The 57,671-nt window shown below is 46.6% G+C and carries 50 protein-coding genes (1 of these 50 only partly in view); 25 read left to right on the plus strand and 25 right to left on the minus strand.

All coding sequences use genetic code 11. The features are described 5' to 3' along the window. Nucleotides 1–489: the 5' portion of a WYL domain-containing protein gene (locus EC604_RS05060; RefSeq protein ID WP_240036664.1), read on the minus strand. 336 nt of this gene lie to the left of the window's left edge; 489 of the gene's 825 nt are visible here — the first part of the coding sequence; its start codon is at nucleotides 487–489; its stop codon lies off the left edge, out of view. Continuing rightward, entirely contained in the window at nucleotides 455–1,810 is a 1,356-nt protein-coding gene (locus EC604_RS05065; protein ID WP_123063099.1) for a helix-turn-helix transcriptional regulator, read from the minus strand. The genes EC604_RS05060 and EC604_RS05065 overlap by 35 nt, the downstream gene beginning before the upstream one ends. A 492-nt stretch (nucleotides 1,811–2,302) precedes the next feature. Between EC604_RS05065 and EC604_RS05070 the strand changes: the two genes are divergently transcribed. The 8 genes from EC604_RS05070 to EC604_RS05100 all read left to right on the plus strand — a co-directional run bounded on the left by EC604_RS05070 (nucleotide 2,303) and on the right by EC604_RS05100 (nucleotide 11,035). Beyond that, nucleotides 2,303–3,796 carry a TROVE domain-containing protein gene (locus tag EC604_RS05070; protein ID WP_123063100.1) on the plus strand — a complete coding sequence of 498 codons (1,494 nt, stop codon included), beginning with the start codon at nucleotides 2,303–2,305 and terminating at the stop codon, nucleotides 3,794–3,796. A gap of 27 nt (nucleotides 3,797–3,823) precedes the next feature. Continuing rightward, a complete protein-coding gene (locus EC604_RS05075) occupies nucleotides 3,824–4,618 on the plus strand; it encodes a nucleotidyltransferase domain-containing protein (RefSeq protein WP_123063101.1) in 795 nt (264 codons plus the stop codon). Nucleotides 4,619–4,678: 60 nt separating this feature from the next. After that, complete coding sequence (locus tag EC604_RS05080; protein ID WP_123063102.1) at nucleotides 4,679–6,133, plus strand: 3' terminal RNA ribose 2'-O-methyltransferase Hen1; 1,455 nt, start codon at nucleotides 4,679–4,681, stop codon at nucleotides 6,131–6,133. 83 nt (nucleotides 6,134–6,216) lie between these two features. Further along, entirely contained in the window at nucleotides 6,217–8,826 is a 2,610-nt protein-coding gene (locus EC604_RS05085) for a polynucleotide kinase-phosphatase (protein ID WP_123063406.1), read from the plus strand. Between the two features lie 231 nt (nucleotides 8,827–9,057). Next, nucleotides 9,058–9,612: a GNAT family N-acetyltransferase gene (locus EC604_RS05090; RefSeq protein ID WP_161556862.1), complete on the plus strand. Its 555-nt coding sequence runs from the start codon at nucleotides 9,058–9,060 to the stop codon at nucleotides 9,610–9,612. Between the two features lie 259 nt (nucleotides 9,613–9,871). Then, entirely contained in the window at nucleotides 9,872–10,282 is a 411-nt protein-coding gene (locus tag EC604_RS30910; protein WP_345789254.1) for a pentapeptide repeat-containing protein, read from the plus strand. Further along, entirely contained in the window at nucleotides 10,167–10,601 is a 435-nt protein-coding gene (locus tag EC604_RS30385) for a hypothetical protein (protein ID WP_345789255.1), read from the plus strand. The genes EC604_RS30910 and EC604_RS30385 overlap by 116 nt, the downstream gene beginning before the upstream one ends. A gap of 182 nt (nucleotides 10,602–10,783) precedes the next feature. Beyond that, nucleotides 10,784–11,035, plus strand: a complete 252-nt coding sequence (locus tag EC604_RS05100; protein WP_123063104.1) for a hypothetical protein — start codon at nucleotides 10,784–10,786, stop codon at nucleotides 11,033–11,035. 140 nt (nucleotides 11,036–11,175) lie between these two features. Here the strand turns inward: EC604_RS05100 and EC604_RS05105 are convergent, their stop codons facing one another. The 4 genes from EC604_RS05105 to EC604_RS05120 all read right to left on the minus strand — a co-directional run bounded on the left by EC604_RS05105 (nucleotide 11,176) and on the right by EC604_RS05120 (nucleotide 14,851). Next, nucleotides 11,176–12,018, minus strand: coding sequence for a hypothetical protein (locus EC604_RS05105; RefSeq protein WP_123063105.1), 843 nt, complete (start codon nucleotides 12,016–12,018; stop codon nucleotides 11,176–11,178). Between the two features lie 52 nt (nucleotides 12,019–12,070). Next, on the minus strand, nucleotides 12,071–12,547 hold the full coding sequence (locus EC604_RS05110; RefSeq protein ID WP_151458049.1) for a hypothetical protein: 477 nt from the start codon (nucleotides 12,545–12,547) through the stop codon (nucleotides 12,071–12,073). Nucleotides 12,548–12,599: 52 nt separating this feature from the next. Further along, nucleotides 12,600–13,670, minus strand: coding sequence for a WXG100 family type VII secretion target (locus EC604_RS05115; RefSeq protein WP_123063107.1), 1,071 nt, complete (start codon nucleotides 13,668–13,670; stop codon nucleotides 12,600–12,602). A gap of 260 nt (nucleotides 13,671–13,930) precedes the next feature. Then, nucleotides 13,931–14,851: an AEC family transporter gene (locus EC604_RS05120; protein ID WP_123063108.1), complete on the minus strand. Its 921-nt coding sequence runs from the start codon at nucleotides 14,849–14,851 to the stop codon at nucleotides 13,931–13,933. 120 nt (nucleotides 14,852–14,971) lie between these two features. Between EC604_RS05120 and EC604_RS05125 the strand changes: the two genes are divergently transcribed. From EC604_RS05125 to EC604_RS05135, 3 genes are all read left to right on the plus strand, one after another. After that, nucleotides 14,972–15,487 carry a mismatch-specific DNA-glycosylase gene (locus EC604_RS05125; protein ID WP_123063109.1) on the plus strand — a complete coding sequence of 172 codons (516 nt, stop codon included), beginning with the start codon at nucleotides 14,972–14,974 and terminating at the stop codon, nucleotides 15,485–15,487. Nucleotides 15,488–15,655: 168 nt separating this feature from the next. Beyond that, complete coding sequence (locus tag EC604_RS05130) at nucleotides 15,656–16,225, plus strand: RNA polymerase sigma factor (RefSeq protein ID WP_123063110.1); 570 nt, start codon at nucleotides 15,656–15,658, stop codon at nucleotides 16,223–16,225. Further along, nucleotides 16,206–17,825, plus strand: coding sequence for a hypothetical protein (locus EC604_RS05135; RefSeq protein ID WP_123063111.1), 1,620 nt, complete (start codon nucleotides 16,206–16,208; stop codon nucleotides 17,823–17,825). Before EC604_RS05130 ends, EC604_RS05135 begins: the two co-directional genes overlap by 20 nt. Before the next feature lie 168 nt (nucleotides 17,826–17,993). Here EC604_RS05135 and EC604_RS05140 read toward each other — a convergent pair whose 3' ends face one another. After that, the gene (locus EC604_RS05140) at nucleotides 17,994–19,055 is read right to left on the minus strand and encodes a LacI family DNA-binding transcriptional regulator (RefSeq protein WP_123063112.1); all 1,062 of its coding nucleotides are present in this window, start codon (nucleotides 19,053–19,055) and stop codon (nucleotides 17,994–17,996) included. 239 nt (nucleotides 19,056–19,294) lie between these two features. Between EC604_RS05140 and EC604_RS05145 the strand changes: the two genes are divergently transcribed. After that, nucleotides 19,295–20,614, plus strand: coding sequence for a glycoside hydrolase family 125 protein (locus EC604_RS05145; RefSeq protein ID WP_123063113.1), 1,320 nt, complete (start codon nucleotides 19,295–19,297; stop codon nucleotides 20,612–20,614). A gap of 60 nt (nucleotides 20,615–20,674) precedes the next feature. On the opposite strand, the gene EC604_RS05150 is transcribed toward EC604_RS05145, so the two are convergent. From EC604_RS05150 to EC604_RS05160, 3 genes are all read right to left on the minus strand, one after another. Further along, on the minus strand, nucleotides 20,675–21,220 hold the full coding sequence (locus tag EC604_RS05150; RefSeq protein ID WP_123063114.1) for a GNAT family N-acetyltransferase: 546 nt from the start codon (nucleotides 21,218–21,220) through the stop codon (nucleotides 20,675–20,677). A 65-nt stretch (nucleotides 21,221–21,285) separates the two neighbouring features. Next, entirely contained in the window at nucleotides 21,286–22,353 is a 1,068-nt protein-coding gene (locus EC604_RS05155; protein WP_123063115.1) for a Gfo/Idh/MocA family protein, read from the minus strand. Nucleotides 22,354–22,497: 144 nt separating this feature from the next. Beyond that, complete coding sequence (locus tag EC604_RS05160; RefSeq protein ID WP_123063116.1) at nucleotides 22,498–23,385, minus strand: sugar phosphate isomerase/epimerase family protein; 888 nt, start codon at nucleotides 23,383–23,385, stop codon at nucleotides 22,498–22,500. A gap of 130 nt (nucleotides 23,386–23,515) precedes the next feature. On the opposite strand from EC604_RS05160, the gene EC604_RS05165 reads away from it, so the two are divergent. Beyond that, complete coding sequence (locus tag EC604_RS05165) at nucleotides 23,516–24,418, plus strand: helix-turn-helix transcriptional regulator (protein WP_123063117.1); 903 nt, start codon at nucleotides 23,516–23,518, stop codon at nucleotides 24,416–24,418. Between the two features lie 1,200 nt (nucleotides 24,419–25,618). Here the strand turns inward: EC604_RS05165 and EC604_RS05170 are convergent. Then, nucleotides 25,619–26,302: a serine/threonine protein kinase gene (locus tag EC604_RS05170; protein WP_123063118.1), complete on the minus strand. Its 684-nt coding sequence runs from the start codon at nucleotides 26,300–26,302 to the stop codon at nucleotides 25,619–25,621. Between the two features lie 704 nt (nucleotides 26,303–27,006). Here EC604_RS05170 and EC604_RS05175 point away from each other — a divergent pair. Next, on the plus strand, nucleotides 27,007–27,924 hold the full coding sequence (locus EC604_RS05175) for a PD-(D/E)XK nuclease family protein (RefSeq protein WP_123063119.1): 918 nt from the start codon (nucleotides 27,007–27,009) through the stop codon (nucleotides 27,922–27,924). Between the two features lie 146 nt (nucleotides 27,925–28,070). Here the strand turns inward: EC604_RS05175 and ald are convergent, their stop codons facing one another. Further along, a complete protein-coding gene (gene ald, locus EC604_RS05180) occupies nucleotides 28,071–29,204 on the minus strand; it encodes an alanine dehydrogenase (RefSeq protein ID WP_123063120.1) in 1,134 nt (377 codons plus the stop codon). Nucleotides 29,205–29,393: 189 nt separating this feature from the next. On the opposite strand from ald, the gene EC604_RS05185 reads away from it, so the two are divergent. Continuing rightward, nucleotides 29,394–31,064 (plus strand): PucR family transcriptional regulator, encoded by a 1,671-nt coding sequence (locus tag EC604_RS05185; RefSeq protein WP_123063121.1) that lies wholly within the window; start codon nucleotides 29,394–29,396, stop codon nucleotides 31,062–31,064. 55 nt (nucleotides 31,065–31,119) lie between these two features. Here the strand turns inward: EC604_RS05185 and EC604_RS29695 are convergent, their stop codons facing one another. Beyond that, on the minus strand, nucleotides 31,120–31,407 hold the full coding sequence (locus EC604_RS29695; RefSeq protein WP_151458050.1) for a hypothetical protein: 288 nt from the start codon (nucleotides 31,405–31,407) through the stop codon (nucleotides 31,120–31,122). 302 nt (nucleotides 31,408–31,709) lie between these two features. Here EC604_RS29695 and EC604_RS05190 point away from each other — a divergent pair, with 302 nt between their 5' ends. Then, on the plus strand, nucleotides 31,710–33,782 hold the full coding sequence (locus tag EC604_RS05190; RefSeq protein ID WP_123063122.1) for an AAA family ATPase: 2,073 nt from the start codon (nucleotides 31,710–31,712) through the stop codon (nucleotides 33,780–33,782). Between the two features lie 576 nt (nucleotides 33,783–34,358). Here EC604_RS05190 and EC604_RS05195 read toward each other — a convergent pair. Together EC604_RS05195 and EC604_RS05200 are read right to left on the minus strand one after the other, a co-directional pair. After that, nucleotides 34,359–36,392, minus strand: a complete 2,034-nt coding sequence (locus EC604_RS05195) for a sigma-54 interaction domain-containing protein (protein WP_240036666.1) — start codon at nucleotides 36,390–36,392, stop codon at nucleotides 34,359–34,361. 414 nt (nucleotides 36,393–36,806) lie between these two features. Further along, entirely contained in the window at nucleotides 36,807–37,730 is a 924-nt protein-coding gene (locus EC604_RS05200; protein WP_123063123.1) for a proline dehydrogenase family protein, read from the minus strand. Between the two features lie 486 nt (nucleotides 37,731–38,216). On the opposite strand from EC604_RS05200, the gene pruA reads away from it, so the two are divergent. Both pruA and rpoN read left to right on the plus strand, forming a co-directional pair. Then, on the plus strand, nucleotides 38,217–39,764 hold the full coding sequence (pruA, locus tag EC604_RS05205; protein ID WP_123063124.1) for an L-glutamate gamma-semialdehyde dehydrogenase: 1,548 nt from the start codon (nucleotides 38,217–38,219) through the stop codon (nucleotides 39,762–39,764). 219 nt (nucleotides 39,765–39,983) lie between these two features. Beyond that, the gene (gene rpoN / locus EC604_RS05210; RefSeq protein WP_123063125.1) at nucleotides 39,984–41,288 is read left to right on the plus strand and encodes an RNA polymerase factor sigma-54; all 1,305 of its coding nucleotides are present in this window, start codon (nucleotides 39,984–39,986) and stop codon (nucleotides 41,286–41,288) included. 156 nt (nucleotides 41,289–41,444) lie between these two features. On the opposite strand, the gene EC604_RS05215 is transcribed toward rpoN, so the two are convergent. Continuing rightward, nucleotides 41,445–42,878 carry an aspartate ammonia-lyase gene (locus tag EC604_RS05215; protein WP_123063126.1) on the minus strand — a complete coding sequence of 478 codons (1,434 nt, stop codon included), beginning with the start codon at nucleotides 42,876–42,878 and terminating at the stop codon, nucleotides 41,445–41,447. A 333-nt stretch (nucleotides 42,879–43,211) separates the two neighbouring features. Between EC604_RS05215 and EC604_RS05220 the strand changes: the two genes are divergently transcribed. The 3 genes from EC604_RS05220 (at nucleotide 43,212) to EC604_RS05230 (ending at nucleotide 46,630) form a co-directional block, all read left to right on the plus strand. Further along, on the plus strand, nucleotides 43,212–44,489 hold the full coding sequence (locus EC604_RS05220; protein ID WP_123063127.1) for a methyl-accepting chemotaxis protein: 1,278 nt from the start codon (nucleotides 43,212–43,214) through the stop codon (nucleotides 44,487–44,489). 344 nt (nucleotides 44,490–44,833) lie between these two features. Further along, a complete protein-coding gene (locus EC604_RS05225) occupies nucleotides 44,834–45,679 on the plus strand; it encodes a hypothetical protein (RefSeq protein WP_123063128.1) in 846 nt (281 codons plus the stop codon). Nucleotides 45,680–45,922: 243 nt separating this feature from the next. Then, on the plus strand, nucleotides 45,923–46,630 hold the full coding sequence (locus EC604_RS05230) for a stalk domain-containing protein (protein WP_123063129.1): 708 nt from the start codon (nucleotides 45,923–45,925) through the stop codon (nucleotides 46,628–46,630). A 147-nt stretch (nucleotides 46,631–46,777) separates the two neighbouring features. Here the strand turns inward: EC604_RS05230 and EC604_RS05235 are convergent, their stop codons facing one another. Next, the gene (locus EC604_RS05235; RefSeq protein ID WP_123063130.1) at nucleotides 46,778–47,752 is read right to left on the minus strand and encodes a ring-cleaving dioxygenase; all 975 of its coding nucleotides are present in this window, start codon (nucleotides 47,750–47,752) and stop codon (nucleotides 46,778–46,780) included. Between the two features lie 303 nt (nucleotides 47,753–48,055). Between EC604_RS05235 and EC604_RS05240 the strand changes: the two genes are divergently transcribed. Continuing rightward, nucleotides 48,056–48,832: a TIGR02206 family membrane protein gene (locus EC604_RS05240; RefSeq protein WP_123063131.1), complete on the plus strand. Its 777-nt coding sequence runs from the start codon at nucleotides 48,056–48,058 to the stop codon at nucleotides 48,830–48,832. A gap of 110 nt (nucleotides 48,833–48,942) precedes the next feature. On the opposite strand, the gene EC604_RS05245 is transcribed toward EC604_RS05240, so the two are convergent. The 3 genes from EC604_RS05245 to EC604_RS05255 all read right to left on the minus strand — a co-directional run bounded on the left by EC604_RS05245 (nucleotide 48,943) and on the right by EC604_RS05255 (nucleotide 51,248). Next, complete coding sequence (locus EC604_RS05245; RefSeq protein ID WP_123063132.1) at nucleotides 48,943–49,737, minus strand: SDR family oxidoreductase; 795 nt, start codon at nucleotides 49,735–49,737, stop codon at nucleotides 48,943–48,945. A gap of 154 nt (nucleotides 49,738–49,891) precedes the next feature. Then, nucleotides 49,892–50,152 carry a YqkE family protein gene (locus EC604_RS05250; RefSeq protein WP_123063133.1) on the minus strand — a complete coding sequence of 87 codons (261 nt, stop codon included), beginning with the start codon at nucleotides 50,150–50,152 and terminating at the stop codon, nucleotides 49,892–49,894. A gap of 433 nt (nucleotides 50,153–50,585) precedes the next feature. Beyond that, on the minus strand, nucleotides 50,586–51,248 hold the full coding sequence (locus tag EC604_RS05255; RefSeq protein ID WP_123063134.1) for a peptidylprolyl isomerase: 663 nt from the start codon (nucleotides 51,246–51,248) through the stop codon (nucleotides 50,586–50,588). A gap of 258 nt (nucleotides 51,249–51,506) precedes the next feature. Between EC604_RS05255 and EC604_RS05260 the strand changes: the two genes are divergently transcribed. After that, complete coding sequence (locus EC604_RS05260) at nucleotides 51,507–52,718, plus strand: MFS transporter (protein ID WP_123063135.1); 1,212 nt, start codon at nucleotides 51,507–51,509, stop codon at nucleotides 52,716–52,718. 203 nt (nucleotides 52,719–52,921) lie between these two features. Here the strand turns inward: EC604_RS05260 and EC604_RS05265 are convergent, their stop codons facing one another. The 3 genes from EC604_RS05265 to EC604_RS30110 form a co-directional block, all read right to left on the minus strand. After that, a complete protein-coding gene (locus EC604_RS05265) occupies nucleotides 52,922–53,119 on the minus strand; it encodes a hypothetical protein (protein ID WP_123063136.1) in 198 nt (65 codons plus the stop codon). A gap of 40 nt (nucleotides 53,120–53,159) precedes the next feature. Then, nucleotides 53,160–53,537 (minus strand): hypothetical protein, encoded by a 378-nt coding sequence (locus EC604_RS05270; RefSeq protein WP_240036667.1) that lies wholly within the window; start codon nucleotides 53,535–53,537, stop codon nucleotides 53,160–53,162. Between the two features lie 132 nt (nucleotides 53,538–53,669). Next, nucleotides 53,670–53,831, minus strand: coding sequence for a hypothetical protein (locus EC604_RS30110; RefSeq protein WP_192895060.1), 162 nt, complete (start codon nucleotides 53,829–53,831; stop codon nucleotides 53,670–53,672). Nucleotides 53,832–53,976: 145 nt separating this feature from the next. On the opposite strand from EC604_RS30110, the gene EC604_RS05275 reads away from it, so the two are divergent. Together EC604_RS05275 and EC604_RS05280 are read left to right on the plus strand one after the other, a co-directional pair. Beyond that, on the plus strand, nucleotides 53,977–54,258 hold the full coding sequence (locus tag EC604_RS05275; RefSeq protein WP_090917871.1) for a hypothetical protein: 282 nt from the start codon (nucleotides 53,977–53,979) through the stop codon (nucleotides 54,256–54,258). Nucleotides 54,259–54,411: 153 nt separating this feature from the next. Further along, nucleotides 54,412–56,313 carry a sensor histidine kinase gene (locus EC604_RS05280; protein WP_123063137.1) on the plus strand — a complete coding sequence of 634 codons (1,902 nt, stop codon included), beginning with the start codon at nucleotides 54,412–54,414 and terminating at the stop codon, nucleotides 56,311–56,313. Between the two features lie 60 nt (nucleotides 56,314–56,373). Here EC604_RS05280 and EC604_RS05285 read toward each other — a convergent pair whose 3' ends face one another. Both EC604_RS05285 and EC604_RS05290 read right to left on the minus strand, forming a co-directional pair. Then, complete coding sequence (locus tag EC604_RS05285; RefSeq protein ID WP_123063138.1) at nucleotides 56,374–56,619, minus strand: NHLP leader peptide family RiPP precursor; 246 nt, start codon at nucleotides 56,617–56,619, stop codon at nucleotides 56,374–56,376. A 25-nt stretch (nucleotides 56,620–56,644) separates the two neighbouring features. Beyond that, a complete protein-coding gene (locus tag EC604_RS05290; protein ID WP_123063139.1) occupies nucleotides 56,645–57,622 on the minus strand; it encodes a hypothetical protein in 978 nt (325 codons plus the stop codon). Nucleotides 57,623–57,671: the final 49 nt, after the last annotated feature.

The following is a 57,671-nucleotide window of genomic DNA, read 5'->3' on the forward strand; positions in this document are numbered from 1 at the left end:
AATGCTTGCCTTGTATCGCGATGCGGCCTCCGGTTTAATGGATCTGCTCTCCAGCTTGGTGATGCTATGCAGCTTGGTGGACATTAATCTGGCAAAGTGCGGGGCATACCAGAGCACATACCATTCCTTTTTGACCATGGAATATTCCAGCTTATACGGGAACCCGAACTTCTCCTGGCTTGTGCGTCCGCTACGGATACGACCTGTCATGTGAAACCCCTCACCGTTCAGGATCATCTGCCGTAACGGCCTCAGCAGGGGATGAGAGACACTACTCTCTTCACTTTTTGCTTTTTCCGTGAGGTAATCTTGCAGATTCAAGTGCTTTTCCCCGTCCAGCATATGGTTTAATTTGGTCAACGTTGCCGGGTTTAGCGCTTCTTGCGCAGCCGGATGTTCCATCATCATACGGAGCCAAGCCCGTTCCTGTGAAGTCCAGGTGAACAGTCCGGTTTCATTCAGTCTCGTCATGATCTGGTAGTTGAACATCTTCTCGAACAGGTTCATAATACGCCGCAATCTCCTTCCATTCTTCGATCATTTCCTCACGCAGCTTACTTGGAGCCAGAATCTCACAGCTTGAGCCAAAACTGCGCAGCCAAGGTTTGATCTCTGTTGTACCGTTGACCTGAATTTCATACAAAAAGCTATGATCCGTTTCGGGTGTAATGGTTCCCCACTGTCCTTGCAGCCGGACGCGATCCAGAATAAAGTTGCGCTGACCATCTCCCGGGTGGAAAAAGCGTGCTTGCACCGTTACGGTGCGGCCTGTATCGACAAGCCAGCTGTACCGGCTGATGTCAGCCCATTCTTTTTTCAATGAAAGCATATGCTCTTCTTCAATAGGCTGAAGCTCCTCCAGCTGGGTGATGCCCTCCATCCGAAACTTCACGAATCTCCGCCTACTCTGATAACCGATGACATACCAGCGCCCATACTGGTGATCATAAACGACTTCAATCGGGATGATCCGATTGGAGCTTCCGCCAGCTTCGCGTTCGAATTTTGGGTTCGTATTTTGCGAGCTATAGCTGGATGGTTTCTTCGGTGAAAAATACTGAAATTGCACACGTCTTCGCTGACGAATCGCACCAAGCAGGGTGTACAGATGGGCTTCGTCCAGAATGCGTGAATAATAATGATACTTATAAATATATGGCTCCGTCGCTTCTTCTTGCGGATAACTTGCTTTAATTACTTTTTTCATACTATCCCGCAATAGATATCCTTGCACCGATGGAACCTGTGTGTTCGCCATCATATCAACGAAGTCGTATAACTCCAGTTGTTCTTCCGGGGTGAGCTGTGTCAGCACGTCCTGCTGTAACGAATAACGATAAGGACGTCCGCCCGGCTCTTTGCGAATGACACCGACTTCCTCCAAATACTTCAGATCCGAACGGATCGTTTTCTCATCCGGCAGGGCCAGTTCTTCCGGCAAATCGGCACAGCAGGCATCCAGTAATTCCATCGCGGTCAGCGCGGAGTCTTGAAGGGTATGTAAAATGACGGACAAGCGCTCCACTTCGGTTTCTTTCATGGATTTGGCGCGAAAAAGAAATAGCAGCAACGGCTCGGCAGACTCGCCGTATTGAAAACGAACAAGTTCGTTGATCTCCGAGCCCATCTCACTGTCTGTGTGCTGGTCGCTCAAGCTCTGACGAATATCTCGCAGCTTGCGCTGTGTTTTATCAAAGGTATGTACAGAAATGCCAAGCCGTTTGGCATACTGCTGACGGTTATATGCGCCACTGGTTAGTGACAGCATCCGCAGAAACTGAATCTCTTTATCGAAGCTTTCTTTAGCCATAGGTCTCACTCCTGATTGGACTGTGATCTTTGTATTGTACCAAGATAAACGTCTGCTTTCATTGCAAAGTTGCTAGACCTCGCTCAAATCCATGTCATTTCAATTCAATTTACTGCAACTCACTCTAATTCACGCCAAGTCGCCATACTTTCACCATGTTCGTAGTTGAAGGTTTCCATGCATAATAAGGATGTGAAGCGGGGCGTTGAAGAAGCCCGGCTGATCTGATTTCCGAGGCGCCTGGGAGGGTTACTTCGACTGTTAATCGACCAGGTCGTTGGTTCGAATCCAATCGCCGCCGGTTATGGCGGTGTAGCTCAGCGGTAGAGCAGGTAAAACCTTCCCCCTTTTTCCTCGGAAACCTTCTATAGAAACGAAGAAAAATTGACCAACAACGTTAGATTCAGAGCTATTACCCAAAGCGTTTATGAAGATAAACTAATGTTCCACATAGATGAAGCACAGCATTTTACTCGTAGGGAGGTTTGTGCGATGAGTAGAGCCAAATCATTATTTAATACACCTCAATCTGTAGTACATAATCATGATGGATATGCAGCTTATGAGCGATTGGTCGAGGAACAATATATACAGATGTTGACGACGAATACGCTGAACAATACGTTTTATGCGGATGAACAACAGCTGCTGCAAGAAGCGGGGAGCAGCCATCAGGAGATGGCGAAACTGGATGCAAACTTCATGGCGAAGGCTTTGGTATATGCTCGGAATGAAGGCTTCATGCGGCTACAGCCTTTGTATGGGCTCGCCGTTTTGTCCAAGATTAATCCGGAACAGTTCGCACAGGTTTTCTCTCATGTGGTGAAGACGCCAGCTGATCTGGCCGATTTTCTGACGATCCTCAGAGGAAGCGGGCGGGGAGAGGGAGGGCGTGCAGTGAAGCGTCAAGTCAATCAGTTCCTGAACGAAATCAGCGAATACTGGGCGATCAAATACAATGGACGTGGGCGTGGGTACAGTCTGGGGGATATGATCGTCACCGCACATCCCAAGCCGAAGGATGGGAAGCAACAAGCTTTATTCCGTTATTTGCGGGGGCATGAGACCAGTCTTGCGGAGCTTCCTCAACTACAGGCACTGGAGAAACTGAAAACGACACGTAACCCTGCCAGTCAGCTTCATCAGATTGAAAAAGGTAAACTGCCTTATTCGGTCGTGACCTCGATCCTTCAACCAACGCGTCAGATTTGGGAAGCTTTGATGCTCCAGATGCCGATGTTTGCGCTCCTGCGTCATTTAAATACGATGGATCGTGCCGGGGTTTTTACCAAAAAGAAAAATATTGCTTACGTCACACGTCGTCTGACGGATGCCGAGGCACTGCGTCAATCGCGGATATTGCCTTTTCGCTTCGTCAAAGCATATGAGATGGTTGAGCAGCCAGAACTCCGGGAAGCGCTGCAGCAGGCGATAGAGCTGTCCGTGCACAATTTGCCACCGCTACCAGGGAGAACAGCTATTTTTCTCGATCGCTCAGGTTCTATGCAGGGAGACTACTTACGTATCGGTTCCGTCCTCGCACTGGCGCTATTCAAACAAACTCAGGGCAACGCCTTATTCTGGTTGTTCGATCAACAAGTCGAAGATGCCCGCCCGAAGCTGGATGAGGGTATTCTGGCGCAGGCATATCGAATTCGTGCACAAGGCGGAACCGATACGGGAAGGCCTGTACGAGAGCTGCAAGAATCTAAAGAGATGGTGGATCGCATCATTATGATTACGGATGAGCAGCAGAATGAAGGAAGTCCATTTTATGCCGAGTTAGAACGGTATCGACGCGCCATGAATCCGGGGCTGCAGGCATTCATTGTAGATATTACCCCTTACCGGCAGGCAATGGTTCCGCCGCGGGATGGCCAGACCTTTTACATCTATGGCTGGAGTGAGGCGGTATTGACATATATTGCAGAGACCGTAACAGGGTACGAGACGATTGCCGAGCGTGTACGAACGATTCAACTTTAATCGAAGCAGAGAAGGAGGAGTAAAGGGATGACCAATGTAGATCAGACGATGAGAGACATCATCGCGAGGCAACTCGCGCAGATCGAGCAGGAGGAGCAAGTTCGCATTATCTATGCCTGTGAGTCAGGCAGCCGGGCGTGGGGATTTCCTTCGCAAGACAGTGACTACGATGTGCGGTTTATTTATGTCAGACCTTTGGAGTGGTATCTGTCGATTGAAGATCAACGTGATGTGATCGAACGTCCGATCAGCGACCAGTTGGATATTAACGGATGGGATATACGCAAAGCATTGAAGCTGTTTCGCAAGTCCAACCCGCCGCTGCTGGAGTGGTTACAGTCCCCGATTCAATATGATGAGCAGTATAGCGTCGCCGAGCGGATTCGGAGTCTGTCACCGCTGACGTTTTCAGCGAAATCATGTATGTACCATTACCTGAACATGGCTAAGGGAAACTTCCGTGATTACTTGCAAGGCGAGCAGGTGAAGATCAAAAAATACTTTTATGTGCTGCGCCCGCTGCTGGCTTGTAGCTGGATTGAACGTTATGAAACCATGCCGCCGATGGCTTTTGACAAACTCGTTGAAACCTTGGTTCGAGAGGACAAATCTCTGTATACTGAAATTCATGATCTGCTGCGCCGGAAAAAGGCAGGAGACGAACTGGACATGGAGCCGCAGCTTCCGGCCATACAAGCATATATTACGGCTCAAATTGCACATGTAGAGCAACTGGCTGCCGAAATTCAAGGACAAGCGACTGTGGAGGTTGAGGTCTTAAACCGGATATTTCAATCAGCTGTACAAGAAGTTTGGCAATAAATGAATGGATGGGATTAAAGTTCACAAATGGGTTGAAGATCAACGAGAGGCGGAGAAGATATGCATCTGATTCTAAAAGCAAGTGGAGTGAATGCGGGGGTTGTATCCCATCTGCTCGCCAAAAATCCGAATAATGTGTATGACCGGACAGATAAGGGTGTACGTGTACGGATGGTATACACCAAGGCGAGTGAGCAGGAGACGGAGGTGCTGATTCATGCCGAGCCTGATCCGGTCGATCTGGTTAGAGGCACACCGGATGGATATGATATCACACAATACATCAATGACCGGGAGTTTGTGACCAGCAGTTTATTCTGCTCTTACATACGGAGTGCGCTGGGCACAGCTCTGAATGGCAAGCCGAAGGAAGACTATGTGCAGTGGGTGGATCATGCCTTTGAACTGGAGCTGAAGTTTGGCCCGGTGGCCTCTGATCTGCCTGACCGTGTGGTGGAGGAACTGTTCTCCTGTATGGGATATGACATTACTGTGGAACGGGGAGAGTCGGCGTATTCGTTTGACCTGAAAAATAGAAGCACAGTTCGTCACATCACCCTGCGTGGTGAGCAAACGATACAACAGGCCTTGCGTCAGCTATTTCTGCTGATTCCCGTGCTGGATAACTATAAGCATTATTTCATCAGTGAGGATGAGATTGATAAAATCAACCGATATGGCGAGGGTTGGTTAGATACCCATCCGCATAAGGGGCTTATCGTTAGGCGAACGCTTCATTTTGCCGAACTGATTCGGACATATGAACGTCAGCATGGAGCGTTGGATGATCGGCCACCACGGGTAGAACAGCAAGCTGAGGAAGCAGATAGTGATCCGAATGAAAACATAGGTCAGGCCACAAGTGCAGAAAGAGCTGACGACTCATCCGAAACACCTGTACGATTAAATGATTTACGTTACCGAGCGATCACAGATATTGTGGCTTCGTTGCCTGAAAAAAGCCGTATTGTGGATATGGGTGCAGGTGAAGGCAAACTGTCTGCACGTCTCGCTTATATCTCGGGAGTGGAATCGATCCTTGCCGTTGAGCCTTCGGGGCAAGCACGTCTACGGGCGATGGAACGTTTCGCCAAAATGCAGGATCGGGCAGGGGTTCAGGCTATGCCGGAGCCGATGCTCGGTTCTCTGTTTTATTTTGACGAGCAGTTACAGCATCAGGATGTCATCATCTTGTGTGAAGTGATTGAGCATATCGAGGAATATCGTCTGAGTAGCATTATGGATACGATTCTGAAGGAGTATCGGCCACAAGTGCTGCTGGTTACTACACCGAATAAGGAATATAACGAAGTGTATGCGATGGAGCAAGAGCAGTTCCGTCACCATGATCACCGTTTTGAGTGGACACGGGAGGAGTTCATTGTCCAGTGTGCAAGCTGGGCAAAGAAAGGCAATTACGATTACGAGATCAGAGGAATTGGTGAGGACAAGGAAGGCTTTGGACAACCGACACAACTGGCGATGTTCACACGGGGAAAGGAGGAGCATGTATGAGAAAAGAAAGGCAAACAGGTGCGGGTGATCACCATCGTTCGCATCGTGGAACAGATGGTGTGCAGCGACAAGTTGAAAGTCATATGCAGGATAGACAGCGAGAGATTCAACTGCCGCATGCAGGCATCGTTGTGCTGATTGGCCCGTCGAACAGTGGAAAGAGCACACTGCTGGCAGAGCTGGTGGAAAAGGATGTCATTCGCGCTACCGAGGTAGTCTCGTCCGATCAGTTCCGCATGTTGGTCGGGGACGACGAGTATGTGGAATGGAGGCAGCGGCCTCGCAGTGAAGCGGATGTGCTGTATGCAGATTATCAGCAAGTATCTGCCAAAGCATTTGAAGCAATGGAAGCCATGCTCGCCACACGTTGTCGCCTGAACAAGCTGACCTGGGTGGATGCGACTCATCTGTATCCCGAGGATCGCGGACGGTTAATTGAGCTGGCACGCAAATCCCATGTCCCCGTTATCGCGGTAGTACTGGATGTACCGGAGCATGTATTACTTGAACGTGATGATCAGCGTAAGCATCCGCGTGGTCGTCAACGCGTAAAACAACAGGCACAGCAATTCAAGCGTACGCTGCGTGCGATCCGTGATGAAGGATTCGATGCCAGTTACGTGCTGAAGCACCCTTACCCGGTAACCTTTGTACGCACAACGAATCCGTTGATGTTAGACATGGGGACGGGGATTGATATCATTGGCGATATCCACGGTTGTTATGATGAGATGATGGAAGTCATTCAACGTCTGGGATACGTCGCTGAACAAGAAGATGGCTTGATGCGCCATCCCGAAGGGCGGAAACTCGTTTCTGTCGGAGATGTAAGCAGCCGCGGGCCGGAATCGTTAAAATGTTTGTTTTTCTGGCAGCAACACTGTGCCGCTGGTCTTGCTTATATGGTTGACAGTAACCATGGCTGGAAAATTGCACGTTATCTGGACGGCCGTGATGTCACCTTAAGTCATGGGGATGAACGGGTGGAAGCCGAATTGCTCCAGCTTGAACAGGAGCGAGGCAGTGAAGAGGCGAAAAGGGTAAGGGAGTCGTTGAAGCATTTTCTGCTGAATGCACCTGCTCATTTGGTATTTACGCGGAATGGGGTAAGACAAGTGGTGGTTGCCCATGCCGGGATACGGGATCATTTTATCGGCAAGCAGTCGAAACGCATTCAGGATTACTGTCGCTATGGAGATGTGGAAGGAACGGATGAGAAGGGCCGGCCCGTCCGTAAAGACTGGTACGTGGATCATACGTCCGGTGAATGCATTGTCTGGGGACATGATCCAAGGCCATACCCTACGATTGTGAATGATACGGTGAATATCGATCAGGGTGTTGTGTTTGGCGGTATGCTTACGGCGTGGAGAATGCCGGAACGGGAGAGCATTAGTGTACCGGCGAAGCAAGACTATGCCCAAGATCCAGACAGCCCGTTGAAACGCTGGAATCAGCAGCGGTTTGCACCGCCCAATATCCGCAAGTTCAAGGACGGTTTTACCGTTCAGACGGGTTCGCGGCTGAATGTCGCTGTGCAGGGAGAAGTGGCGCAGACGGCACTGGATACCTTTTCTCATTTTACGGTGCCACTGGAGGAAATTGTCTATATCCCGCCAACGATGAGCCCGCCGCCCGGGGAATGTTCGGTAGAAGATTTTATGGAGCATCCGAGAGATGCGTTCCGCTATTACCGTTCTCAGGGCGTGACCCGTATGGTAGCCGAGAAAAAACATATGGGTAGCCGAGCAATTCTTCTCCTGTTCCGCGACGAACAGGCAGCATCGCTGCGAGTAGGCAGACCGATGCTGGGCAGCATCGTGACCCGTACAGGTCGATCCTTTTTTGATCCCGAGACAGAACAGAAGGTACTCACCGGATTACATGCAGACTTGACCGCAAGTGGTTATTTCGAGCGGTATTCCACCGAATTTGTTTTGCTGGATGCAGAGATCGTACCTTGGAACCTGAAAGCGCGGGAGCTTATTGCATCTCAATATGCGCATGTCGCTGAGGCAGCGCTGATGGATCGCAGCGTAGTGATGGACAAAATTCGCCAGGCTATGAGCGCGGGCCGCCACGTTGCGGACTGGTTACAGGAAACAGAAGTTAAACTGGCGAATGCACAGACATTCCGGAATGTGTTCCAGTATTATTGCTGGGATGTACAGGATATTGCAGACATTCGTATTGCACCATTCCATACGCTGGCTCACAGTACGGGAACATTCTGGGAGCATACACATGAGTGGCATATGCAACAAAACCGTGAGCTGGCTCAGTTGTCGTCGCTGATAATGGAGACGGAATATCGGATCATAACGGATGAGACGGATGAGGAAGAGGTCATTCGCTGGTGGGAGGAAATGACGGCCGAGGGACATGAGGGAATCGTCATCAAACCCGAGACATTCCGTAGCTGGAATGGTAACAAAATGATGCAGCCTGCGCTCAAAGTTAGAGGACGTGCCTATTTGCATATCATCTACGGCATGGATTATTTGGCTCCCGAGCACGTGTCCCGTCTTCGCAAACGTAAAACATCCAAAAAAGAGCGACATGCGCTCCTTGAAAGTGCTTTGGGCATGGAAGGAATCGAACGTTTCGTGCGAGGAGAATCCATAGAGCGGATTCATGAATGTGTGCTCGCCACGTTATCGCTGGAATCGGAACGCGTAGATCCACGTTTATAGGGCGCGGTTCATGGACGAACTTGAAAAGGATTGTAATTGGATGATTTCCCATCCTGTTACATTCCTTTTTTTGCGTTGTTCCGTTTTAACGGTACATACCGTTTGTTCTTCGCTTTCTTTCTTTGTTTGGTGAATCCTGGTGTCGGTGTTTTTGTATAAATAGCAACTTTGCATGCACCGATAGTAATGGTGAGTTTTCCAAAAAAAGAACTCAGAAAGGAAGCGAAGACCATGTTTAAACGTGTGGAAAATGAATTGGAGTTTGCCATGTTCAATGGAATATGGACAACGGTATGGAATGAGAAAGGATTTGAGTTTGAGTTCTCAGAGGTGTTTCTAGAAAGATATGTTGTAGTTACGGAGGAAGGGCATTATGTTGGTTCGATTGAGATCAAACCTTACACGGAAGAGAGTTCCATGAACGAAATCGGCCCCTTTCAGGAGCACCCATTGATTCAGGCAGAGATGGGGCATATTGCAGAGATCGATAAACTGGCTATTTTATCCACCTTTCGTGGGCAGTATGTTACGGAATTATTGTCTGCAATTGTACATTACGCGGAAATGAATCAGATTAGTTATTATGCCATGTTACTGGAGCCGGTGCTGATGAGAGCCTTGCGCATCTCTTACCATGTGCCGATCCAGAAAGTAGGGGGAAGAGTGTTTTACAAAGGTGAGGATGTGATTCCGTCTATTGTGAATGCTCGGGAAGTATATATGAATAAGGAACGGTTTACATGGCTCGTTGATCCAAGACATAATGTGATAAAAAAACACAAATAAATTCATATAACAACATTATTTAGACATAATATTTATTGCGTTTAGTGTATGATTTCATTGAAGTCGCTATTTCAGCGACTTTTTTTCGTTCCTAGACAACAGTGCTTATCTCAATATATAAATAGCTTTATGATATAATAACGAGTTAAGAGCAGGAAAAAAAAATTGGGGTCCAAACGATGTTTTTCTTAAAGAAGTTGTCGGGTTAAACTTTGGAAGGAATGATAGGGTGATCGGGATGAGAAGACTTGAGTCTGGTATGTCAGTAGACAACGAATGTTTTTCTGATATTTTGAGGTATGAACACGAAACGATAAGCGGAGCGACGGCCATTAACTCGAATGTTGGTTCACCTATATTCTGGAACTGTAACCTGCATCATCTTGTATTTGATACCTGTGATCTTACGAATGCGAGATTTTTTGAAGGTAGCACAGTGGATCATTGTACATTTATTCGGTCCGACTTGCGCTCTGTTGGCATTGGCAAGGATGAAGCCGTGTTCACCAATTGTGAATTTACCTCCTGCGATATGAGAGGCATGACTTTGGAAAATGCTACGTTTATCGACTGCACCTTTGCTAAGTGTAGATTCAATGACCGGATTTTACAAGCTGCGAATATCGTCAATTGTTCCTTTTACCGGCAAGTTGGTGGATATTACATTTGAGGGAAATGGTAAACAGAAGCTAATCGTTAATCTAGAAAACGGCATCCTTGACGGTGTTCGTTTTGTAGGCTGTGACCTGACGCAATGTATTCCGCCAAAGTCCAAAAACCATCTGTATATGGAACAGGTATCGGCACGTGTGAAAAATGCTTTGGTGAAGATAGACAATGACCCTAATCTATCTGACGATGATCGGAAAGTGCTGGTACGCAGTCTGCGCAAGCTTGAGGATATGGAACAATATATTTTTAACACGGCACATATGAAGAAAATATATGGTGATGTTTTTGTTGAGCGATTTTTCAGTAGTCTGGAATGAAACGAGTTGCATGTTACGATGAAAATGGAGGCCTAAGGGCCTCTTTTTTTGTAGGAAAGATAGGATGATTGAATCAGTCTAATAAACCAAAGCCCTATATCTAATCTTTCTATTCTAAGTAATAATTATAAGAGAAGTTTAATAGCATTGGAATCTCACTACGTAACGAGGGGGTAACCTGTATGGCGTCATTGATTTTGCTGGTGAAACAGACGGAGGACGATGAAAAGGTTATTTATCGATTCGGACCGAATGAGCGGAAGATGGGACTCATTGAAATGAACAAAATCAAGGAAAGTGTGAAGGAACTAGAGCCTGTACAAGTGGATGGAGTCAGTCCCAGCTTTTTTTTCAATCGGGCAGCTCAATGGCTGGTACGATGTTTGTTTAGAGAAGGCGGCAACTTTCCGGACCGAACCACGGTTGAAACATAGTCTATTTTAAGCATTCTAAGAAGAATTCTGATTATACCATGGGTATACTATCAGGCAACAACTGAATAGGCACATTATAGAATAAGTCCAAGTGCAACGACTCATTGCTGCGCTTGGACTTATTTGTGTTAGATATACGTTTAATGATGAGGGACAGGGGATGCAAAGCGATCGATCCAAGTCCGCAATTGATGACGAAAGGATGGTTTGGAATGTTGAGTAATCTCGATGAGGGCATCATGTTCGCTGTTAGACTTACCATTGGCAATGCTCCAGAAGCCTTGCTCGGTATGAAGCATGAGCAGGGCTTGTTCTGGCAAAGGTAAGTCTGTTTGGTTGCTGGTATAACGAATAATACTTAGGTTATCTAGTTGCCGACGAGACTTTTCAAAGGACTCATGCCAACGTGATAGTAACTCGCGCGATTCATAGGAAAGTTCCCAATCACTCATGAAGTTTACTAATGAAGTGTATTTATCCTCGTTGGTAAGCATATTCCATTGTGCTTCGGTTACTGTAAATTGAGTAGGTTGCTCAACGAACGGCTCCTGTTGTCCGGAGTAAAAACGGAACAGCTCTTCCTCCCATTCCTTCGGTTCTGTCCAGGTAAACAGGTGCACACGTTGATCGACAGCCAAATGATATAAGTATGTATCGTTGTTACCTGTACCTTGGTGAATGGTTAGTACCTTTTCTTGCCCAAGGCTGTCGGAATAGGCACGAATCATGCTACGGCTTTGGGCAAAATGCATCAGCATCTTCAAGAACTCTGGTTCGAACTCAATCTCCGTCTCTTCCATACGTACGATGAGCCCTTTGGATAACAGACTGTGAGAAGCAGCTCTCAGAACAAGCTCCCAGCTCTCTTCAGTTAACTCACCATACATCGGTTTTAGAAGCCCGGCGGCAATGTCTTCTGCACCCAGAGTAGCAAGCGCAAACCCGAATTCCTCAATGGACAGGGTAACTAGAGGTTTAGTCATGAGTGTAATCTCCTTCTTTCGTATAGATGATTAGGTAATGGGGGCTTCATACTTATTCCACCTTACGGTGTTTATTCTGAGACCAAGCTGTGCGTAGTTTTTTTGCACCCTCTAGATATTGTTCATTCGTTAGTAGGTGATAAGTAGACATGTCGACATGGGATCGATCTAAAAGATTGAAACGGTATAGCCTCGGCACAGGTTGGCCAAAGTTATTGATGGTATCTCCAACAGCCTCAATTCGCTTGATATCAGACCAGAGAAGGGATCTACCGTTTTTAGAAGTCACGCGATATTGATCAAATGAGATAAGAGTTGTACTCGAAAAAAGATGAAAGGTCAATCTATAAAAAGCAGGGAAGAAAAACCATATTGAAGTAGCAAAAATAAAAACGTAGAAGATTGGGCTAAACCAACCAAATCGAAAGTTTTTTAAATCTAAAATCATGATACTTCCTAAAATCATTATAATTAGAGTGCCGATAGCCCTAAACAGAACGACTGAACGACTGAATTTAATCGACTCCATGAATATTCAATCAACTCACTTTCTACAGATGATGGATATCCTGTCCTTAACGTTATTTGAAACGACTGGTAAGCCAACGTATCCCTTTTTCCGCTGCACCTGCTATATGATTACCTGCCCACGCTCCTATGCTACCACCTATATAAGAACCTATAGCTGCACCAGGGGGACCGAAAAGAGCACCACCGAAGGTTCCGCCAACGATTGCTCCGGCTCCGGCAGAGACAGACTTAATCACAACATTGGATGTGGAGACGGCAAGATCTGTTTTAGTTAGAGTACCATCTTTAAATTTGGAAACCGTTTTGACACCTTCATCCCACACATTCAGCCCGACGTTAATTGGAAACAGCTTTTTGCTGATCATTTTAGGGATTTTGGAAATTTTCATCCCGTATTGGCCTTTATTTACGCCAGCGATAACATTCCGGGTCCATTGACCAAAGCTGTTGGCTTTACTGAATCCGAGCCCGATATCACCAATTTTTAATTTGCCTGCAAGTGTATCAAATCCCTTTAGCCCTTTCATAACCAAGCCAGGATTGCGGAATTGTTTGTCCAGTTTACGTGCCATGTTACTTAGGAAAGTATTTCCCTTTCCTTTTACCCACGGCGCATTATGAATCTTGGCACGGGAAGAGTTGCGAGGATCTACTTTAAAATGAACCGATTTGGAAAGTACCATAGAAGTAGCCAAAGCCGAATACATAACGGTACCAAACAGTCCCACATTACCATGAATCCCGTTAATCTTATCCCAAGACTTGCTTCCTTGGTCATAAAAATCTGATAACGTTGTTTTCACATTTTTGCCAGAGTTGGATTGACCTCCATTTGTATTAACGCCTTGTCCTTGCGACTGATCTGCTTGGGTGAAACGAGTGGCAATCGTATTCAATTCCGTGCCAATGGAAAATACCGAAGTGGAGAAGTTCGTCATTTGCCGGTGTGCCACTTGAAAGTTCTGAAAGAAACGCTCCTGCGTAATGCCAGACCATTGACTCTGTAATGAACTAATATGCCTGCTCAGATTGCTAATCATGTTTCGGCTTTGTTCCGAAGCCTGGGCAAACTGGTTGGAAATCTCCTGAAGTTTCTCAGGGGGTACAACAATTCTCGTCACAACATTCACCTCGTGGAAATGATAATGAAGATATGTAGATACGATAAATTTAATAAAACTTCCAGAATTTATTACCCAATAATTTTAAGGGTCGAAACGGGATTTCGCAACGGATAATAACCTTTTGACGCGCGAAACAGTTCTAAGGTTGGATCAGAAATGAGATTGCCTTAAGACTTTATGCCTGTAACTGGGACGAATGAAGCTAAATGAGAAAAGCCCACAATCCCTAATTAGGGATGTGAGCTTACGTTAACTATTCAAAACGTTTTGGCATACGAAATCAGTGCCGTAATCGTAATAATGTTAAGCAGGGTGGAGATCAGCACCGTCTGCGCAGCAAAATCGGGTTCGTTGTCATATTCCTCGGCAAGAATGGAAGAGTTGACCCCGGTAGGCATGCCCGATGCGATAATGAGTGCCTGAGCCGCTATGCCATCCAGTCCGAGCAGCAGCACGATGCTGATGCCGATTGCCGGACCAATCAGCAGGCGTAAAAATGTGCTAATATACACATCAAGACGATATAATCGAATCGGGTATTTCACGATTTGTGCCCCGAGTGTCAGCAGTGCAACGGCAACCATACTTTGCTGTGCATAGGTGAGTGGCATGGACAGAAATGTAGGTAAAGGCAACTTCCATGCCTGAAACAGAACGCCTAGTAACAGTGCATAAGGTACAGGCATTTTCAGAAAACCAATGATGACTGCACGGTAGTTTCCTTTGAGTTTCGCACCTTGGATGGATAGAACACCGTAGGTGAAGGTGAGCAAAGACTGCAAGGACATGACCAGTGCCTGAATGGATGAGGCAAGCGGGTCACCCCGGAATACCAGTGCGTTAATCGGCAGACCGTAGTTGCCGGCGTTATCCAGCATGATGCTATTGTTGAAGGCAGCCTTCATGCCTTTGTTCATGCGGAATGAGCGGGCGACCACAGACCCTATAATATAGAGAATGAGTACATAGATCGCGTAAAAAAGCGTAACCGTGCCAAGCAGCTCACCAGACATATTCGAGTGATACATGCTCATAAAGACGGCTGCGGGGGTAATACAATAGAAATTGATTTTGGCGAGAGTGTATAAGTCCAGCTTGAACACCTTTTGCATCCAGGACCCGACAGCAATCAGGAGAAAGACGGGCAGGACGACTTCTAACATGATGTCTGCAATCATTGGTTCAACTTCCTTTTTCATGAAAATTTCAGTTCTTTACGGAAAACACTTCGATCATTATATCATTTTATACACACCTGCAAGGAGATTTGGTCAAAAAAGTTCAGGAGGTGCTGCCCTATGATCCCGGATCATCTGGATACTGGTTTATCGATTTTGTTTATTGGCTTTAATCCCAGCATTACCTCGGGAGAGACTGGTCATCATTATGCGTACAAAGGCAATCGCTTCTGGCGTATTCTGGAGCGTTCCGGACTGACCCCGCGTTTATATGATGCAACAGAGGATGGTGAGCTATTGAAGCTGGGATATGGTTTTACCAATATCGTAGCCCGCCCAACGAAAGGCATTGAGGATATTACGAAGGAAGAGTATGCGGAAGGGCGCGAAATCTTACGCAAAAAGCTGGAGAGGTATCGACCGGATATCGCTTGTTTTGTTGGCAAAGGCGTATATACTCAGTACAGCCAACGCTCCAAAGTAGAATGGGGATTCCAGGATGACCCGGTCGTGAAAGAAATTCAGGAGTTCGTTGCGCCTTCGTCCAGTGGACTTGTACGCATGTCGATGGATGAAATTGTGGCAATCTATGCCCGGCTTGCGGATTTCGTGGCAGAGAAGAACGGTGGAGAATAGGAAAAATCGACGTAATTCCGTTATCGTTCGTAGATTTGAGTTCACCCCGTTCGGCGTTGGCCGGGGAGGTGGATTCTTTTTTTTGACAATAAAGTGAGAGATTTAGGCAACAGCTTCCGTCTATATAGTACAGAACCATGCATGGACGCTGTAGAGAAGGGGGATTACATGACACATCTGATACCAGAGGAGGAACTGATTCAGCGCATTATAGATGGGGATAAACAGCTGTTCAGCGTGCTCGTGGATCGATATAAAAATAAAGTCTACGGCATCCTGCGCGGAATGGGCGCAAGTCACCCGGATGCACAGGATCTCGCACAGGACACATTTATTCGGATCTATCGATATATGCCAACCCGGAGAGAGGGCAGCAGTTTCTCGGCTTGGGTGTATACCATTGCGGTGAACATCATGAGGGATCATATGCGGAAAAGGAAACCGATGATGACCGCCGATCAGGAGACCGAATCTGTCAGTGAAGATACACCTGAGAAACGATTGATGCACAAGGAAATGAAGCGGGAAATCCATCGTCAGCTTGAACAGCTGCCGGAAACGTACCGGCTTGTACTGCTCTTGAAATACACCAATGAGCTGACCTATGAAGAGATCGCCACGATTACAGATATGAGTGACGCACAAGTGCGTAATGCGCTTTATCGAGGGAAGAAAATGCTGAGAAGGCAGATGGAACGCAAAGGAGGTTTATCGACCTATGAAGCCCATTTCAAGTGAGCAGGAGAAGAAGCAGGATCGCAAGTGGGAGGAGGAGTTGTTTCGCCAGGGACCGGATGCAGATTTTACGTTACAAGTGATGCAGGAGCTGGATCATGTGTCTATGGAGGGCCCTCATGTGCAGGCGCCGTGGGGAACAAAGAAGTCGCATAAGAGCAAATGGATTTATCGAACGGGGATCGCCGCAGCAGCTGCGGTACTGATTGCAGGAGGGGCTTGGGCTGCTTGGGAACGGACAAAGGAAAAGCCAGTTCAGCCTCCTGTAAGCGCCGTAAATATTCCCGCTTTGCCCAATATTCCTGTCCCGGAGGTTCTGAGATATGCCAATTTGGCAGACGACTACAAACGGCTTCAACCGCTTGGGCTTGTCGTGAACCCGAACATTGATATCGATGATCAGGGGTACAAACTCAAGATTGAAGATGTGCTTGTAGACGGTTCCCAACTTATACTTATGTTACAGCAAACGGCACCTGATGGCACTGGAATGTATCTTTTGAATTCCAAAGCGGAGGATATCCACATTACAGATGAAAAGGGTAATAATGTTGCTGAGCTTGCGCGTGATACAAGGCAAGGCACTGGTTCTCTGAATAAGCTGGTGTTTCAGTTACATCGAGACATTCCTGATGAAATCACTGTTCGTGGAGAACTCGGACATTTAAATGTAGGGAATGGCTATGATGTGAATACCAAAACCTATACGGACAAAAAGGTCTCTGTAGACTGGAGCTTCCAGTTTAAACTGGATATGACCCAAGCCAAAGTGATGTCCAAAGAAACCCCGATGGATGCGTCCTATACAACACCGGAAGGGCTGGAACTGGCTATGACGCAATTGGTGCAGACGCCAAACGGAACCCGGCTTGATCTGGAAGTGAATCTGAACGACGAGCTTCGTGCGAAAGCAGGAGAAGATTGGGCAAAGGATATGGACATTTTATATCATATTGAAGTTATGGACACGGGAGAGTACCGTATTTTCAACGGGGGCAGACCCAATGCACGTCAGGCCAAATTCCGTTATCGAGATTTGAGTCAAGTGAGTGCGGGGGGGCCACTTAAGATATCGGAGACATGGGACCCGTCTTTGGTAAAACTGCATGCAGAAAATATCCGCTTTGTCCTGGACGGTTACACGATACCTGTGAAAGAAGGACAGAAGATGGAAGTTGATCTGGATAAGGCTAGTGAGGAATCTAAGTTCTATGCGTTTGCCTCATTTAAACACTTTGGGGATCAACTTGAATTGTATCGGTTTAATTATGAGCGTGGGCAGTCATCGAATGGCCAAACTGGGGGTCAAGCTTCTCTTGTTCTGGAGGGCCTTGCATTGTTCAAAAATGAGTTTTATGGTGATCAGTGGGTCGCAACAGACTCTACAGGAAAAGAGTATCCGGTTGAAGTCATGGGGATTAGAAAACCAGCCAATCTGAATGAAGAGTACGTTGTCGAAGATGTGAAGCTCATTGTTCATGGGTTCAACAAGGATACGGGTACGAAATTGACGTTAAAACGAACGGTTGTACATCGTGATTTCCGGGATGTAGACTGGAAAGTAAACCTTTCAAGTGATTCAAGTATGCCTTGGGATCAATAACGAGCACTATGCAAAGGTTGGCAAGATCGTTCTGTAACAGATCAGACGTGGAGTCATATAATCACATCGTAGTGTGAGCGCTCTGAGGAAACGTCATCGAGTATGGATTATAAAGAAAAGGGCCTTGCATCATCAAATGCGAGGCTCTTTTTTGATGTGGATAGACCATTAAGCCGAATCCCTTGGAATCAATGTAGTGGATAACATGACCGTCTCTTTCGGTGTACCTGGGCGTTCGACTCGACGCTTCAAAGCCTCGACGGCTCGTTGCCCAAGTTCCTCTTTGCACAAATGTACCGTAGTCAGCGGGGGAGATGAGGTGGCAGCGGTGTACACATTATCAATTCCGATGACCAGGCAATCCTTAGGCGCGGATAATCCCATTTGCTGAAGTTTGTGCATCCACTGTAAGGCGATATCGTCATTCGCCCCAATCCACGCGTCAGGGCGTTCTTCAGCAGGGAGTTGCTTGATTGTGGCGGCGAGTTTGTTCACCCAATCCCCGTTTTCATAGGCTACATTCCAAGCTTGAAAGCTCACTTCTTCCCTTGCCTCGGTATGAAAATGATTCAAAGCCAGCTCGATTCCAATCTTACGCTGTGCAAAACTGGCGGCACGTCCGTCATCAGTAATCAGGCCGATGCGTCTGCATTGCTTCGACATGAGATATCTGGCCGCAGTAATGCCGGCTTCCAGATTATCATGGCTGATCGTATCACAGTTCAGCAAAGGCTCCTGATGATCGACCAAAATCATGGGGCGGCCTGTCTGTACCAGCGTCTGCAACACGGTATGCGGGAAAGCGCCCATAACGATAATTCCGGCACAGCGCTTCCAGTCGAGATGAGGTGCGATCGCTTTTTCAGGTGCGATTTCTTTGCCGGGCAAGTCCAGTGAAGGTGACACAATGACGTGATGCCATCCTTGCTCGTTACAGCCAGAGATGATGCCTGACAGCACACGCTGCCAATAGTGCGGCTCACCGCGGTTAAGCTGATTCATACATATTAGGACAAATGGAGGTTCGGCTTTATGAGCCTGATTGGTACTGGCAGAATGGCCCGCCGAGCCGGGTGTACTCTGACGATACCCGAGTGCACGGGCAAGTTCCAGAACCCGTGCACGCGTAGATTCGCTGACACCGGTTTTACCGCTGAGCGCGCGGGACACGGCATATTTGGATAACCCCAGCTGGTCAGCCAGCGTCTGGATCGATACTTTTCGAGACATATGATTACTCCTTTTATGGACAGATGGATGAGTCGGTATGGACGGGGGGAAATGACTTATGTTTTATAGATGATTGATTAGGAAAACTGATTAATTGTGAATTGACGTGCTCTCATGGAACAGGTACACTTACAGAATAATAACGTTATTATAATTTATAATAACAAAAATAACAATGGTCCTATTTAAAAGTCTATATTAGTTGATTAACAGTTTACATAGAAAAGGAGAGGACTCCCATGGATCAGTTCAGATTACCTAAAATCCCGATGCCTGAGCTAGAATTACCCCAAGCCGTTCGTGAAGTTTTGGCTGAAGCAGATGAGCACTTGAAGCACAGACCGAAACTGCTGGCTCAGTTCCATAATTGTTTTCCGAACACGCTCGAAACGACCACCAAGCTGTTAGATGACGGTACCACCTTTGTGATTACGGGAGATATCCCTGCCATGTGGCTCCGGGATTCAGTGGAGCAGGTGATCCATTATGTTCCGCTGGCGAAGCATGACGCGCAGTTGCAACATATTATCGGAGGGCTGATTAAACGGCATACGTTCTATGCGGATATAGACATCTATGCGAACGCTTTTAACGAAACGGCCAATGGCTGGCACTGGGACGCGAATGATGAGACAGAGATGTCGCCTTGGGTATGGGAGCGGAAGTTTGAGCTGGATTCCCTCTGCTTCTCCATGAAGCTGGCCTATACATACTGGCGTGAGACGGAGCTTACAGACATCTTTGATGAACGTTTTAAAAAGGTCATGGAGCAGATCGTGCATCTGTGGGAAACGGAGCAGCGGCATACAGAGCAATCTCCGTATCGTTTCATGCGTCGCAACTGCCCAGCTCATGATACGTTACGCAATGAGGGAATGGGGATGCCAGTAAACTATACGGGCATGATCTGGTCAGGCTTTCGTCCAAGCGATGATGCCTGTGATTTTCACTACAACATCCCGTCCAATATGTTCGCCGCAGTGACGCTGAGCCAGATGGGGGAGATTGCAAAATGGGTGTTCCGTGACGAACAGCTAGTGAGCCGTATGGCACGGCTGGAGGAGGAAATCCGGCATGGCATTGCCCTGTATGGTACCCATCGTCATCCGGTATATGGACAGATTTACGCCTACGAAACGGACGGGTATGGCAACGTCTGTCTAATGGATGATGCGGGCACACCGGGACTCATGTCGATCCCTTATATCGGATATGTATCCGTAGATGATGTGGTGTATCAGAACACACGGCGTTTTATTTTGAGTAAAGAAAATCCGTACTATTATGAGGGCACAGCGGCCAAGGGCATCGGCAGCCCGCACACTCCTCCCGGGTACATCTGGCACATGGCGTTATCCATGCAAGGACTAACGGCGGACAATGACGCCGAGATGCTGGCCATGGTTGATGTGCTGGAGAGCACCGATGCGGGAACGGGTTATATGCACGAAGGCTTTCATGCCGATGATCCCGACACGTATACGCGTCCGTGGTTCGCCTGGTCCAACAGTTTGTTTGCGCAACTGGTGTACAAGGCGATGAAAAAGCAGATTCTGTAGATGAAAAAAACAGCCGTCCCTATGTTGGAACGGCTGTTTCCTTATTCTATAAAGCCATCGTTACGTGAATAACTTATACCAGTATAAAGTGGTATCAATATTAGGAGTACAGGACTGTTTGAGTGTGTCAGCTCCACCTAGTATGAAGCCTTGTTTCACATAAAATCGGCATGCACCCAGATTATCATCTTGTGCTTCGAGGGACATTCCGATAAGGTTTTTTTGTTTTGCCCATTCTTCTGCTTTATTTAAGAGCAGTTTTCCGACTCCACTGCCTCTATACTCTTTTTTCGTAGCAATGTTTTCAATATAACAGAGACGGTTCCAATCTTGGATGATTCTAATTTGTCCTATACATACCTGATTCATATAAGCTAAAAACAACATTTTATCTTCCTGGTTTATATATTCGATCCAATCCAGTTTGTCATCTGGAAAACGCGTTTCTTTCGGTTCATCAAAAAGGACTTCTTCATAGGTCCATTGTCCAGATTGTAAACTGGGGATGATTTTACCGAATAACGTAAAGTAATCGTTTGTCGTATGGATATCCTCTATTAAGTCCGCATTTAATGGAGAAATAATAATTTCACTTTCATTACGCAATAAGACTCACTTCCTTTGATGGCGATTGAAAATATTTATTTAAACAACATTAACCCTAATCTTGCTCAAGATGACGGCCCTGTTGTTTTCAATAAATCTGCAATCAGCACTTTCTGTCCGGTTCGTGCGCTTTCAAGAGAGGCGAGCACCATAGCCATGCTGAACTGGTTGTCACTGCAATCCGTTTCGGGCAATCGCCCTTCCTCAAGTGCAGCAAACATCTCTTCAAGACAGCCGTGGTGTCCGGTTTTGTTCATTACAGGCAGCTCGGCCTCGATTCGTTCAGCCCGCTGGAGGAAAGATGGCTTGCCATCAGCTTCCAGCTTAAGTGCGTTGACCACTTCAGCATAGATATCGTCATGACCATCCCAGATGGCGGTTCCTTTTTCACCGGTTACACGCCAGTTTGCTTCCCAGGATGTCGGCACGCCCTCGGTACACCAAGACCCCCGATAATCGAACACAGACCCGTCGGACATTTCGAAAATACATATGGCCATCGCATTGCCCTTATACCAGGAACCTGGAGGGTTGAATTCGTGACAGTACACCGACACCGGATCAGCACCAAGGATATAACGCGCCTGATCAAAGGTATGTATCGCCATATCCAGCAAAAGCGGGCTGTCCATAAGGTCGCGGAAACCACCAAAGTGCGCCCCGATAAAAAAGTCTGCCCCTGCATATCCCGGCTGTCCAATCGTTCCGCTGGAAATGAGCTGCCGATAGGCACGGATGCGAGGATCGAACCTGCGGTTCTGCATCACCGCTTGAATACGTCCTGTACTGCGGGCGGTGTGCACAATGTCCGTGCAGTCCGAGAATGATTCTGCCAGCGGTTTTTCGCCAAAGACGTGGCAACCTGCCTGTAGTGCGGTCATCGCAATATGATAATGGCTGGAAGGGATGGTCACATCAAATACGATGTTGGCATCGACTGCCTCAAGGGCATCATGAATATTAGTAAATGTTGGACAGGATAAATTGTGACGTTTGGCAAATGATGACGCAGCTTCTTCGTAGAGATCAACGAGCCCCACGATTTCTGTATCTGGTCTTTCTTTGGCATAGTCCGCCCAAGTATTTGCCATTGCCCCGCAACCTGCGATGATAACCCGATAAGGGTAGGTCATGTGCTCAACTCCCTCATATAGATGCATAGATGTTATTGATCCAAGTTATAAGTGATTGTTCCATGTTAGTAGTACATGTGCTTGTGACGTGCTTTTTGACTTTTCTGGGCACATGAGTAACCCTGTATTCATGCCGTTATTTCTTTATACAGGATTGGGCACAAAGCTGCCCCCGCGGCAATGTTTTAAATAATTCAATGCGTGGACTTGCCCGGTCATTTCAAGTTCGTCCCGGTACACCGGATCATGCCAGCCTTCAATGTCGATGGTGCCCTGGTAACCGTTCTGGCGCAAAATGGTGATGATATCTGCCCAGTTGCTGTCTCCAAAGCCAGGGGTGCGATGCCAGACAAATTCATGCGGGCCATGCACACCATGTTCTTTGACAACATCCCAGGCGATGGTTGCGTCTTTGCCATGGACATGGAACACTTTGGGGGCCCATTTGCGAAGCTGTGGAATCGGGTCTATCAAGCTGACCATCTGGTGGCATGGTTCCCATTCCAGACCGACATTTTCATCAGGAACGGCATTAAACATCATTTCCCAGGCGGTCGGGTTGTGGGCGATATTCCAGTCGCCGGTCTGCCACGTTCCACCCATATCACAATTTTCAAAAGCAATGCGTACACCCCGGTCTGCCGCCCGTCGTGCCAGTTCACCGAACACTTCCTTGAACCGTGGAATCGATTCGTCAATCGGCTGATTGGTCAGACGTCCGGTAAAGCCGGAGACGATCTCTGCTCCAAAAAGCTGCGCGTGGTCAATGACGCGCTCCCAGCTTGCCAAGGTGTCAGCGTTATCCCCTGAGCCGGTGAGCGGATTACCAAATACACTTACAGCCGATATGGTGATACCGTGTTCGTCAACGATATCGCGTACGCGTTTGGCGGTTTCTGCCAGATCAAGGCTGCCTGTGCTTTGCCAGAACGTCAGATTAAAAGATTCGAAGCCGTGTTGCATAATTTGCGGAATGACCCGAACGGCATCATGGCCGCCTACAAGGGTTCCGATACGAATGGATGGATTCATGGTTGTAATTCACTCCAATATTGGCTTATAGTACTTCGTGACACACTCATTATAGCCGTGGATCTAAGGGAAGGCTCTAAACAATTTTGTGCTTTATTAGTCGGATCTTGTGGTGAGGAGGAAGAGAGCCGTGCTAGACTTGAAAGCGCTTCATGAGGATACGCGAATTGATCATAAATCCCATCCGTTTCAATTGTTCCAAAATCGCTGTTCTGCGAAAAAAACGGAGGAATGCATTTTATATCTGCACTGGCATGAGCACTTTGAATGGATCATTATGCGTAAGGGGAGAGCGGTATTTCATATTGATAGCCGACCTTATGAAATTGAGGCGGGAGAGGTCATCATCATTCCGGGTGGTGCCCTGCATGTTGGATACGCGTTGGATGAAGGAGATGTTCATTATGACTCGGTTGTAGTTAACCGAGCCTTGTTCCAGGATTTTGCGAGCGACCCAGTGCATGAACAGTATGTTGCGCCTTATCTGGAAGGCAGTGTGCGGTTTCCAGTCAAACCGGCCGCAGAGAATGCTGCCTGTGCCGGGTATTATTCTTTATTAAATGAAGCTGTGGAAGAGATGGCGATGCAGCCTCCGGCTTACCAGCTTGTAGTGAAGTCCAAGCTGCATGCGTTGTTTACGCTGATGGCCCGGACGTTTATGCCGCATCAGTTGCGGGATCGATCGGGTGCAGTGTATTTTCCTAACCGCGAGCGGTTCAAACAGTTGATTGCACAGATTGAGGCTGATCCTCAGGAGAAATTGTCGGTAAGTGAAGCGGCAAGCCAAGTAGGACTGAATGTATATCATTTCTGCAAAATGTTCAAAAAGCTGACCGGACGTACGCTCGTAGAGTACGTAAACGGATGCAGAATGGGTGAAGCGGAGCGTTTGCTACAGAGCAGCAGTCTCACAGTCACGGAAATTGCCGCTCAGGTGGGATGCGACAATGCGAACTATTTTACAAAATTATTCAAGCAGTACAAGGGTATGACACCGTCGCAGGCACGGGGAATGAAGGAAGGGGAAAAGTGAAAGAAAGGGCTGGAGGGTGGCATTGAAGAGAAAAGTGTATCAAGTTGTTCATAGGATAGTCCCCTCCTCTAAGATGAAGTCATATATTAAAGTGGTGTACCCTACTGGATTAACAACCATAAATAAGAAAAATAGGTACTTATGTTCCTATTATATTACGAACGAGCATAAAAAAAACCTTCAATTAAACTATTTATAAATTTATTGGGTTCATATTTATAGGGATGAAGAGAAAACAATGTAGATATCACATGTACCAAGAGGTTTATCAGAAACTAAATAAACTGACATCGGGACTTAACCGGTGTCAGTTTATTTTTTCCTAATGAGCAACATAGGATAATAATATAATAAAAATCTATTTGCAATGTTCGGGATTTAAGTTACAAGTACAAATGTTTACTCCCATTTTTGTATAACATTCTTTTTCAATTTTTTGCAAATGGTGCGCATACTGCTCACAAATTTCCTGATAAAATTCCACGTCGTCATGATTGGGTAAGTTAACAAGTCTATTACTAAACTCTAATAGTTCCATTTTGAAAGTATGGGGCCTGCTTCTCCACTGAATTTTGATTCAATTTGTTTTCGAATGAGCTTAAATCTTTTCCTGTAATGAAAGTAGGTTCTGTTCTGGAGTCACACCTACTGTCCCATTCCCATCATAAGAGCTTTCAAAGCAACATCTCCTCTGCATTTATATTATTTAAAGTGGAGTATGTGTAGGGTGTAACAACCTTTGACGAAAATAAAATTATTGATGTATTGGGAAGAATCTGACGGGAATCTGTGAATCGACCTGATCGGGACATAGAAGAAGCTTGTAATGAGATGACAGTAGCGAATGAATTAGTTGTGAGTATAAAAACTACAGGGTGAACCAGCTTCTAGACACGTTTGTTATTGGCCGATCGCTCAGCAAGAAAGGATGCCCCTACGATAAAGCCGTGGCCGAAGCCATGTACAAGGATCGGTTCATAGATCATTGGGTATATAACGCCTGTTCAGTATCGCCAGGAAGCCCCTTAAAAAGTTGTCTGATTTAATGTTGACTATCCATTATTGCTAAAGGCGGGGGGTTGGGGAGGGGGAAGCCGACTTCTATGGTATTTAGCCGCCATCCCCCCTAAACCTCATCGTAAAGTCATGGACTTGTACACCTTACCCGGTACAAAGTGGCTTTCAGCGCGATCCAGCGGTTTATTTCAGAAATCTGGAGAACAGTCGATTGGCTTTCTTTGAGAGATCTTCCATTTTGAGATTAGCCTGATCGAGCTGGTTATATGCCCATTTGATCGTTTGCAGCATACGGGGGGATATAGGCGTACCTTTGATACGTGGATAGATGTTGTGGTAGGCCCATACGAGATGATCCCAGCGATGGTCGTCTCCTTCCTGAATATACTCCGATACGTCCAGTACTTTGCCGCGTCCATTCTGGAGAAGCACATTTTTGAGATGGATGTCGCGTGGATTCAGTCCAATGCGACGAACCGCTTCTCGCGCTGCGTCTACATCGAGCATGACCTGCTCGGGGACGGGGATTCCTTTTTCCAAACATTCAAGCAAAGTGTCTCCAGGTTCGTAACTGATAACAAGTATATTTCGGCCGCTGCCATAATACGTCGGGAAGTATGGCAGGCCCTGGAGCTGGGCGTAGACCTGTTTTTCGTTATTTAATTTATCTAGAGCATGATCCGAATACATTTTGAAGGCATACTGCGGCAGCTGGTCATACGTAAATACAGCCGCATCCGTACCGATTCCAATGCAGTTCACTCCTGCTGCCTCGCCGATAATGTTTACCAGCTCATTCCGATCGCTTCCGATGACTTGAATCTGTTGTAATGCTGCTTCCGCCTGGAACCAATCCGGCTGTTTCATGGGTGGCGCCTCCTTTTGGATATGCCTGTACATATTTTCCGTAGTTGATAAATAGATTGTTGCTATTAGGATGCTTCGTGTGCTCTACAAATACGTGTTACAGTCAGAAGGCAATGGTTAGCGGGCTCTATGGAAACTGTATTTACGTAATAGATTAATACCCTTCGTGCTCAAATTCAACTTTTCGGTGAATGGGTGGAGGAAGAGGTGGTGTTGAGTAAAAAGTGTGGAGAAGGCTGATGAGCGTCTTCAAGCTCAAGTTACTCTACCAACTCTTCGTATGCCCATGCCTTTCGACGCTCCCGCTAATTCTAACGATCACGAGAAAGTCAAAATGGGCAAATAAGGTCTGTGGTGATCTGTGGTGAGCGTTAGCGTCGGATGGAGAGCATCCAGACGATAAGCCGAAAAGGACTTCCCTTCATCCTGATGTAACTATATAAACGATACGTATCGTTCCTCAAACGGTTGCGCGCACAAGAAAATAACGGAAGCCGGGTTGCGGCACGACGGCCAGGGCTTTATACTGTGAGCAATAAAAGGATCTCCCAGCCGAATGTTATGCAAGGGCGGACATGTAGAGCAACGTTCGGATGTTATGTTTTACAGGGCAGTCTTACTATACTTCCCTGCAAACTCACCCTACGGTATGGGATGAAGCTTTGGCATGAGTAGATCCGGTATACAGAAAGGCAGATTATCATATGGCACAATACCCGCAGTGGTCTTATTCGCAGTCGCGGGCAAGTATGTTCGATGAGTGCCTGCGCAAATATTATTATCATTATTATGGTGCCCATAACGGATGGAAAACAGAATCGGCTGACGAGATGCAGGTTCGCTTGTACCGTCTGAAGCAGCTGAGCAATCTGTATCTGGTATTTGGGGATCTGGCACACCGAATGTGTGAGTCGGCTGTAAGGAGCAGGGAGGAAGGCAAGCCCAAGCCTCGTGAAGTTTTTTTGGAGAAAACGATACGTGATCTGCTGAACCAGGCATACAAAGAGTCGATGAATTCGGAGCAATGGCGACTTAATCCGAAAAATCATACGATGTTGTCAGAAATTTATTATGGCGATGATACACTGAACGACCGGGTCGCAACCATTAAAGAACGCGCAGGAGCCTGTGTAGGCAACTTGTATCAGACGCTGACGTGGGAAGATTTGTCCCGTGCAAGTACAACGATTCTGGAGATTGAGAAATGGGACACGATGATGCTGCATGATACGCGCGTGTATGTGAAAATGGACTTATTATATCGACGCAGCAATGGAAATATTGTCATCGTGGACTGGAAGACGGGCAAGGAGGATGATTTCTCCGATCAGTTAATTTTGTACGCTTCCTATGTAAGAGAGCATTACCGGGTTCCGCTGGAGCAGATTGAGATTCGGGTGGAGTATCTGTTGACTGGCAAACACAAAGAGTTTGTTGCAACCGAAGAGGACATTCGCAAGGTGGAAGAGAACGTAGGGCGTTACATCGAGGAGATGCGCTCCTGTGTGGCCGATGAGTATTACAACCGTCCAAAGGAGATATCCTATTTTACGCCGATGCCTTCGAACCGAGCGTGCCGGGATTGCAACTTTCGGGAGGTATGCAGTGAACGAGTGGTTTAGCGTAAGAGGGTGTGGAGATTGGAAGTAAGTCTCCTATATGTAAAAAAAAGAAGCGCAGTGTCCGGAGGAATCCTCCATGTGGCACTGCGCTTCGGTGCGTCCCACAGGCTGGACACAGTTGGTTCCAGGTGGAACGGCCAGAAGATTTATTGGACAGCGGCGGCATCCTCCAGCGCCTGTCCTGCAGGTACATAGGCGTGCCCGAGGTCGCGTGCAACCGCCTCATACGTGATATGTCCATTCAGCGCATTCACCGCGCTGCGAATGGACGAACTGCCGCGAATCGCGGTGGCTGCACCGTGGTTCGCCAGTTGCAGCGCATAAGGCATGGTGGCATTGGTCAGTGCCACCGTAGACGTGCGCGGTACGGCGCCAGGCATGTTCGCCACCGCGTAATGCACGACACCATGTTTCACATAGGTGGGTTCATCGTGGGTGGTGATATGATCAATGGTCTCGACGATCCCGCCCTGATCAATCGCCACATCTACAATGACCGACCCTGGTGCCATGGTCTTCACGACCTGCTCGCTGACAAGCGTTGGCGCTTTGGCGCCCGGAATCAGCACCGCACAGATCAGCAGGTCCGCCCCAGCGACAGCGGACGCAATATTGGAGGGGCTGGATACCAGCGTCTGGATCTGATTGCCAAAAATATCGTCCAGCTGGCGCAGCCGATTCAGATTCAGATCCAGAATCGTCACATCGGCCCCCAGGCCAAGTGCAATTTTGGCCGCGTTGGTACCTACCGTACCCCCGCCAATAATAACAACCTTGCCACGGCTTACGCCAGGTACGCCGGATAACAGAATGCCTTTGCCGCCTTCTGTTTTCTCCAGAAGCTGCGCACCGATCTGCGCAGCCATACGCCCGGCCACCTCACTCATAGGTGTGAGCAGCGGGAGAGAGCCGCCGACTTCCAACGTTTCATACGCAAGAGCGGTCACCTGCTTTTCGACCAGCGCTTTGGCGAGAGCCGGCTCTGCGGCGAGGTGCAGGTAGGTGAACAGAATCAGGCCAGGGCGAAAATAACCATATTCGCTGGCGAGAGGTTCTTTCACTTTAAGGATGAGTTCGGCATCCTGCCATACCTGGGCGGCTTCTTCAACAATTAGGGCGCCAGCTTTAACATACTCCTGATCCGTAAATCCACTGCCAAGTCCCGCACCTTGTTCGATAAAGACCTGATGCCCGGCTGTCACAAAATCAGCTGTCCCGGCAGGAGTCATCGCTACACGATTTTCATTGTTTTTGATTTCTTTGGGAATTCCGATTCTCATAGCCATGCACCTCGTCCATTTATTGGTTGTTAGCTTATACTACAAGTTTATGACTCCGTACGTCGTTTTGCACCTTACACAATGTCTATTTTTTAGATTGAAGACTCAACAATTCGTCGAAACAGACTGTTCAGGACACATGTCTTTGGATTATAATGTAAGAAAAAATAACACTAAGAGGGATCGACTTTGCGAAATGACCGTGTTTTTACTGTCAGAGATATCCTGCAACGTGCGGTATTTAGTCAAGCACGGCTTGCGGCAGGGCGAGAAGGGCTGGAGCGTCGGGTAGGCTGGGTCCATGTGCTGGAAATTACCAATGTGTCCCCTTTTGTAAGCCCGCATGATCTTATTTTATCCACGGGTCTATGGCTTCAGTCGGAAGAGGGGCGGGAAGCTTATCTGATGCAGCTGATCAACCGTGATGCGGCTGGATTATGTGTGGAGTTTGGCACCAGCATACATGCCATACCAGAGTCATTGATTGAACTGGCAAACCAGTATCAGTTTCCACTCATCGTTTTTGAACAACCCGTACGTTTTGTTGAGATTACGCAAGATATCCATTCTCTACTTATTAACCACCAACACCAGCTATTAAAGAGCCTGGAGACGTATTCCCGTGAGCTTCAGCAACGTACGCTGCAGAGTACGGATATGTCTGCGGTTCTCGACCTGTTGCATGCCTATGCGGCAAAACCTGTGGTGTACATTTCGTCGATGGAGGCCGGGAGTTTTGTGCCAGAACTCGCTCCAGACATGGAGCAGGCCATCTATAGCTGGTACAGCCAGGAAGTCGAGCAGCTCAATCTGAACGACTCGGATACGGAGCTGTGGTTTCATATGGATGAAGAGAGGGCTTTGCTCTGTTATCCGGTGGTTTGTTTTGGTCAAGTATTTTCAGCCATAGGTATGATTGTGCACCCGTCGGCGACTGTAGAATATCTTAAGCTGTTGCTTGATTACACAGCCAAAGCTGCGGCTGCGCTTACACTTCGTTCTCAATTTCTTGAAGAGAAGATGGTGCGCAACCAGAATGAATTGATTCAGGATTTGATGAATGGTCACATTCAGCAAGAGGAACAGGCGCGAACACGAATGGGGCTTCGCTTGCTAGTAAAAGGACAATACTGGTTCGCGGGAGGATTATTGGAGATTGAGCATCGCAAGAAGGGAACGGGCCGGGAACGAATGGAGGCGAATCATCAGGACATTCTCGTTTTGCTTCGCTCGCTTCTGAAGAAAAATCATCTAACCAGCCTCATCATGCTGAAAAATAATCAAATCTACCTCTGTTGTGCCAAGGAAGAAACACAAACCTCCTCTGAGCATTCACTGATCCATATCCTAGAGAGCATCACTCAGGATATGAAACGGTTTGCTCGCTCAAATCTGAAACAAGTCGAAATCCATGCGGGCTTCGGCAAACTTCGAAATCAACTAACCCGTCTAAGGGATAGCCTACAGGAATCGGTTCAGGTTATTGAAGTTGCGAGGTCTGTCAAATGGATGAAAGATGTTCACTTTTACGATCGTATGGGTATATATCAAATGTTAAAAGCGATGCCGCCTTCTTTCCTGCAATCCTTTGCGATGGATCATCTAGGTGTGCTTATAGAGCATGATCGAAGCCATCAGTTGCGATTGGTCGAAACATTGGATGCATATCTTGCGAATTTCGGGTGCAAAAGGGATGCGGCCGCCCAGCTGTTCATTCATCGGCAGACATTATATAACCGACTGGAGAAACTGGAAGAACTGCTGGGGCCGGGTTATATGCAACAGGGAAGACGAGTGTGCTTGGAGATGGCATTGTTAGCTAACGCCATGATTGAAGGCGGAGATGGACAATTGTCATGACAGTAACGTTTTTGAAATATGGGCTTTGCTCGAATAGTAGGTTTTGTTTGCTCGTCTACAGCTTGTTGATTCGTCGTATACCTCGTAAGGCACGAGACCCGCGGCGAGACCCTGTATTGGAGAAACGGCTCCGATAACGTTCGGATGCACGGGAAGAGGGAGCCTGAGATACTGAGGTAGGTGTGGCAAGGCGATATGGAAATGTCATACGCTCAGACCTTCGATCCCGGCTGTTTTGTGGATCTGCAACAGTTAAACCAGTAAGGTTTAACCATGCTTGAAGATCGTTGGAATGGATGCCAAGTTGTCCGCTCAAATGAGAAATGTCGAGATGTTTTTTCACACAAATCCGCCTTTCCTGAATTATCGGGCTGGAATAGGGTACGAAAGGAAAGCATGAAACCAAGTCGGTAAATCGTGTGTACTGGCTTGCTCTGGGTGATTGGCGGAGTGTTGCGTTTTGTGATATCCATAAACGGTATGATTCGATTGATGTAGAAGAGGCCACAGAGTTATCTTTTTCTATAAATTGGCTTTTATCAAGATTCTAACATTTCGGGAACGATTGCGCGTCTCAATATAGTCTCATTTTCATAAAAAGTAAGCTACAGTAAAAGTACCAGTTATCTAGTACGGAGGATATATATGGGGAACGGAAGTGGATCTCAAAAGCAGAAGGTTGTCAGGGACGAAAAGCGTTTCGTTGGTCGAGCCAGAGAGCTGATGATACTAGAGCAATGGTTTGAAAATGATGAAGCGCCTATGACTATATTATCAGTTACGGGTATGGGTGGTATTGGGAAATCTTCGTTACTTTCAGAAATGCTGTCCATCGCTAGAGAGCAGGGAGCAACCGCTATATGGATGGATGGACGGGCGTGTGGCACTACGCCTTCCATGTTTATGGATTATTTTAGTTCAACACTGGCACTGGAACTCGGTCTGTTGAATAGCCAAGGCGCCCATTTACTCTCGTTGTTGAAAAGTATGCCCAGAGAAAAACGGCTCGTTATTGCAGTGGATAACTACGAGGAACTTGCGCTGCTTGAGAGCTGGTTTATGGAAGTTTTTATAGCGAAACTTCATCTAAGTGGGATACTCATTATCCTTGCCTCTCGTTCAGAGCTTTCAGCAGCCTGGAGAACACATCCCCGGCTGTATCAGCATCTGGTTCAATTGCGGCTGCAACATTTTACTGCAGATGAGATTACGGAGTATATTGCAACTGCTGGTTCATTAAAGCCGAGTATGGCTGGAATTATTACGAGAATGACGGATGGACATCCGCTTGGACTTGCTCTTGCGGTGGAGGCGGCTGATCAGGAGCGTAATCTTCCTCATGCCGAGTGGGCTGAACTGTCCCATATGATCAGTGCGCGGCTGTTGCTTGAACTTAGCACGCCACGTTTGCATCCAATGGTGGAGGTGTTGACCTTGCTGGAGACAGCAAACCAGGAACTCTTGTCCACCGTGCTGAATGTACCTGTTAAACAGGAAGAATATCACATGCTGAGACGGATGTCTTTTATCCGTTCCGCACCGGACGGTCTGGCCTTACACGATATGGCCCGGGTACATTTGATGCGAGATTTTCGGCAACGCGAGCCGCATCGTATGCAGTCCATGCGGATTCGGATTGCTGAGTTGCTGAAACCACTCCATGAGCAGGCATGTGCTCTTGGGAAGCGACAAATCGCGAGAAAGATGCTGCTACTCTGTCAGGAATCTATGCTTCAGTTTCGTAAGTATGCTGATGTCTCACGCGATTCTTTGTTCTCGCCGCTTGAACCAATGAAGCAGGCTGACCTGCCCTCCCTTCACAGGTTGCTTGAACAATGGTGTGAATACAGCGTTGAGCCTTGGCAGGCCGTGAACTATGGCCCCTTTCTGGATGAACTGGCTCTTCGTTATCCTGAAGGTATCGTAATTAAGCGGGACATGAAAGGCGAAACGATTGCGATGTTTATCACTGTTCTGGTGCATCGGGAGATCAGTGATTTACTTTTAAAATATTTTCCGAATGAGATGAAAGAATGCTTTACGCCAGAGGAATTACAGAATGATCCGGATGAGAGTGATACACACTTCGCGTTGATGGCTGCGGCCAGAGATGATGTGCCTGGATATACACGTGAGGAACTTGTCGGATATATGGTATTGGATCGTTTGTCACTCCTGGGAGATGGAGCGAGAGCGATTCTTGTTGCGACCAACCCTCATCTGAAGCTGTTTCTGCGGAGTATTGGCTTTCAGATGAGGAGAACGTCCACACGTGCGTGTGATCGGTATGAAGATCACGCGGATGTGCTGGAACTCGATCTGCGTAGCGGACAATTCGGTGCATGGGTGATGTCCCTTTTGCATCCAGACCTCCCGGCTAGTGCAATACGCCCCCAAACAACGGATTCCAATAACAAGGTTTGGTCTGAGCAGGAAGTGCGTAAAATGCTCGGACACCTTCGCTCACCGGGCGAGCTGCAAAAGTACGCAGATAGAATTACAGGTGTGAGGGATGGCATTCAGTTACAATTATATATTCTGGATCTGCTGGAAGGGAGAATACATGGGGTGTCTCCTCAGGATCAGAAGCTGTTACATGCGGCTTACTGGGCCCATGCTGGCAATCCGACTGCCGCAGCGCAGGTGTGTTCGATGAGCAGGGCTACCTTTTATCGCCATATTAGAACTGCATTGATTCGTTTAGCGAGAATATTGTAACGCGTGAAGTTAATCTCAGAGAAGCAGAGCGATATAGAAGCTGATCTGATAGAACAACAAAATCAAAATCTAATAGAGCAAGCAGACCTATTGTTTCAAAAACAAACCCAAAAACAAACCCCCAGTTAAACGGCAGATATATCCGTAACTGCGGGTTTTTCTAGTCTGGTGATTCATGGGCGGCGCCCCCCACAAATTCTAACGATCAGGAGAAACCTTATTTCGCCCAGAATGGCCATATTGAAATTCTAACGATCCGTACGGAAGCTATTTTGCGTAATTCGTCCGTTTTAACTCGTTTTCAGCTAAAATCCAGCCAAAGAGCGTCACTGGAAATCGTTAGATTTTTTAAAACCTGTCTAAATGGGCGAATAAGGTCTGTGGTGATCGTTAGAGCAGCCAGAGAGCTGGATTGCTAGTTCTGCCCGAGATGCTTCGTTTTCTCTAATTGTAGCATCAAATCCTCTGCATTCATTTCGCCCGCAGCGGCAATGGGGAGGATACTCTTCTTTTTTTTCTAGCGGTGCATTAGGTTCAACTGTACAAGCAAGCGGTAATCACCGGGGGAGTTACGGGTTATAAACCAAGCCGATTCATACGGTTGTAGAGTGTAGCTCTGGAGATGCCGAGTTGTTTGGCTAATGTTCGTTTGTTGCCACCTGCAGCCTCTAAATATTGAAGCAAAAGCCGAGCCTCATACGCATCCATCTGTTGCTGATAAGAGGAACCCGAACGTTGTCCCGGGAATGTAACACTTGGGTTAACCGCCTCTCTATCAACCTTTGCAAGATGTTCAAGTCCGTGACTCTCTTGTTGAGTGTCCGTCACATTTGGATCAAGGGCTCCTTCTTTTCCGGAAGACTTGAGGTTGTCTGCTGCCTGTTCCGCCTCAGACGGCGCGTTTGATTTCGCTGATGTCAGCGAATCAGGCAAGTATTCCGGCTTGATCTCACCATCCATCGTAAGAATGGTCAGGCGTTCAATCACGTTGCGCAGTTCGCGGACATTACCCGGCCAATCGTACTCGAACAAACGTTTGAACACTTCTGGAGGAATCACTTCGATATGACGATTGTAGAGCAGCGAGAACTCTTGCAGGAAAGTCTGGGTGAGCTCATAGATATCTTCTTTGCGCAGTCGGAGCGGCGGAATAATCAGATTAATGACATTCAGGCGATAGTAGAGATCCTCCCGGAATTGATTGCGCGTAATCATAGCAGGAAGATCTTGATTGGTTGCAGCAATGATTCTGCAGTTAGCTTGTTTGGTACGGGTGCCACCAACCGGGAAATAACTTCGTTCCTGCAACACACGAAGCAACTTGACTTGCAGTTCAGAAGGCATCTCCCCAATCTCATCCAGAAAAAGAGTGCCGCCCTCCGCCAACTCGATTTTTCCCTTTTTTCCCTTAGGGTCTGCCCCAGAGAAGGCACCTTTCTCGTAGCCGAACAACTCGCTTTCAAACAATGAAGCAGGAATGGCCCCGCAGTTAATTGCGATAAAAGGAGCAGTCTCTGGTTCACGAAGATCATGGATGGCTTTTGCGAAGAGTTCCTTGCCTGTGCCACTTTCCCCCATAATGAGTACGGTAGCAGGGGTGGTGCTGATCTTGCGAATGGTCTCCAGACATTGCCGGATAATGGGACTGCTGCCTTTGATACGGGCAAAAGGATCTTTCTCGGGACGAAGCCGGGCAACCGCTTTTTCCAAATGCTGAATTTTGGAGGACATATGCAATAATTCCTGGTGCAGCCGAATTTCAGTTGTAATATCGACCTCCGCAGCGACTGCACCAACAATACGACCATCCAGCATGACAGGGCGGGCATTGATTAGAGCGAACAGATCAGATCTGGGTTGATGCTGTTTACGGTAGACCGATTCACCCGTGTATAACGTTTTGAGCGATTGAAGTCTTTCGGGTGGGAAAAAGTTGGCGGCAGGCTGACCGATGATATCGGTTTTGCGAATAGAAAATATATTCTCCGCACCGGATGTCCAGTACGCCACCTTGGCTTCTTCATCGATTAAAGATAACGCGGAGCCGGCTGTCTCAAGCGTAGTTTCCAGATAGGCTTCCATCAGACGGTAAGCTTGATGAAGTGAGTTCATGACATCAGATGCGGTGATAAAGCCGGTCCATTCGTCACGATCATTTTTGATGATGAGAACAGAGCTCTTGGCAAACAAAGGAATCACTTGCGCCAGTTCCATAGAAAGTGAGATCAAAGGGGCAGGGATAAAGGACGATGGGGTAACCGGAAAAGAATCGGGTCCTGTTGATGTCGCAGAAGATGTGGAAGCCAGGCCCTTCTCATCAAGCATGTTTGGCTGGTCCAGGAGCGGACAGTAGAGATAAGCGCTTCCTGTACCCGAACGTACAAAAACTGGCCGAGCTACGTTGATATCGGAATCCGGATACGGGCGAGAAAGGAGCTGTTCCTGAACGGTGGATTCATCGTAAATTTGCATTTCTGTTCGTGTCAGTTCTTTCAGAGTAGGTAGTAAATGTCTCATCAGGATCACCTCGATTACAACATACGGATTAAAGTGATAGGAATTAGTACTATTATATCGCTCCAGCATAGTTGTGTATATATTTTTTGACATGAATTGTTCGGGTACTTCTTTTGAGAGCGTTCACCTACTTTTTTGATTTTATGTATACGATTTCAATAAATATGAATATGAAAAAATGTTGGTTTTAGTACAAATTTTAGCTTTTTTCAGGGTTTTTATTTCATTGTTGTGTCAATTTATATAACGCTCACTTCTTGTAGAATTGTATAAATATAAGCAAAGAGTGAACGGGAAGACGGATATAGTGGCAAGATACAAGGTTGTTATTGCAGGATTTGTCTAAAATTTTTGACATTAAATTTTGTATATTCTTATTTTTTAGACATATATTCTGTTTAGAGTGAACGTTTGAGTTTGGTGGTGCCGTATCATCGGAAAAGGAAAAACCATGCACTCCAGAATGGCTGGTTTGCATGGCGTGACGGTTTATTTCTTACATCAATTCTAGCGAAACATGTTCTTTACAACCATCCAGAGATTCGCAGGTTTCTCTGCCAGACGGCGGGTATAATACGGGTACCACATCGTGCCATAGGGGACATAACAACGAATGCGATAACCTTCCTGTGCCAGACGTTCCTGCTCGCTCATGCGCAGACCGTATAACATCTGGAATTCAAAGGCCTCAGGGGAGATATCCCGATCCTTTGCGTATTGTTTCGTCCAGTTAATGATGTGATCATCATGCGAGGCCACAGCGGTATAAACGCCTTGATCCAGATGATGACGAATCATCGTTTTGAACTGGTGGATGACCTCGGACGTATTTTGATATGCGACACTTGCAGGTTCTTTGTAAGCTCCTTTGACCAAACGCAGCCTTATACCTTCCCGAATCATATCACGGGTATCCTCTTCCGTTCGATGCAGATAAGCCTGCAATACGGTACCTGAGTTATCCAGTCCTTCCGCATGAAGTCTTCGAACGATATCAAGGGTTGCTTGGGTGAACGGACTGTCCTCCATATCAATCCGTACGAACAATTCATGTTCCTTCGCTCGGGCGGCAACTGCACGAATATTCTGGTATCCTTCTTCTGGATCAAGTGCCAGCCCCATCTGGGTTGGTTTTAGTGAAACATTGGAGTCCACACCGCTATGAGCTATGCCTTCAACTAATCTCACGTATTCATCTCTGTAAAGTGCCGCCTCGCGCAGATGCGTGATTCCCTCTCCCAGATGATCCAGTGTTGCCATAATGCCTTTGCTATTTAAAACGCGAATTTCCTCCAGCGCCTCTTCCAGCGTATTGCCAGCTATAAACTTGCCAGCCAGCTTTTTACCATATTTAAGAGACAGGTTCTCTACAGCTTTATTGCCAGCTACGGTTAACAACGTTTTGCGGTATAGTTCCGTTCCGACACTCATCGTGGTTCCTCCCTAAACATTCATGATTGTGTATTTACATATCTAGCAAAAATCATGCCAAAAGCTGATGTATGCCATGGTGTATCGCTTATTTATTTTTATGAAAATTTTTATCTCCGTGAAATCAAAAAAATATTTCATTCTTAAGCGGAGTTGGCACGCTTCTTGCTTCATATATTTGAATGAGACGTAAGTGCTGCTTGAATCCATGCAGCGATCGATATAAGTTGAACAACTTTTTACACAAGTAACGGAGAGGACAGAAAAAACCTGGAAAAGCGAAGCGGTCGCCTAAAAGCTTTCTGAAAGAAAGCTGCATCGGAAGCATACGCTTATCACCGGATTTTTCCCTTTGAAGAAGGGAATCTAAAAAATCTGGGGATAACAGCGAATGGAAGGTTATTCTGTCATCGGAGTGCTCGTGTAAATTATCTTTGTGAGACTTATAAAGTGAGTAGAACCCACATCCTGAAGGAGGAATCATTGATGAATATCCCTTTTGTTAACGAACCATTTACAGCTTTTACGGCGCAGGCGAACCGGGAAGCCTTTGAGGAAGCGCTCCGTAAGGTGGAATCCGAACTGGGGCAGGAATATCCGATGATTATCGGTGGGCAAAAAATAACCGGCAACCGCACGTTAACCTCCGTGAACCCGGCTGCAAAGGATCAGGTGATTGGAACGATTCATCAAGCCGATCAAGAACTGGCCGAGAAGGCTATCCAAACGGCTGCGGAAACGTTCCAGACCTGGAAACATACGGACCCGAATGAACGGGCCCGTTATCTGTACAAAGCGGCTGCAATCATGCGTCGCCGCAAGCATGAGTTCTCCGCCTGGATGGTCTATGAAGCGGGCAAAACCTGGCCTGAAGCAGATGCAGATACCGCCGAAGCGATTGACTTTATGGAGTTTTATGCACGGGAAATGCAGCGCCTCAGTGAGCCGCAGCCGCTTGTACGGATTGCCGGTGAAGATAATGAACTGACGTATATTCCGCTTGGTGTTGGTGTGGTGATTCCGCCGTGGAATTTCCCGCTGGCGATTATGGCAGGCATGACCTCGGCTGCTTTAGTTTCAGGCAACACGGTGGTGTTAAAACCGGCAAGCACCACACCAGTCATCGCTGCGAAGTTCATGGAACTGCTTGATGAAGTGGGTTTGCCAGACGGGGTAGTGAACTTCTTGCCAGGGCCAGGCAGTGAGGTGGGTGACTATCTTGTCGATCATGCACTGACTCGTTTTATCAGTTTTACGGGTTCCCGCGATGTCGGTCTGCGGATTAATGAACGTGCTGCACGCACCGCTCCAGGACAGAAGTGGATCAAACGTGTGATCGCCGAGATGGGCGGCAAGGATTCCATCGTGGTTGACAGTGACAGTGATCTGGAACTCGCAGCCGATTCGATCACAGCTTCGGCTTTTGGTTTCTCGGGACAAAAGTGTTCGGCGTGCTCCCGTGCCATTATTCATAAGGATGTATATGATGAAGTATTAAAAAAGGTGATTGAACGGACACAAAAACTAACGATGGGTAGTCCGCTTGAAGTGGGAAATTACATGGGCCCTGTCATTGACGATAAAGCCTATGCAAAGATCACCGAATATATAGAAATTGGCAAAGGGGAAGGACGGCTGGTTCATGGCGGAAGTACAGGCGATGCTGCAGGTTATTTCATCGAACCAACGATTATCGCGGACGTAGATCCGCAAGCTCGACTTGCGCAGGAAGAGATTTTTGGCCCTGTGCTCGCTTTCATCAAAGCCGATTCGTTCCAAGATGCGCTGGAGATTGCCAACAATACAGATTATGGCCTGACAGGTGCCGTGATCTCGCGCAATCGGGCACATCTGGAGCAGGCAAGACGTGAATATTTTGCCGGTAATCTGTATTTCAACCGCAAGTGTACGGGAGCATTGGTAGGAACACATCCATTTGGTGGATTTAATATGTCGGGTACAGATTCCAAAGCCGGGGGCAGGGATTATCTGCTGCTGTTTACCCAAGCGAAGCTGGTGTCTGAAAAATATTAAATGACATTTGATGCTGCATGTATGTATTGACATGCTGACAATGCAGGAACTGTATGGTATTATGCCTGCAAAACCCTTTTGAAAATAGAGACAAAATGGGAGGTCACAGTTACGCTCCAAGTTATTCTATCATCGAAGTGTTCTGTGTCAACCAGTCGCCGTTCAATGAATATCATGTCGCAATGAATAGTGTCCAGCATGACATAAGGAGGGCATCGGATGTTAGGTGTTCAGTTGGTGCAGGAACAGCGCTTCCGGCTGTCCATCACGCCGGAAATGAAGCAGTCCTTTCATTTGCTGACCTTGTCCGGTCAGGAACTGAGTCGTTATTTACAGGATGCCGCAGCAGATAATCCGCTGCTTGAACTGGAAGAACAGTCTGTTTATTCTTTTAAGTCATCTAGACGAAACAACCAGCACATGTATACTTCCTATGACCCTTTGCTTCGGGCCAAAGGAACAGCGCCTACACTGGAACAACTCCTTGCTTCGCAAATTCGGTTGATGAAAATTCCAGATAGACTGGAGAAGGTGGCGGTCTATTTGGCTGGATGTGTGAATGCCGATGGTTACTTGAAGGTTGAGCTGTCTGAAGTACAGGTCGAACTCGGATTGTCCGCGAGCGAACTGAACGCAGGAATTGATTTGCTTCAGTCTTTGGACCCTCCGGGTGTAGGAGCGCGGGATCTGCAAGAATGTTTGTTGTTGCAGATTCAGCGTGATCCAGCAGCGGTTCCTTATGCTGAACGTATTGTGAAGGCAGGTCTGGAGGCTCTGGTTCCTTTTCATCCCGGACGGACAGCAGGTAAGATTGGTATAACTTCGCGGGGAGCACAAGCAGCATACGAGTATATTACCCGGTTGGACCCCAAGCCTTGCCGATCGATAGGTTGTACTGAACGTGCACATTATATCGTTCCTGATGCTGTCGTGGATATGGTTCATGGGGAAATGGTGCTCAAACTGCTTGCGGCAGGCAATCCTCGCGTATCTGTGAATGAAGCATGCAGCAATTGGATACAGGAGGCGTCTCCGGGTGAAATCTGGGTGACTCGGGCAACAGAGGCGAGAGCCATTATGCGCAGTGTGCAACAGCGGCGCAGGACATTGTTGCGTGTGCTGATGGCTATCATGGAAGAGCAAAAACGCTTTTTGAGCGAGGGGCCTGTTGCACTGGCGCCGCTTAATCTGGCTGCGATTGCTGAGAAGGTGCGGATGCATGAATCGACAGTTAGCCGGGCCGTGAACGGAAAATACATACACACTCCGTATGGCGTGTATGAGGTTAAGGCTTTTTTCGATTCCGGCATTACGATGGTATCTGGAGGGCAGACGTCTGCATCGGCCGTCAAACGGCGGTTGAAGGAAATCATTCGAACCGAGCAATTAAGCAAGCCATACTCAGACAGTCAATTATCCGCTCTCCTTGAAGGCGAGGGGATCATCATTTCCCGAAGAACCGTTGCGAAATACAGGGAGGAGCTTCGAATTCTGTCATCCTTGGAACGAAAACGCTGGGCCTGAAGTGTACATGTCTTATCATGTTAAGTCTGAACGACTCTTTAAAATATCTGAAGTTTATCCTGTGAAATTATACTTCAAGAAGCCCTGTTACCCGTTGATCAACGGATAACAGGGCTTCTTTGGCATTTTCAATCTGGATTCATATGTTCGGCTTGTTTACATGCGCTCCATATTACGCAGGAAATGCTCTCCCGCAATCCCCGGCGTGGTCATCTGCTCTGGATGCAAGATCTCTTCCAATTCTTCTGGAGTCAGCAAACCTCGCTCCAATATAATTTCCTGCAGGGTCATACCGGTTTTCAATGCTTCTTTTACAATGGAAGCAGCTACGTTGTAACCAAGATGCGGGTTCAAAGCAGTCACGACACTAAAACTTTGTTTCATGATTAGCTCGCAGCGCTCCCGATTGGCTTCCATCTCTTCCACGGCGTAGCGTGTAAACACATCAATTCCGTTATTCATAATCTTCAGTGATTGCAGCAGGTTAAATGCAATAACAGGGCCCATTACATTCAGCTCAAACTGTCCAGCTTCACAAGCCATACAGATCGTATGGTCATTTCCCATAACCTGGAAGGATACCTGGTTGATGACCTCTGCCATGACCGGATTGACTTTCCCGGGCATAATGGAAGATCCCGGCTGACGTGGCGGCAGAAGCAGTTCGTTAAGTCCGGCACGCGGGCCTGAAGCCATCATGCGGATGTCATTACAGATTTTCGAGAGGCTGACGGCACATACTTTCAGAGCCGCCGAGAGTTCCAGATACGCATCTGTGTTCTGGGTAGCGTCAACCAAATCATCTGCGGTCTGCAACGGCAGGCCAGTCACCTCAGACAGATACTCGGTAACCTTAACGATATACTCCGGTTTGGCATTGAGTCCTGTACCTACAGCTGTTGCACCCATGTTGATTGTAAGCATGCGCTTGTTGGCATATTGAAGACGTTCAATATCCCGTCCAATGACGCGCGCATAAGCACCGAACTCTTGTCCAAGGCGAATAGGCACGGCATCCTGAAGGTGGGTACGTCCTACTTTGACAACATCGTTGAACTCGACTTCTTTTTTGTGGAAGGCTTCCTGCAGTTTTTTCATCGTACCCAGCAGGGTCTCCGAGAGCTGATAAGCCGCAATGCGCAGCGCAGTTGGCACAACGTCATTGGTAGACTGAGACATGTTCACATGATTGTTGGGGTTACAGTGGAAGTAGTCTCCCTTGTTTTTGGTTAACAGCTCAAGTCCGCGATTGGCCAAAATTTCGTTGATATTCATATTCATGGAGGTGCCTGCACCGCCCTGAATGGAGTCTACAATAAAATGATCGAGATGATGGCCTTTCATCATTTCATCCGCTGCCATGATGATGACTTCCCCAATTTTGTTTGGGAGCATTTTCAGTTCCATGTTCGCCATCGCCGCCGCTTTTTTAACAGCAGCCAGTGCCGTGATCAGTTCGCGATGAACCGGAACGCCGGTAATCGGGAAGTTCTCTACAGCCCGCACCGTCTGAATTCCATAGTACGCATAAGCTGGAATTTCTTTTTCGCCGATAAAATCTTTCTCCGTCCGTGTGGACATAGTAGACATCTCGTTCGCCTCCAGTGGCATCATAAAAATAGTTCGGCTCCAGCATTGCTGAAGCGCACTCAGTATATCATTTAAGCAAAATAGATGCCAAGCTAAATGATTCTTTCGTTGAAACCGATAATAATTTAAATTGGGGAATTTAAAATTTCATATCATGAATTACAGCAACAAGGGAGGGGTACCTAAGCTTGTCTATTCATTATGAGCTTTATGGTATGAAAGTCATGCATGGACGACATGTAAAAGGTAAATAGAGCGTTTTCAGTGATGTTTGTCACAGGGGATTTGGTACAAGATTGGTAAAATAGGAAAAAAGGACTACGGGGTGCGAACATGAAATGGACTTTAGGGGCAAAGACTGTCGCAGGTTTGGTACTAATTTCAATTATTACGTACGGAACTAGTGGCTTTTTTATTTTCTTTGTAAAAGATTGGATTTCACTTGATATGCCAAACTGGCTGTACATATCTATCATTTTGCTTATGGGAGTATGTTGGAACGGAATTCTCGGCTGGATTGCTTCCCGCTATCTAACTCGTCCGATTGTTCAGCTATCTCGTGCAGCACAGCAGGTATCTTCCGGCGATTTGACCACAGAGATTCCGCAGCGACGTACGCAAGACGAGCTTACCGTATTATATGATGCGTTCAACGTAATGGTTTCTAATCTGAGGAGTATCGTGAATGATATTGCGGATAGTACACGAACAACCTCTCAGAACGCCCAGTCATTAAGTGAAGCTATCACCCAGGCAGCGGAACAGATCGAGATGATGTCTGAGGCGGTGGATCATATTGCGGTTGGCGTAGAGGATCAGAAAGTGACTTCCCAGCATTCATTGATTACCGCCGATGAAATGTTAAATGATTTTCAGAAGATGCAACATCAGTCTTTGGGCATGACCGAACTGTCGGGTAAGATGGAACAATCAGTGGGTCATACGAAAGAAACCTTCTCATCATTGATGAAAGGCATGAACGAACTGGCCGAGTCTCACAATCGTTCCCGTGATATTATGCTGCTCTTGGAGAAGGAAGCTTCCGATATCGAAGTGATTACACATTCGGTTAAAAATATTGCTGAAGAAACAGGGTTACTCGCCTTGAATGCTTCGATTGAAGCGGCGCGTGCAGGAGAAGAGGGCGCAGGATTTGCCGTTGTAGCGCAGCAGATTCGGAAACTCGCTGATGAGAGTAAAGATTCGGTGCATCGTATTAATGAACTGATTAGTCGCGTACAGCAACGAATTCGAGAAACCGTGGAGCTTAGCCATGAACAGCATGGACTAGTTGTCCACGAGTCGGAACGAACCGTTTCCGTAGATCAGACGTTGCTTGAATTGACAGGCACGGTTGAAGTGTTTATGAAAGGCGCTCATGATATCGGTTCCAAAATTGCGGAGCAGACAGGGCGTGTGGAGCAAACGCATGGTCATGTGAAGAAGATCCAGGGGAAAGCCGGGTCCTTCTCTGATGAAGCGAAGCGCATCATGGATGCGGCGCATGAGGAGACTGCAATCATGGAAGAAATATCTTCTTCGGCAGAAGAGTTAAGACAATTAACAGATCGGTTACTGGATAAAACCAAAGCATTCCGGATGCAGCCTTAAGCTGCTTCCGGAGTGTTTTTTTATTTTCCGGGAAATTAGGGCGTGTCTTGAAACCTACTGAAGTACATCTTTTACCCCCTTTTCGCCCCCTGCTACGTCACTTCCCCTTGACGTGCCCCGGCACGCCTGCGGGAAACTTCCTTGCTTGGAACGAAAATTCGGCAAAATCTGCTTTCTTCACAGTTTTTAGACACGCCCTAGCTTATTATGGTAAAAGACGAATGTTTTTTCGTGTGATTGAAGATTTGTAAAGATTTTTTAAGAAAGATTAACAAAATTGCAACGCGCGGGCGATAAATGACGATATAATAGGATTATCACAACAGAAGAAGGAGCCCAGTATATTGAAAACTTGGACAGGTATCCTGCTGATGATTATTTTGGCGGTGGCTACTCTTTCAGTAACTTCAACTGCCAAAACGACAAATGAGTCGCAACAACAGCTTAATATAGATGAATCATCCAGCCAGGCCGTAGCGGCCGAGGCTTCCCATATCGATCGAATGAATGATGCAGTGAGCAACAACAAAGAAATGATGCAAGTTCAAGCAGATGATGTTTCGGTGGCACCGGAGAATAACGATGTTCGAGTGTACCCAATGAGCGTCGAAGGCTCTGGATATATATATAATGGCCTTGTGGTTGAGGCAAACGGTAAGAAACGTGAATTTAGTGATTGGAGAGCAGAGGGGGGATCATACAAACCTGAAGTACATGAACTGGATTTGAACGGCGACGGTAAAAAAGAGATTGTGGTGTTGTATTCAGAGGGACACGGCACCGGAATTTATCTGGGTCAGGCACATATTCTTGATCCGGTTACACTGGAAGTAATGAAGATGCAGACTTTGGATGAGATTGTGAAAGAACATGTGGAGTCCAAAGTGACTACAGGCTCTGACCAGATCAACATAGATATTACCGTGGATGGGGTTCCAGCCGAGTCCTCCAATGTGGAGAAGGGAGCCGGTGATGGCCTCTACAATGATAAGTTACAATTTGGTCGTGTGACTTATTATAGCGTCGAGAGCGGAAAGCTTGTTGTTTCTACATCGGGTGCGTATGGCGAAGGATTGTATGCCGGCGATTTAACGTTTTCTTATGTGTTTCAGGACGGTGAATGGAAGGCGAACGACTTGAAATATAGTATGGAAGTATATGAAGAGGAATACTACGAATCATTTGATTGAGCATTCTATGAGCTTGTGCTGCAGCACGAGGTCTTAGATGTAAATACCTAATAAAATATAGGACATGCCATGGCAAGCGTGACCATTGGATGGGGCTGAAAAAAAAGGAGTGACTGCAGCCTCATTTTGTGCTGTCTGAAAATAAAAAAAGTTACGGAAAAATGCTGAAAACAATTGACATTCACGCTTTAGTCGTTTAAATGTATAAAGGACAACTCATTTAAACGTCTGGGAGGGAATTTGATGAAGAAAAAAGTCGTACTTGGTTTGATGGTGGGCACATTGACACTCGGTATTGGTACAGGTGCACTCGCAGCTACAGGTTTGGAGCAAATCAAAGCGTATCTCAACAGCAAAATCACCCTGAAATTAAATGGTGAGACAGTGACAGCGAAGGATGCGAATGGCAAGACGGTACTGCCGATCACATATAACGGAACCACATATTTGCCGGTTCGTGCAGTAGGTACTTTGCTTGGAACAGAGATCAATTATGACGGTGCCACTTCATCCGTCCTCATCGGTGGAACGAATGGGTCCGCGCCAGTAACAAACACCAAAGTAACGCTGAGTGTACTTGGAACGTCCGTACTGGGATCTACCGCTTGGCACACCAAAGATCCTAAGGATACCACATACAAAGGCAAAGATTACAAAGATGTTTATCTTCATAATGACCCTTCGAAGCAGGGGGATGATATCCAGATTAATACGGGTAAAAAGTATTCTTCTCTGCACTTGGAACTTGCCGCACTAAAGGGAAATCAGGAGATTCATATCTATGATCAGGATCTCGCGACACTCAAAAAGTTCAATATCACTCCGGAAAGCGGTATGATGAGTCTAGATGTAGATGTGAAAGGTACAGATGCTGTGTATGTCGAGATTGTATCCGAAGATCCAGGTTCAGCCTTGTTTGTACCACTTACTACATCGTATCTGACCAAGTAAAACAGACTATGTATGCTGGTTAATAAAAAACGATGATTCACCAGGCATCCTCTGACTCAAGTCTTGAATACAGAGCTGTGTGGTGATCATCGTTTTATTTTCATTTTATTGAACATTCAATGTTGACTTACCGGACAATCACGAATATTAGCGGATCATGGTATCCAGCGGTTTCAGGTTTGCTTCAATCTCAGCACGGCGTCCTTCCAGGAACGGAGGTAACGCCAGTGATTCTCCAAGTGTGGCGAAGTCCTCGTCCGTATCGAATCCCGGGCCATCTGTCGCAAGCTCAAACAGAATACCGTTAGCTTCACGGAAGTACAGGGAACGGAAGTAGAAGCGGTCTACAAAACCGGAGCTTGGGAAGTGGAACTGATGTACTCGGTCAACCCACTGTCTTAACTCTTCCTCATTGTCTACACGGAATGCCACATGGTGCACACTGCCGCGACCTGGCCGCTCTTGTTCCAAATCGTTGCGTTCTTCCAAATGAACTTCTGAACCGCTGCCGCCTTCACCAGATTCGAACACAAGTACATCAGGTTGACCTGGAGTAAACGCAGGGTAGCTGCCTTTTGCTCTAAATCCAAGCAACTCGGTGAGAACAGGTGTAGTGAGTGAAGCATCTCGTACAGTCAGATGAATTGGGCCGAGTCCAATGATGCCATACTCTGCTGGCACAGGGCTTCGATCCCAAGGTTTACCCCCGGCAACACCCGAGTTATGTTCATCGGAAACGAGAATCAGCCGCATACCTTCAAAGTCTGTGAATGACAGTGTTGCACGGCCTCCACGTTGCACAATCTCGCCGTGAGGTACTTCATATTCGTCGAAGCGTTGTGCCCAATACGCAAGAGCTGCATCACTTGGCACACGAAGTGAGGTAGCAGAGATGCTGTTTACACCTTCACGTGTACGCCCAGCCATCGGAATTTCGAAGAAGGTAAGCTCTGTGCCGGGATTTCCTTTCTCATCTCCATAAAACAGGTGATAGACCGAAACGTCATCTTGATTGACCGTTTTTTTGATCAGACGAAGGCCCATGATGTCCGTATAGAAACGGTAGTTTTGATCTGCATGTGCGGTAAGCGCGGATACGTGGTGAAGCCCTTTGATTAGCATAATATATTCCTCCTAGAGATAGAGTTGAAGTCTTATGAAAGTTTGTTGAATGTACTAGAGAGCTTAAGGTTCTGAAAAATAAGTCAGAATGAATGAAGAGTGGAAAACAGATATTTAATTTAAAGTTACTAACTTTTTGTATGTTTTATTCTTGGTTTTATCTTAACATAAAGATATTTAGAATACAATACTTATTTGAATGAAGCTGGACAGGGGTAGAGATCAGTGGCAAAATGAAAAAGTTACCATTCACGTTATAAGAAGTCACCTCTGTTAACCAGAATAAAAGGAGAGAAGAAAGGCATGGCTTACCCACCTTGGCTTGACCCGTATGATGCAGAGCCTTTTGCGGCATTCTCGACTTCACATATTAGTTCGATGATCATTATTTTTGCACTTGTTATCCTGTTATTTCTTTACAGGCATCGGCTTCGTTTCATGTCTGAACGCTCAAGCCGGTTCATGCGCATCGGTCTGGCAGGGTTTATGATCGGTTGTGAAATTGTACTGCAAATCTGGTATGTGTACGGAGGGATTTGGAGTCTGCGGACTTCACTACCGCTAGAACTGTGCAGCCTGTCGTTATTATTATCAGCGTTGTTATTACTAACACGCAAAAAATGGTTATATTCTGCCTTACTTTTTTCAGGTATCGCAGGTGCTCTGATGGCCATCGTTACGCCGAATCTCGGTTATGCTTTTGCTCATTTCCGCTTCATTCAATTCTTTGTCGCACATGCGATGATCATTCTTGCTCTGCTCTATATGACTTGGGTGGAACAAATTCGTCCTGGATGGCGATCTGTTGCTGGCTCCATGATATTTGTAAATATTGCGGCGCTCGTGGTATACGGTATTGATGTATTGCTCGATGCGAATTATATGTTTTTGAGACATAAACCGGGCACACCGTCTGTCTTAGATATGCTTGGGCCTTATCCGGTCTACATTCTTGGAGAAGAGGTTCTGGCTCTGGTGTTATTCTCCTTGTTATACCTGGTGCTCTTTGTGATTCCGGAGTGGCTGAAACGAATCAGTGGAAAAAAGGTAAAGCAAACGCAGATGCATTCCAAAAGCTAATTTTCCTGAAGTGAATTTTAATTAAGATAACCCGCAAACCTTCTGGCTATCCAGAGCATTTGCGGGTTTGTTATATTTCTGTCATCGGAGTGGGGTGTAAATTAATAACTTCATCCGCGCAGAAGGGATTCGGCGCCGTCCACGTAGATTCGTGTGCCTGTTACATGAGAGGCTTCATCTGAAGCGAGGAACAGTACCAGATTGGCGACTTGCTCCGATGTTCCAGGATCACCCTTGAGTGGATGCTCATGTCCCTCAGGAAACTCTACTGGAATCTGAACATCTTTCAGATCATCTGATGGATACGTATTGTCGTCAATGTTGGTATCGATTGCCCCTGGACAAACGGCGTTGACACGAATCTTGTAGCGAGCCAGCTCCAGTGCAGCCATTTTGGTGAAAGCCGTTTGACCCGCTTTGCTGGAAGCGTATGCAGAAAATCCGATGCCGGAGAATACCCGGTTGCCGTTAATGGAACTCGTAATAATAATACTGCCGCCACGCTCTTTCAGATGAGGGATCGCATACTTCACGGTTGCAAACGTGCCACGCATGTTAATCTCCATCGTCTGATCCCAATCTTCGATTTTCATCGTTTCAATTGGAGCCATGGCGCCATTAATCCCTGCATTAGCAAAAACGATATCCAGCTTGCCTGCTTCGGTTGCCGCCTGGTTTATGGCTTTCTCTACATGTTCCGGCTTGGAGATATCACATTCGATCACGTAAGCTTCGCCACCGGATGTTTCAATGATTTGTTTCGTTTCCTCTGCGTTCTCGGGTGTACGATCTAACATGTATACTTTGGCACCTTGCTCTGCGAATCGAATTGCAGAGGCCTGACCAATACCTGAGCCGCCTCCAGTAACAATTGCTACTTTGCCTTCCAACCGTTGTTCAGCCATTCATTGATCCCTCCATGTATGAATTATCCTTGAACACTCTATTTCTAAATACCCGACATGAGGGAGGTGAATCATATGTGTACATATAAAAAAACAGAGCCCAATTCGGACCCTGTCTCCAGAGTAGCGTTATATTCTCTTTTTGCTCCCTTGGTTACTTATGTTTCTTCCAGTCCATGGAGCTGTTATTCAGCAGGTATTCAAAGTCATTGTCCCGGCGCTTCTGCTCCGCCTTGCGAGCTTCCTCTGCCTGTAAACGCTCTTGTTCTTTACGCTCTGCTTCAGCAGCTTTGGCTTCGTCAGCTTGTGCTTTTAGCTTCTCGAGCACATCACTGCTCAGCAGATCTTTCAGCGTGGTTGGTTTGTCCTGATTCTGCGCCTTGGGCGCAGGAGTATGTTTTTTGGATTTAGCCACTTGGAAAATCTCCCTTCAAAACATGAATCATCATCCATATCGTTATTGTAGTCATAGTATATCAGGTTCGTGTTGTGCATTCCATGAAGTTACAGAGCAGGCGCAGGAAAAAGGGCATGTCACGGCGAATGAAGACAGGTATAAAACCATATAATGGTACCGATACTACGACTATTCCCTGAAGAAAGGAGTCGTTGTTCATGGAGGCAAACCGTAGTTTGTTGAAAGGGCTTGCATGGGGGATGGCCTTTAGTTTCCCACTATGGATTGCGGTTATCGGGTGGCTGGATTTGTTGGGATGGATGCATTGAAGTGCTACTCACATCCAAAAAAGAGGTTTGATCTAGTTATCGATGTAAACGTTATCATTAAATAAGCTCTGCTCTGTGACACATGCACAGAACAGAGCTTTTGTTTGTTCATAGAAGAGAGGTTACTTCTTCTCCTCCGTAATCTTCACAGGTTCTGGATATTCCAGTCCGTGTGTATCAACAGTTACTTTTTTCATGACTTGGTCCGTAACCGGCTTGTCTCCTTCGCCAATCTGCTGAGCTGCAATTCCATCAACTACATCCATTCCTTCGGTGACTTTACCAAAAGTAGCATAAGAGTTATCCAAATAATCAGCATCAGCCAGCATAATGAAGAATTGAGATCCTGCAGAATCGAGATTGTCAGATTGGCGTGCCATCGAAATCACTCCGCGCGTATGCTTCAGATGATTTTTATGACCGTTAGAGGTAAATTCACCTTTGATCGCATAGCCTGGTCCACCTGTACCTTTGCCATCCGGATCACCGCCTTGAATCATAAAGCCTGGAATAACCCGATGGAAGATCAGGCCATCATAAAAGCCTTTGTTCGCCAGTGAGATAAAATTATACACCGTATTGGGGGCAATCTCCGGATACAGCTCAATGACGATCTTCTGTCCGTCCTGCATCTCAATCGTAGCTACAGGATTAGGGCCCTCTGGTGCTGCTGGAACCGGAGTTTGTGTAGCATTGCTTGCCGGGCGTACGCATCCGCTCATAACGATCAGCAGCATCGCAAAGACAAGCGAGACTGCGGTTGTTTTTTTCCATCGTAAAGACATCAATATGTTCCTCCTTGGTTCGTTGTTATAACGAAATCTCATCCAATATAGTTTGGTTAATTCTTCAACTATCATACCGTTTCTAGGCTCTGAATGGCAATGCAAGCCGTGTTAATTCGGTGAACTGGGGATGGTCATCATGAGAGCATGGGTGTAAAATAAGGAAAATGCTTCCGCATCAGGGGGACGTACGGGTCTGTTCCGTCCGCTCCAAACACGGCAGTCCCGGCGTCAGTTACGGAAAGGACGGGCGGGTATATGAACTTCTCGTGGAAGCGTAATCTGATCATTTTATGGATCGGTGTCTTTTTTTGCAGTACGGCGTATTCAATTTCAATTCCTTTTCTTCCCTTATTTTTAAGCAGTGATCTGGGCGTTCACAATCATCTGGAACTCTGGTCAGGCCTTTCGTTTGGCATTACCTTTCTTGCAAGCGCTCTTGTATCACCCTTCTGGGGATCATTGGCCGATAAATATGGGCGTAAGCCGATGTTAATTCGATCAGGGTACAGCTTGGCTGTCCTGTATCTGATTAATTTTTTTGTACAAGATCCGTATTCACTGATTGTGGTTCGTTTGTTTCAAGGGTTGCTTGCCGGATTTGTTCCTGCAGCGATTGCCCTTGTAGGCACGAACACACCTGAGGAGAAGACCGGATATGCTTTGGGAATTATGTCGACCGCGGGGGCTACAGGTGGTATCATCGGTCCACTGATTGGTGGGCTTGTCAGCCATTATTATGGCAACCGGAGTGCGTTCCTATTTTCGGCAATAGTCGTGCTGGTGTCTGCGATCATTGCAACCTTCTGGGTTAAGGAAGAGAATTTTAATCGTAACAAGGCTCGTTCCCATGTTATGGATGATATCCGTAAAGCGAGAGCGAATCGTGTGTTTGTCACCGTGCTTGGCATGATGGGCATCTGTACCTTTTCTGTTATGATTCTCGAGCCGCTATTAACCGTGTATGTCATGGAGATGGGCGTTCAGCCTGATCGGGCTTCCTTAAGCTCGGGGATTATTTTCTCGGCGGTAGGAGTGGCGACGGTCATTATGGCTCCCCGCTGGGGCAAGCTTGGATCAAGGATCGGTTTTGGAAAAGTGTTAGTGATTGGACTAATTGGCGGAGCAGTGGGTAATCTGCTGCAGTTTTTTACAACAGGTTATGTTGCATTTGGCATCCTGAGATTTGTCTACGGACTCTTTTTTGCGGCTGTGTTTCCTGCGATCAATGCGATGATTGTGCAGGTGACTGAACCGGCATTTCGGGGACGGGCTTTTAGTCTGAACCAGTCTGCAGCCCAGATCGGAACGATGGCAGGGCCGATTATCGGCGGTGTCCTTGGCGGCTGGCTGCCGATTCGCTGGATATTTATCATTAACGGTCTTGCGCTTCTGGCTACTGCTATAGTGGTGAAGTGGTCCAGGTTGGAGCAGAAGCTTCCAGGAGTAACTAAGCCAGTAGAGAAGTAATCGTTATAATATAGGAAGAAGATGATGCTGGAAATGCAGTTGTCATCTTTTTTCTATAGAAACCGGAGCCAGCTTTGAAGTGAAAATAAAAGAAACCCCTTGTTAAGGGGTTCTCCAGCATCACTTTTCTCATATTCAGCGCAGAGTCTATACATACATATTTGTACAATAGATCACAACGTTTATACTTATAATTATTTACTTCATTTATGATCCGAAGAGGGTTCATCAGAAGTCTGCTCTTCGGGAACGGCATGCTTAATCGCACCGCGCTGATCTTCATCTTCCAGTGCACCAGGGAAAGAATCTTCTGTAAAGAGGCCAAAATCAGGATCGATATCCCGCTCAGTAACAAGGTTGTTGTTTTTCTTGACCTGTTCTTCCTTTTTGTTTTGGGTCATGTCAGCACCTCCTAGTGTGAGAATATGCAAATCAATACGTTTAACGTGGCGGCAGGATATTCCGTTGTGGTTTGGCGTCAGCTCCAGCCCCGTTTAGCAGATCCGTGCCATGCAGGGCGTCGGGGTCGGGTGCGGCAGGGTCAACCGGACTGCCCGGTTGCACCAGATCTGCATCGGGTACAGATTCCAGTGGAGTTTCCGTCAAGCGGGATTCCAAACCTTCTTCGTCTGCAGCTGATGAAACAACGGGTGGAAGTTCCGAATCTTCCATTTCAATTTCAATGCGGCGTCCAGAAACTTCATCAAAGGTATCCATGTCTCCTTCGGGTACTTCGGTTTCAGGCGGAATATCACGGGACCTCTGGTAACGGTCATAATAGCGGTCACTTTCCGCGTTGCTAATTGGTTTATCAGACATCATCAGCACTTCCTTTCATACGGGTTAATAGTACAACGAATTCTACATTCTAAAACCATCATTTCATCGTGTAATCATCATACCTAGCATGATATTGTCCCCATAAATAGACCAGGTTATGTCAGGAGTTCGTTAAAATTTCGGGAATACATATTTCACAAGGAAATAGAGAAATCCAAAGAAGATAATGATATATGCGGCATATTTAATAAATGTAGAGGCGACCACACTTGAATCCGATTTGTGCTGCACATCCTTATGTTCAACTTCTACTGTGCGATGAGGCTCATTCATTATAATCATCTCCTTGTTTAGTGAGTTTTGCTTTGAAAAACCATTACACATGATCCACTGGATTGAATCGTCCCAGCCGTTTTTACAGCATTTCTTGTTTTGCCTATGTTATGATGAAGCATGACTACTCAAGGAGGGGTGCAGCGTGGACTGGTACACATTAGGCAATATGATCACACGTATTCGGATCGGACAGAAAGCGTCCACACCCGGGTTTTCTCGTACTGTCATTCGTCGTCCGGATGGATTGTTCTGGGTTGGCGGTATATGGTCAGGTCAAGTTGTTCAATTACGTGATTTTTTGTTCTCTGATATATGGACTATTTACGATGATGAAGAAACGGAGCAGTGGCTGGAGTTTCGAACGAAGGTGGAACAGAAGGAACGTGAAATGATTGAAAATCAGTTTGAGGACTTACGAAATTAAAGACATATATAACAATAAAATGGAAAAAAGACTATAAATCTACTTATATGTGAATTTTGAAATTATGTAAGAAGGTGACATGATAAACGGTGGCGAATTGATAGGGTGAGGGAGAAATGAAGAACCGAAAATAAAAACTTTGAGGTGCTGTGAATGAGAAATGTGCCCAAAGCTATTATCATCTTGTGGATGACGATATGGACGATTCTGTGTATGCCGCATGGACTTGTACTTGCCGCACCAGAAGAGATTCAGCGGCCTGTATCCGTTACAGGATGGGAAGTGAAATGGGGGAACGCTGGAGATCAGGGCTTCATTAGTGAGGTTATGGGCCAGGACGAGATATGGGAGAAACGAAGTGCTGAGCGAATTGTAGACAGTAGCAAAGAACCATCCGGTTCTTTGTGGACACGTTTGACAATTCCCCATATGACTGACGGAAGTTCAGCGATTCGTTTCGAAAATATTAAAGGTACTCATATTGTCATCTATCTTGAAGATCGGAAAGTATATGAGAATTACCATTATAATTACGACAATAATGCTGTTTTTTTACCGCTATCTGCAGAAAATTCGGGGAAAACACTCTATATTTGGGCGCAAAATGAGAGAGGATGGTTGGGCATTCAAGGTGATGTCCAGGTCGGACCATATGCCATGCTGCAGGAGAAGTATCTCCATAATGGGCTAATGGATATTATTTTGGGTTCGACTTTTGTATTTACCTCGCTGATTATGCTGAGTTGCACATTTTTTCTGGGTCAGTTTCATAAAGGACTATGGATATCGCTATGTGTTGTGATGGGTTCCATCGGGACAATGGTGATCACTTACTCTCAATTCTTGTACACCTTCTATCAAGTATATGGTGACCTGTATTCTATTCTGTTTGATCTGGCCATGTTGCTGGGGATGCCTGCACTTTGTTATTTCTTTGAACAAGTTATTGGTCCCGGTGTACACGGGGTATTCACCAAATTGAGAAAGGTTCAATGGGCCTATTCCATCGTTTCTGTATTTTCATTGTTTGTCTACGTGATATCGGGTGGACAATGGGATCTATTGTACAGTTTGTTCGTACAGCATGTCGTGGGCATTATACTGGTTATTGTACTGACCATCCTGCTGGCTGGCACGATAGCCCGGGCACTGCAACGTAACCGTGAAGCGATCCTGTTGGCGGTTGGTTTCGGTACATTTTCACTAATCAGTGTCATGGAACTTCTTTGGTACTATCAGCGCAATGGGGCGTATCACCTGCTCTGGTGGAAATGGTCCATGGTTGCGTTTGTCATCTCGTTGATTGCTATTCTTGGCAGTCGGTTTGCGGAAAAACATACCAAAGTGTTAGAGTACTCCAGGGAACTGGAGCTATTCAACAACGAGTTACAGCGATCCGAAAAGATGGAAATCATTAGCGAGCTTGCCGCATCGGTTGCTCACGAGGTGCGTAACCCGCTTCAGGTGACGCGAGGATTCCTGCAACTTATGACAGAGCAGGAGGACAACAAAAATAAAGGATATGTGCGCATTGCACTGGAAGAACTCGACCGGGCTTCCGGCATTATTACGGATTTTCTGACTTTTGCCAAACCGGAATTCGATCACATTATTTCACTGAATATATCAGATGAATTTGATCACATCGAAGGTATACTTGTACCAATGGCGAATCTGGAAGGCGGGAAAATTACAACCGATATCCCGCCGAATATTTATATTCGTGGAAATTCTTCTAAGTTCAAACAGGCCTTTATCAACATTATTAAAAATAGTATTGAGGCATTTCAAGGAGGACAAGGTCAGATTGATATCTGGGCGTACTCACAGGATGGTAAAGTTAAGGTGCATGTCAGAGATAATGGTGAAGGGATGAGTGAGGAAGCTTTGTCCCGATTGGGAGAACCGTATTTCTCCAATAAAATCAAAGGCACTGGGCTAGGTATGATGGTTACCTTCCGCATCGTGGAAGCGATGAATGGACAAATCAGTTTTACAAGCACAAAAGGGGTAGGAACAGAAGCTGTTGTATCTTTTCCCGAGTTCGTTAAATGACGGACTTGGGGAGGATACCCAGCATAATGTTCTACCCCTGATTTTTTTATTTAGCCAAGATTAAAACGATCTCCACGGTCCGCAATTGACGTCATAATTGACTTTGGAAGGGTTAGGTGGAATGACCAGAACATAATCATTTTGCTGCTCCTCGACTGTGCGAATCTTGATATGGTCAGGAATCGTAATACCAAACGCCTCGCGAAGTGCCTGCTTAGGATTGGAATGGAGTTGTTGTCTGAAGTGCTCATCTGTCCAAGCTTTCTCAATAATATCCTCATGCAACGTTTTTTCTGACACCATCATCGTCAACATTCCCTTCGTATTTAAATTAAACTGAATCGGCTTGTCCCGTATTAGAAGGTCCGGATTGTGGTTCGCTGATCCAGTAGTGAAACCCACCTCGGTAAAGTCTTTTTTTACGCTGTTCTATTTCCTGAATAGCTTGTACCAATGAGTTGCACAGATAAGAATTCAGGACGACGAATTGTGGCAACGCCGAGTTAGAAGATGCAATGATGTCGTTGAAGTGTTGAGCTATGTCTGCGTAACTGTTCATCAATTGTGAGTTATATACATTGTGGTGTATAGATTCCTTTAGCACATGACTCGTCGGATATTCCTGTTGGAGAGCTGTGGATAGGTGAGAGAGGTAGCTATTGTAGTTGCCGTGTACAGCATCCATTTTCGTGTCTGTAAAATCATCTGTCATCTGTAGAGTCATGAGAACGATATTCAGTGCACCGCAGACCGAAGGGATTCGATCAGGTTGCTCTAGTAAAAGCAAGGAACCAATAACTCCCAATTGTGTCGGTGAAGCTTTCTGGGCGATGAGAAGTGGGTTACGCTGGAAGTAATCTGCTTGTAATTCACCATTTACGCTTACTGCCCAGTCCTGAAGAACCTGTCTGAAATGGTTCCAGAAGACAGAAGAGGATTCAAATAATGCGTTATAGAGTTGAAGGGCATCCACATAGCAGAGATTCCCTAAAGATAACTTCAGCACCGCATCCTCAGTTGGCTCATCCATGACATCATCCAGATTAAGAAAATACATCATGTGTAACAGGCAAGCTGCGCTAAGCTGACGAGCTTGATCCGGCGGGAATCCCTCTGTGTACTGCATCCATAGCGGAGTGATGTAACCGATGCAACTGTGTCCCGAATCTCCCCTGAGCGGGTTGAGCAAACGGAGTTGTTCAAGCGCATGCCCTGCCAGTGAGTCAGGGTATTGCCGAAGACGCTCTTCAACGGAATCAAACACGGCCTTCACGTCAAGCAAATACGGATCTAGCCAATCTCGATGCATGATATGAAAACGTCCTTCCTGCATTAAAAGTTGGAATATGCAGTAAGAT

Origin of the sequence: Paenibacillus amylolyticus, from assembly GCF_003719335.1 — a bacterium.
GTDB classification, from domain to species: Bacteria; Bacillota; Bacilli; order Paenibacillales; family Paenibacillaceae; genus Paenibacillus; species Paenibacillus amylolyticus_D.

Excerpts from the sequence above, each read along its gene's own strand:
- EC604_RS05065 (WP_123063099.1), bottom strand. The coding sequence starts at position 1,810 with ATGGCTAAAGAAAGCTTCGATAAAGAGATTCAGTTTCTGCGGATGCTG.
- EC604_RS05070 (WP_123063100.1), top strand. The coding sequence starts at position 2,303 with ATGAGTAGAGCCAAATCATTATTTAATACACCTCAATCTGTAGTACAT.
- EC604_RS05075 (WP_123063101.1), top strand. The coding sequence starts at position 3,824 with ATGACCAATGTAGATCAGACGATGAGAGACATCATCGCGAGGCAACTC.
- EC604_RS05080 (WP_123063102.1), top strand. The coding sequence starts at position 4,679 with ATGCATCTGATTCTAAAAGCAAGTGGAGTGAATGCGGGGGTTGTATCC.
- EC604_RS05085 (WP_123063406.1), top strand. The coding sequence starts at position 6,217 with ATGCAGGATAGACAGCGAGAGATTCAACTGCCGCATGCAGGCATCGTT.
- EC604_RS05090 (WP_161556862.1), top strand. The coding sequence starts at position 9,058 with ATGTTTAAACGTGTGGAAAATGAATTGGAGTTTGCCATGTTCAATGGA.
- EC604_RS30910 (WP_345789254.1), top strand. The coding sequence starts at position 9,872 with ATGTCAGTAGACAACGAATGTTTTTCTGATATTTTGAGGTATGAACAC.
- EC604_RS30385 (WP_345789255.1), top strand. The coding sequence starts at position 10,167 with ATGCTACGTTTATCGACTGCACCTTTGCTAAGTGTAGATTCAATGACC.
- EC604_RS05100 (WP_123063104.1), top strand. The coding sequence starts at position 10,784 with ATGGCGTCATTGATTTTGCTGGTGAAACAGACGGAGGACGATGAAAAG.
- EC604_RS05105 (WP_123063105.1), bottom strand. The coding sequence starts at position 12,018 with ATGACTAAACCTCTAGTTACCCTGTCCATTGAGGAATTCGGGTTTGCG.
- EC604_RS05110 (WP_151458049.1), bottom strand. The coding sequence starts at position 12,547 with ATGGAGTCGATTAAATTCAGTCGTTCAGTCGTTCTGTTTAGGGCTATC.
- EC604_RS05120 (WP_123063108.1), bottom strand. The coding sequence starts at position 14,851 with ATGATTGCAGACATCATGTTAGAAGTCGTCCTGCCCGTCTTTCTCCTG.
- EC604_RS05125 (WP_123063109.1), top strand. The coding sequence starts at position 14,972 with ATGATCCCGGATCATCTGGATACTGGTTTATCGATTTTGTTTATTGGC.
- EC604_RS05130 (WP_123063110.1), top strand. The coding sequence starts at position 15,656 with ATGACACATCTGATACCAGAGGAGGAACTGATTCAGCGCATTATAGAT.
- EC604_RS05135 (WP_123063111.1), top strand. The coding sequence starts at position 16,206 with ATGAAGCCCATTTCAAGTGAGCAGGAGAAGAAGCAGGATCGCAAGTGG.
- EC604_RS05140 (WP_123063112.1), bottom strand. The coding sequence starts at position 19,055 with ATGTCTCGAAAAGTATCGATCCAGACGCTGGCTGACCAGCTGGGGTTA.
- EC604_RS05145 (WP_123063113.1), top strand. The coding sequence starts at position 19,295 with ATGGATCAGTTCAGATTACCTAAAATCCCGATGCCTGAGCTAGAATTA.
- EC604_RS05155 (WP_123063115.1), bottom strand. The coding sequence starts at position 22,353 with ATGACCTACCCTTATCGGGTTATCATCGCAGGTTGCGGGGCAATGGCA.
- EC604_RS05160 (WP_123063116.1), bottom strand. The coding sequence starts at position 23,385 with ATGAATCCATCCATTCGTATCGGAACCCTTGTAGGCGGCCATGATGCC.
- EC604_RS05170 (WP_123063118.1), bottom strand. The coding sequence starts at position 26,302 with ATGAAACAGCCGGATTGGTTCCAGGCGGAAGCAGCATTACAACAGATT.
- EC604_RS05175 (WP_123063119.1), top strand. The coding sequence starts at position 27,007 with ATGGCACAATACCCGCAGTGGTCTTATTCGCAGTCGCGGGCAAGTATG.
- ald (WP_123063120.1), bottom strand. The coding sequence starts at position 29,204 with ATGAGAATCGGAATTCCCAAAGAAATCAAAAACAATGAAAATCGTGTA.
- EC604_RS05190 (WP_123063122.1), top strand. The coding sequence starts at position 31,710 with ATGGGGAACGGAAGTGGATCTCAAAAGCAGAAGGTTGTCAGGGACGAA.
- EC604_RS05195 (WP_240036666.1), bottom strand. The coding sequence starts at position 36,392 with ATGTCAAAAAATATATACACAACTATGCTGGAGCGATATAATAGTACT.
- EC604_RS05200 (WP_123063123.1), bottom strand. The coding sequence starts at position 37,730 with ATGAGTGTCGGAACGGAACTATACCGCAAAACGTTGTTAACCGTAGCT.
- pruA (WP_123063124.1), top strand. The coding sequence starts at position 38,217 with ATGAATATCCCTTTTGTTAACGAACCATTTACAGCTTTTACGGCGCAG.
- rpoN (WP_123063125.1), top strand. The coding sequence starts at position 39,984 with ATGTTAGGTGTTCAGTTGGTGCAGGAACAGCGCTTCCGGCTGTCCATC.
- EC604_RS05215 (WP_123063126.1), bottom strand. The coding sequence starts at position 42,878 with ATGTCTACTATGTCCACACGGACGGAGAAAGATTTTATCGGCGAAAAA.
- EC604_RS05220 (WP_123063127.1), top strand. The coding sequence starts at position 43,212 with ATGAAATGGACTTTAGGGGCAAAGACTGTCGCAGGTTTGGTACTAATT.
- EC604_RS05230 (WP_123063129.1), top strand. The coding sequence starts at position 45,923 with ATGAAGAAAAAAGTCGTACTTGGTTTGATGGTGGGCACATTGACACTC.
- EC604_RS05235 (WP_123063130.1), bottom strand. The coding sequence starts at position 47,752 with ATGCTAATCAAAGGGCTTCACCACGTATCCGCGCTTACCGCACATGCA.
- EC604_RS05240 (WP_123063131.1), top strand. The coding sequence starts at position 48,056 with ATGGCTTACCCACCTTGGCTTGACCCGTATGATGCAGAGCCTTTTGCG.
- EC604_RS05245 (WP_123063132.1), bottom strand. The coding sequence starts at position 49,737 with ATGGCTGAACAACGGTTGGAAGGCAAAGTAGCAATTGTTACTGGAGGC.
- EC604_RS05255 (WP_123063134.1), bottom strand. The coding sequence starts at position 51,248 with ATGTCTTTACGATGGAAAAAAACAACCGCAGTCTCGCTTGTCTTTGCG.
- EC604_RS05260 (WP_123063135.1), top strand. The coding sequence starts at position 51,507 with ATGAACTTCTCGTGGAAGCGTAATCTGATCATTTTATGGATCGGTGTC.
- EC604_RS05265 (WP_123063136.1), bottom strand. The coding sequence starts at position 53,119 with ATGACCCAAAACAAAAAGGAAGAACAGGTCAAGAAAAACAACAACCTT.
- EC604_RS05270 (WP_240036667.1), bottom strand. The coding sequence starts at position 53,537 with ATGTCTGATAAACCAATTAGCAACGCGGAAAGTGACCGCTATTATGAC.
- EC604_RS30110 (WP_192895060.1), bottom strand. The coding sequence starts at position 53,831 with ATGAATGAGCCTCATCGCACAGTAGAAGTTGAACATAAGGATGTGCAG.
- EC604_RS05280 (WP_123063137.1), top strand. The coding sequence starts at position 54,412 with ATGAGAAATGTGCCCAAAGCTATTATCATCTTGTGGATGACGATATGG.
- EC604_RS05285 (WP_123063138.1), bottom strand. The coding sequence starts at position 56,619 with ATGATGGTGTCAGAAAAAACGTTGCATGAGGATATTATTGAGAAAGCT.
- EC604_RS05290 (WP_123063139.1), bottom strand. The coding sequence starts at position 57,622 with ATGCATCGAGATTGGCTAGATCCGTATTTGCTTGACGTGAAGGCCGTG.